This window comes from Paenarthrobacter sp. 10N417 (assembly GCF_056394745.1).
In genome coordinates this window covers 1-56196 of record NZ_JBFTIL010000006.1, presented here as the reverse complement: position 1 = coordinate 56196, position 56196 = coordinate 1, and the positions used below count along the sequence as shown (strand labels likewise).

At 61.6% G+C, this 56196-nt stretch carries 51 protein-coding genes, 1 tRNA gene and 2 rRNA genes (1 of these 54 only partly in view); 24 read left to right on the top strand and 30 right to left on the bottom strand.

Annotated features, from left to right (window positions below):
* A protein-coding gene (locus tag AC1DCM_RS09190) for a cyclodeaminase/cyclohydrolase family protein (protein ID WP_477518052.1) crosses the window boundary here: on the bottom strand, positions 1–532 show its 5' portion. Its footprint begins 119 nt before the window's first position; 532 of the gene's 651 nt are visible here — the first part of the coding sequence; the start codon lies at positions 530–532; its stop codon lies beyond the left edge, outside the window.
* A 75-nt stretch (positions 533–607) separates the two neighbouring features.
* Here AC1DCM_RS09190 and AC1DCM_RS09185 point away from each other — a divergent pair, with 75 nt between their 5' ends.
* A complete protein-coding gene (locus AC1DCM_RS09185; RefSeq protein ID WP_477518051.1) occupies positions 608–1852 on the top strand; it encodes an amidohydrolase in 1245 nt (414 codons plus the stop codon).
* A 68-nt stretch (positions 1853–1920) separates the two neighbouring features.
* Here AC1DCM_RS09185 and AC1DCM_RS09180 read toward each other — a convergent pair whose 3' ends face one another.
* Both AC1DCM_RS09180 and AC1DCM_RS09175 read right to left on the bottom strand, forming a co-directional pair.
* A complete protein-coding gene (locus AC1DCM_RS09180) occupies positions 1921–2142 on the bottom strand; it encodes a hypothetical protein (protein WP_477516632.1) in 222 nt (73 codons plus the stop codon).
* 74 nt (positions 2143–2216) lie between these two features.
* Positions 2217–3206, bottom strand: coding sequence for an NAD(P)/FAD-dependent oxidoreductase (locus tag AC1DCM_RS09175; protein ID WP_477518050.1), 990 nt, complete (start codon positions 3204–3206; stop codon positions 2217–2219).
* 152 nt (positions 3207–3358) lie between these two features.
* Here AC1DCM_RS09175 and AC1DCM_RS09170 point away from each other — a divergent pair, with 152 nt between their 5' ends.
* The 4 genes from AC1DCM_RS09170 to AC1DCM_RS09155 all read left to right on the top strand — a co-directional run bounded on the left by AC1DCM_RS09170 (position 3359) and on the right by AC1DCM_RS09155 (position 7675).
* A complete protein-coding gene (locus tag AC1DCM_RS09170) occupies positions 3359–3940 on the top strand; it encodes a helix-turn-helix domain-containing protein (protein ID WP_477518049.1) in 582 nt (193 codons plus the stop codon).
* A 124-nt stretch (positions 3941–4064) separates the two neighbouring features.
* Positions 4065–5093: a nitrilase-related carbon-nitrogen hydrolase gene (locus tag AC1DCM_RS09165; RefSeq protein WP_477518048.1), complete on the top strand. Its 1029-nt coding sequence runs from the start codon at positions 4065–4067 to the stop codon at positions 5091–5093.
* The gene (locus tag AC1DCM_RS09160; protein ID WP_477518047.1) at positions 5090–6115 is read left to right on the top strand and encodes an agmatine deiminase family protein; all 1026 of its coding nucleotides are present in this window, start codon (positions 5090–5092) and stop codon (positions 6113–6115) included. Before AC1DCM_RS09165 ends, AC1DCM_RS09160 begins: the two co-directional genes overlap by 4 nt.
* Before the next feature lie 12 nt (positions 6116–6127).
* Positions 6128–7675, top strand: coding sequence for an APC family permease (locus AC1DCM_RS09155; protein WP_477518046.1), 1548 nt, complete (start codon positions 6128–6130; stop codon positions 7673–7675).
* Between the two features lie 86 nt (positions 7676–7761).
* Here AC1DCM_RS09155 and AC1DCM_RS09150 read toward each other — a convergent pair whose 3' ends face one another.
* The 5 genes from AC1DCM_RS09150 to AC1DCM_RS09130 all read right to left on the bottom strand — a co-directional run bounded on the left by AC1DCM_RS09150 (position 7762) and on the right by AC1DCM_RS09130 (position 14358).
* Complete coding sequence (locus tag AC1DCM_RS09150) at positions 7762–8307, bottom strand: AMIN-like domain-containing (lipo)protein (protein WP_477518045.1); 546 nt, start codon at positions 8305–8307, stop codon at positions 7762–7764.
* Between the two features lie 296 nt (positions 8308–8603).
* On the bottom strand, positions 8604–8906 hold the full coding sequence (locus AC1DCM_RS09145) for a DUF4193 domain-containing protein (RefSeq protein WP_216926976.1): 303 nt from the start codon (positions 8904–8906) through the stop codon (positions 8604–8606).
* A gap of 430 nt (positions 8907–9336) precedes the next feature.
* On the bottom strand, positions 9337–10554 hold the full coding sequence (lhgO, locus tag AC1DCM_RS09140; protein WP_477518044.1) for an L-2-hydroxyglutarate oxidase: 1218 nt from the start codon (positions 10552–10554) through the stop codon (positions 9337–9339).
* A gap of 97 nt (positions 10555–10651) precedes the next feature.
* Positions 10652–11146, bottom strand: a complete 495-nt coding sequence (locus tag AC1DCM_RS09135; RefSeq protein ID WP_477518043.1) for a DUF805 domain-containing protein — start codon at positions 11144–11146, stop codon at positions 10652–10654.
* 311 nt (positions 11147–11457) lie between these two features.
* Entirely contained in the window at positions 11458–14358 is a 2901-nt protein-coding gene (locus tag AC1DCM_RS09130) for a helix-turn-helix transcriptional regulator (protein WP_477518042.1), read from the bottom strand.
* Positions 14359–14501: 143 nt separating this feature from the next.
* On the opposite strand from AC1DCM_RS09130, the gene AC1DCM_RS09125 reads away from it, so the two are divergent.
* Positions 14502–14726 (top strand): hypothetical protein, encoded by a 225-nt coding sequence (locus tag AC1DCM_RS09125; protein WP_477518041.1) that lies wholly within the window; start codon positions 14502–14504, stop codon positions 14724–14726.
* Between the two features lie 173 nt (positions 14727–14899).
* Here the strand turns inward: AC1DCM_RS09125 and AC1DCM_RS09120 are convergent, their stop codons facing one another.
* Genes AC1DCM_RS09120 through AC1DCM_RS09095 form a run of 6 tightly spaced genes read right to left on the bottom strand, consistent with a single transcriptional unit; the run spans position 14900 to position 21389 of the window.
* The gene (locus AC1DCM_RS09120) at positions 14900–16450 is read right to left on the bottom strand and encodes an acyl-CoA synthetase (RefSeq protein ID WP_477518040.1); all 1551 of its coding nucleotides are present in this window, start codon (positions 16448–16450) and stop codon (positions 14900–14902) included.
* Positions 16451–16462: 12 nt separating this feature from the next.
* On the bottom strand, positions 16463–17788 hold the full coding sequence (locus tag AC1DCM_RS09115) for an MFS transporter (protein ID WP_442006881.1): 1326 nt from the start codon (positions 17786–17788) through the stop codon (positions 16463–16465).
* A 43-nt stretch (positions 17789–17831) separates the two neighbouring features.
* Positions 17832–18287, bottom strand: coding sequence for a MaoC family dehydratase (locus AC1DCM_RS09110; RefSeq protein ID WP_477518039.1), 456 nt, complete (start codon positions 18285–18287; stop codon positions 17832–17834).
* Positions 18288–18312: 25 nt separating this feature from the next.
* Entirely contained in the window at positions 18313–19542 is a 1230-nt protein-coding gene (locus tag AC1DCM_RS09105) for an acyl-CoA dehydrogenase family protein (RefSeq protein WP_477518038.1), read from the bottom strand.
* Position 19543: 1 nt separating this feature from the next.
* Complete coding sequence (locus AC1DCM_RS09100) at positions 19544–20434, bottom strand: amidohydrolase family protein (protein WP_477518037.1); 891 nt, start codon at positions 20432–20434, stop codon at positions 19544–19546.
* Positions 20435–20447: 13 nt separating this feature from the next.
* Complete coding sequence (locus tag AC1DCM_RS09095; protein ID WP_477518036.1) at positions 20448–21389, bottom strand: SDR family NAD(P)-dependent oxidoreductase; 942 nt, start codon at positions 21387–21389, stop codon at positions 20448–20450.
* Positions 21390–21528: 139 nt separating this feature from the next.
* On the opposite strand from AC1DCM_RS09095, the gene AC1DCM_RS09090 reads away from it, so the two are divergent.
* The 4 genes from AC1DCM_RS09090 (at position 21529) to AC1DCM_RS09075 (ending at position 24200) form a co-directional block, all read left to right on the top strand.
* Complete coding sequence (locus AC1DCM_RS09090; protein WP_442006876.1) at positions 21529–21987, top strand: MarR family winged helix-turn-helix transcriptional regulator; 459 nt, start codon at positions 21529–21531, stop codon at positions 21985–21987.
* Between the two features lie 215 nt (positions 21988–22202).
* Positions 22203–22445 (top strand): hypothetical protein, encoded by a 243-nt coding sequence (locus tag AC1DCM_RS09085; RefSeq protein WP_442019277.1) that lies wholly within the window; start codon positions 22203–22205, stop codon positions 22443–22445.
* A 108-nt stretch (positions 22446–22553) separates the two neighbouring features.
* Positions 22554–23426 carry a glycosyltransferase family 2 protein gene (locus AC1DCM_RS09080; protein ID WP_477518035.1) on the top strand — a complete coding sequence of 291 codons (873 nt, stop codon included), beginning with the start codon at positions 22554–22556 and terminating at the stop codon, positions 23424–23426.
* A 42-nt stretch (positions 23427–23468) separates the two neighbouring features.
* On the top strand, positions 23469–24200 hold the full coding sequence (locus AC1DCM_RS09075) for a DUF72 domain-containing protein (protein WP_477518034.1): 732 nt from the start codon (positions 23469–23471) through the stop codon (positions 24198–24200).
* Positions 24201–24228: 28 nt separating this feature from the next.
* Here the strand turns inward: AC1DCM_RS09075 and AC1DCM_RS09070 are convergent, their stop codons facing one another.
* The gene (locus AC1DCM_RS09070) at positions 24229–24690 is read right to left on the bottom strand and encodes a GatB/YqeY domain-containing protein (protein WP_442006872.1); all 462 of its coding nucleotides are present in this window, start codon (positions 24688–24690) and stop codon (positions 24229–24231) included.
* A 202-nt stretch (positions 24691–24892) separates the two neighbouring features.
* Here AC1DCM_RS09070 and AC1DCM_RS09065 point away from each other — a divergent pair, with 202 nt between their 5' ends.
* Positions 24893–25171, top strand: coding sequence for a DUF3040 domain-containing protein (locus tag AC1DCM_RS09065; RefSeq protein ID WP_442006871.1), 279 nt, complete (start codon positions 24893–24895; stop codon positions 25169–25171).
* A gap of 2 nt (positions 25172–25173) precedes the next feature.
* Here AC1DCM_RS09065 and AC1DCM_RS09060 read toward each other — a convergent pair whose 3' ends face one another.
* Positions 25174–26487, bottom strand: coding sequence for an NAD(P)/FAD-dependent oxidoreductase (locus AC1DCM_RS09060; RefSeq protein ID WP_477518033.1), 1314 nt, complete (start codon positions 26485–26487; stop codon positions 25174–25176).
* A gap of 182 nt (positions 26488–26669) precedes the next feature.
* Between AC1DCM_RS09060 and AC1DCM_RS09055 the strand changes: the two genes are divergently transcribed.
* Both AC1DCM_RS09055 and AC1DCM_RS09050 read left to right on the top strand, forming a co-directional pair.
* Entirely contained in the window at positions 26670–27455 is a 786-nt protein-coding gene (locus tag AC1DCM_RS09055) for a histidine phosphatase family protein (protein ID WP_477518032.1), read from the top strand.
* Positions 27433–28356: an NAD(P)H-hydrate dehydratase gene (locus AC1DCM_RS09050; protein ID WP_477518139.1), complete on the top strand. Its 924-nt coding sequence runs from the start codon at positions 27433–27435 to the stop codon at positions 28354–28356. Before AC1DCM_RS09055 ends, AC1DCM_RS09050 begins: the two co-directional genes overlap by 23 nt.
* A 20-nt stretch (positions 28357–28376) precedes the next feature.
* On the opposite strand, the gene AC1DCM_RS09045 is transcribed toward AC1DCM_RS09050, so the two are convergent.
* Entirely contained in the window at positions 28377–30059 is a 1683-nt protein-coding gene (locus tag AC1DCM_RS09045; protein WP_477518031.1) for a RecQ family ATP-dependent DNA helicase, read from the bottom strand.
* Between the two features lie 235 nt (positions 30060–30294).
* Between AC1DCM_RS09045 and AC1DCM_RS09040 the strand changes: the two genes are divergently transcribed.
* The 3 genes from AC1DCM_RS09040 (at position 30295) to AC1DCM_RS09030 (ending at position 33189) form a co-directional block, all read left to right on the top strand.
* Complete coding sequence (locus AC1DCM_RS09040; RefSeq protein ID WP_442006866.1) at positions 30295–31500, top strand: cation:proton antiporter; 1206 nt, start codon at positions 30295–30297, stop codon at positions 31498–31500.
* A 217-nt stretch (positions 31501–31717) separates the two neighbouring features.
* Positions 31718–32317: a type IV toxin-antitoxin system AbiEi family antitoxin domain-containing protein gene (locus AC1DCM_RS09035; protein WP_477518030.1), complete on the top strand. Its 600-nt coding sequence runs from the start codon at positions 31718–31720 to the stop codon at positions 32315–32317.
* Complete coding sequence (locus tag AC1DCM_RS09030; protein ID WP_477518029.1) at positions 32317–33189, top strand: nucleotidyl transferase AbiEii/AbiGii toxin family protein; 873 nt, start codon at positions 32317–32319, stop codon at positions 33187–33189. Before AC1DCM_RS09035 ends, AC1DCM_RS09030 begins: the two co-directional genes overlap by 1 nt.
* A 95-nt stretch (positions 33190–33284) precedes the next feature.
* On the opposite strand, the gene AC1DCM_RS09025 is transcribed toward AC1DCM_RS09030, so the two are convergent.
* Both AC1DCM_RS09025 and AC1DCM_RS09020 read right to left on the bottom strand, forming a co-directional pair.
* Positions 33285–33358 (bottom strand) — tRNA-Thr (locus AC1DCM_RS09025).
* Positions 33359–33493: 135 nt separating this feature from the next.
* Complete coding sequence (locus AC1DCM_RS09020) at positions 33494–34372, bottom strand: DsbA family protein (RefSeq protein ID WP_442006721.1); 879 nt, start codon at positions 34370–34372, stop codon at positions 33494–33496.
* Between the two features lie 208 nt (positions 34373–34580).
* Here AC1DCM_RS09020 and AC1DCM_RS09015 point away from each other — a divergent pair, with 208 nt between their 5' ends.
* From AC1DCM_RS09015 to AC1DCM_RS08995, 5 genes are all read left to right on the top strand, one after another.
* On the top strand, positions 34581–36053 hold the full coding sequence (locus tag AC1DCM_RS09015) for an alpha,alpha-trehalose-phosphate synthase (UDP-forming) (RefSeq protein ID WP_477518138.1): 1473 nt from the start codon (positions 34581–34583) through the stop codon (positions 36051–36053).
* Positions 36043–36840, top strand: coding sequence for a trehalose-phosphatase (gene otsB, locus AC1DCM_RS09010; RefSeq protein ID WP_442006720.1), 798 nt, complete (start codon positions 36043–36045; stop codon positions 36838–36840). Before AC1DCM_RS09015 ends, otsB begins: the two co-directional genes overlap by 11 nt.
* A 206-nt stretch (positions 36841–37046) precedes the next feature.
* Complete coding sequence (locus AC1DCM_RS09005) at positions 37047–38129, top strand: ABC transporter ATP-binding protein (RefSeq protein WP_431118474.1); 1083 nt, start codon at positions 37047–37049, stop codon at positions 38127–38129.
* 88 nt (positions 38130–38217) lie between these two features.
* Positions 38218–39834 (top strand): beta-N-acetylhexosaminidase, encoded by a 1617-nt coding sequence (locus tag AC1DCM_RS09000; protein WP_477518028.1) that lies wholly within the window; start codon positions 38218–38220, stop codon positions 39832–39834.
* On the top strand, positions 39831–41246 hold the full coding sequence (locus AC1DCM_RS08995) for a DUF4032 domain-containing protein (protein ID WP_477518027.1): 1416 nt from the start codon (positions 39831–39833) through the stop codon (positions 41244–41246). Before AC1DCM_RS09000 ends, AC1DCM_RS08995 begins: the two co-directional genes overlap by 4 nt.
* 1 nt (position 41247) lies before the next feature.
* Here the strand turns inward: AC1DCM_RS08995 and AC1DCM_RS08990 are convergent, their stop codons facing one another.
* The 7 genes from AC1DCM_RS08990 to AC1DCM_RS08960 all read right to left on the bottom strand — a co-directional run bounded on the left by AC1DCM_RS08990 (position 41248) and on the right by AC1DCM_RS08960 (position 50279).
* Positions 41248–41949 (bottom strand): GntR family transcriptional regulator, encoded by a 702-nt coding sequence (locus tag AC1DCM_RS08990; protein WP_442006717.1) that lies wholly within the window; start codon positions 41947–41949, stop codon positions 41248–41250.
* Positions 41950–42138: 189 nt separating this feature from the next.
* Entirely contained in the window at positions 42139–42651 is a 513-nt protein-coding gene (locus AC1DCM_RS08985; RefSeq protein WP_442019266.1) for a pyridoxamine 5'-phosphate oxidase family protein, read from the bottom strand.
* 87 nt (positions 42652–42738) lie between these two features.
* On the bottom strand, positions 42739–44187 hold the full coding sequence (locus tag AC1DCM_RS08980) for an FAD-binding oxidoreductase (RefSeq protein WP_477518026.1): 1449 nt from the start codon (positions 44185–44187) through the stop codon (positions 42739–42741).
* A 92-nt stretch (positions 44188–44279) separates the two neighbouring features.
* A complete protein-coding gene (locus AC1DCM_RS08975; protein WP_477518025.1) occupies positions 44280–46235 on the bottom strand; it encodes a glycoside hydrolase family 13 protein in 1956 nt (651 codons plus the stop codon).
* A gap of 2 nt (positions 46236–46237) precedes the next feature.
* Positions 46238–47176, bottom strand: a complete 939-nt coding sequence (locus AC1DCM_RS08970; protein ID WP_477518024.1) for a sugar ABC transporter permease — start codon at positions 47174–47176, stop codon at positions 46238–46240.
* Complete coding sequence (locus tag AC1DCM_RS08965; protein WP_477518023.1) at positions 47176–48864, bottom strand: ABC transporter permease subunit; 1689 nt, start codon at positions 48862–48864, stop codon at positions 47176–47178. The genes AC1DCM_RS08970 and AC1DCM_RS08965 overlap by 1 nt, the downstream gene beginning before the upstream one ends.
* A gap of 116 nt (positions 48865–48980) precedes the next feature.
* The gene (locus tag AC1DCM_RS08960; RefSeq protein ID WP_477518022.1) at positions 48981–50279 is read right to left on the bottom strand and encodes a sugar ABC transporter substrate-binding protein; all 1299 of its coding nucleotides are present in this window, start codon (positions 50277–50279) and stop codon (positions 48981–48983) included.
* A gap of 207 nt (positions 50280–50486) precedes the next feature.
* On the opposite strand from AC1DCM_RS08960, the gene AC1DCM_RS08955 reads away from it, so the two are divergent.
* Together AC1DCM_RS08955 and AC1DCM_RS08950 are read left to right on the top strand one after the other, a co-directional pair.
* On the top strand, positions 50487–52259 hold the full coding sequence (locus AC1DCM_RS08955; RefSeq protein ID WP_477518021.1) for a glycoside hydrolase family 13 protein: 1773 nt from the start codon (positions 50487–50489) through the stop codon (positions 52257–52259).
* Between the two features lie 20 nt (positions 52260–52279).
* Positions 52280–53302, top strand: coding sequence for a LacI family DNA-binding transcriptional regulator (locus AC1DCM_RS08950; protein WP_477518020.1), 1023 nt, complete (start codon positions 52280–52282; stop codon positions 53300–53302).
* A gap of 27 nt (positions 53303–53329) precedes the next feature.
* On the opposite strand, the gene AC1DCM_RS08945 is transcribed toward AC1DCM_RS08950, so the two are convergent.
* Entirely contained in the window at positions 53330–53791 is a 462-nt protein-coding gene (locus tag AC1DCM_RS08945; protein WP_477518019.1) for a GNAT family N-acetyltransferase, read from the bottom strand.
* A 55-nt stretch (positions 53792–53846) separates the two neighbouring features.
* The gene (locus AC1DCM_RS08940) at positions 53847–54374 is read right to left on the bottom strand and encodes an SRPBCC domain-containing protein (RefSeq protein ID WP_477518018.1); all 528 of its coding nucleotides are present in this window, start codon (positions 54372–54374) and stop codon (positions 53847–53849) included.
* Positions 54375–54594: 220 nt separating this feature from the next.
* Here AC1DCM_RS08940 and AC1DCM_RS08935 point away from each other — a divergent pair, with 220 nt between their 5' ends.
* Positions 54595–55656: a patatin-like phospholipase family protein gene (locus AC1DCM_RS08935; RefSeq protein ID WP_477518017.1), complete on the top strand. Its 1062-nt coding sequence runs from the start codon at positions 54595–54597 to the stop codon at positions 55654–55656.
* A 125-nt stretch (positions 55657–55781) separates the two neighbouring features.
* Here AC1DCM_RS08935 and rrf read toward each other — a convergent pair.
* Both rrf and AC1DCM_RS08925 read right to left on the bottom strand, forming a co-directional pair.
* Positions 55782–55898: ribosomal RNA gene (gene rrf / locus AC1DCM_RS08930) — 5S ribosomal RNA — on the bottom strand.
* Positions 55899–56053: 155 nt separating this feature from the next.
* Positions 56054–56196, bottom strand: a 23S ribosomal RNA gene (locus AC1DCM_RS08925); the annotation flags it as partial.

The window sequence follows — 56196 nt, the reverse complement described above, 5'->3', positions numbered from 1 at the left end:
TCTCGTCCAGTGATGCGCCTGCGGATCTGAGCGATCCGAGATCAAAGCTCACGTTGGTGCGGGCTCCTGCGATGGCCGCCCTGAGGGCTCCGAAGCCAACCACCACGTCAGCAATGAGCGCCGGATTCCCGTTGGCAGCCAGCCATCCCAGGTCCTCAATCGCGTCGATGGCATGGTCTCCAAGGACCGCGGACGCCTTGGCTGCATCGACGGATGCACGGTGGATTGCATCCTCGCGCTCCGCGCCCGGATCAAGCCGGAAGGCCGCGCCGAAAGCCTTCGACGCCGCCGCATCGTCGTCGGCCAACTTAAGGGCGGTCTCGCGGAGGGATCGGGCACGGGCGTGCAGCTCGGCCAGCCGATCATCGGGGGCCTCCGTATAGCCGGCAACCATTGACGTCAGGGATGCTGCAATAGCGAGCATCACGCCGGTCCCTGCGCCTCCACCAGGTGATCCAGTGGACTCCGCCAGAGCCTTGGTCCAATCCTCGACCGTCGAGCGTTGGGTTGTGAACTCTTGTGAAGATTCCATGCATCAAGTTTGCCCTCTGGTGACCTCGGTACACTGGCCAGACCCTGCGGCGTCTACCTGTTAAGGAAAATTCCCATGAGCATGGACCTTGAAGCCCTCTACCGTGACCTCCACGCCAACCCGGAGCTTTCCTTCCAAGAGGTCAGAACCGCCGGGATCATCAGCGGACACCTTGAGGACTTGGGATTGTTGGTTCACCGAAGCGTGGGGAAAACCGGGGTTGCAGGAGTCCTGGACAATGGCCCCGGACCTGTGGTCATGCTTCGTGCCGATATGGACGCGTTGCCCGTCAAAGAAGCCACCGGATTGGACTACGCAAGTACGGCAGTCGGCGTCGATCATGAAGGCCGTGAGGTGCCGGTCATGCATGCGTGCGGGCACGACGTACATGTCACCTGCCTGCTCGGAGCAGTGGAAGAGTTGGCCGCAAAGCGGCAGGAGTGGCAGGGCACCCTGATCGCCGTCTTCCAGCCAGCCGAAGAATGGGGTGGCGGTGCCCAGGCAATGGTCGCGGATGGGCTCTTTGACCTGGTCCCCAAGCCGGACGTGGTCCTCGGCCAGCACGTGGCGCCCTTTCCTGCCGGATGGTTCGGCATCCGTCCCGGTGTGGCCATGGCGTCAGCGGATTCCCTCAACGTGACTTTGCATGGGCGCGGCGGCCACGGCTCCCGGCCCGAAACCACCATTGATCCAGTGCTCATGGCCGCGGCAACCATCATGCGCCTGCAGGGAGTGGTGTCCCGCGAACTCGCCGCCAGCGATTCCGCAGTAGTTACGGTTGGGCAAATCCATTCGGGAACCAAGAACAACATCATTCCCGAGACCGCAACCCTTGGCCTCAGCATCCGATCCTTCAGCGAGCCCACCCGGGAGAAAGTCCTGAACTCGATCGAGCGCATCGTTCGAAGTGAGGCTGCCGCCTCAGGCTCCCTCAAGGAACCCGACTTCCACTATGAGGAGCGCTTCCCGTTAACCGTCAATGATGAATCGGCCGCGGGAAGGGTGTCTTCAGCATTCTCCGATAGGTTTGGGGCGGCAAGGATCATAGACCCGGGCCCCGTCTCAGGCAGTGAAGACGTAGGGCAACTCGCGACGGCGGCCGGCGCGCCCTTGGTTTTTTGGTTCTTGGGCGGGATCGGGGCCACCCACTTTCAAGATTGGGCGACGACGGGTCGCCTGCCGGAGGACGTTCCATCGAACCATTCGCCCTTCTTTGCCCCGATCATCCAGCCAACACTGACCCTTGGCACGGAAGCACTGGTTACCGCCGCCCTCGAATTCCTGGACGTCCCGAAGCAGGCAGCAGGAAACCCCGCTTAACGGACAATTCACCGCCGCGAGCGGTGGTGAATTGTCCGTTGTATGGGGTTCTTAGCCCAGACCGATGCCTAGACCTTTTCGCGGATGCGGTCGATCTTCGGTTCTGAAACCTCAAATTCCCTGCGACGACGGGCCAGGAAAGTCCACAACGTTCCTTCTGTCTGCGGGCTCTTCTCAGCAGGGGCCTCAGGTGCCTGATCCTTGCTCGTCTCAGGCTTGTGCATCTCGGGCGTGCGCACGGAGTCCTTCTTCGAGCGCCTCTCATAGCCCTCATAGTACGAGTAGCACATACCCAACCTCCTTAGTGGCTGTTCTTTAATCGTCCTCGCACATGGACCGTAAGTCGACTGCTAATTATTGCAACTCACGGTGAAACAAGGCCTTCAGTGCGGGTGGCCGCCGTCGCTACCGCCAGCCGGGTTTCAGCCATCATGAGATCCGCGTTGATGACTGCACCGGACATGTTTCCTGCTGCCGCAGCAGCCACTACCTGCCCAGTGAGGTCCGTAACGTTGCCGGCGACCCAAACGCCCGGCACTGACGTGGCTCCTCCAGGCGCAGCCGCTTCAAAATGAAGTCCGACTCCCTGGGGGTGTTCCACCGGCTCAATGCCGAGTGATTCGAGCACCCTGGAACGCGCTTCCATCCGCGGACCAGCCACCACCGCCTCAACTGGTATCACCGAGCCGGATTCCAGGACGACGCCGCTCAGGGCATCGTCAGTGACGTCCAATGACTGAACCTTGCCTTCGACCACCCTGATGGATCGGGCCGCCAATTGTTCCCACTGCTCTTCAGTCGGTTCAACGATGTCGTTCAGGAACAGCGTGATATTGGGGCTCCACTGCCGGAACAACAGAGTCTGGTGCAGGGCCATCGGTGTGGAACCAAGGATGCCGATTGCTGTGTTCCGCACTTCCCAACCATGGCAGTACGGGCAGTGCAGGACGTCCCTGCCCCAGCGCTCCCGGAGGCCCTGCACGTCGGGAAGGATGTCGGTCAGGCCCGTGGCCACCAGTATCCGACGCGCCCCGACAGTCCGACCATCAGCCAGGTCCACCTCAAAGGCGGGCTCGGAAACGTTGGCGGGATCCGGCGTCGAACGCGCCGCCACAGCCACGCCCGAAACGATGTGGCCGCCGTAGTGCAAAACTTGAGCCCGACCGAGTGCCAGGAGTTCCTTGGGGCTGAGCCCGTCCCGGGAAAGGAAGCCGTGCACGCCAGCGGCAGGGGCGTTCCGTGGCTCCCCTGCGTCGATGACCAGCACGGACCGCAACGCCCTACCCAGCGTGACGGCGGCACTTAACCCAGCTGCGCCACCTCCCACAATGACGACGTCGTACTGTTGTTCCATTTTTGCCTCCTGTTCGCTGTGTTGCGAGCCCTGCTCTGCGTGTTATTCCCGGGTTTTCGGGCGCAAAGCGGGCCTCACAATGGCCTGATTCAATGCTCAACCGGAGACACCGAAAGCAGCAACAAATTTTGCCACTATGGCAAACTGGAGCCATGACGCCGGATTTCAGCAAAATGCTCGACGCCGTCGGCCCTCGCCTGCGAGCGCTACGGACCCAACGCAATGTGACCCTGGCGGAGGCCTCGGCAGCCACGGGCATTTCAGTCAGCACGCTCTCCAGGTTGGAGTCGGGGCAACGGAAGCCCACGCTCGAACTACTCCTGCCCATTGCACGGCTTCACCAAATCCCCCTCGAAGAACTCATCGACGCCCCGGAAACCGGTGATCCGCGGATTCACCTCAAGCCGCACGTGCACGAGTGGGGCACAGCCGTGCCGCTGACGCGACGGGCCGGGGGCATTCAGGCGTTCAAGATGGTCCTGCCGGGCGGCACTGCGAAGGAAGTTCCCGATCCTCAATCGCATGAGGGCTACGACTGGATGTACATCCTCAACGGCAAACTTCGGCTTGTCCTGGGTGAGAACGACTTCATTCTCAAAGCAGGTGAGGCGGCGGAGTTTGATACGCGGACGCCGCACTGGTTCGCCAGTGCCACTAAGGAACCCGTGGAGCTCCTTACCCTTTTTGGGCAGCAGGGCGAGCGCATGCATGTCAGGGCGCGGCCGAAGCGATAGGTGCCTCCTAAGGGCAGGAAATGAAGGGAATTCATTTTTCCCCTTGCATCCAGCCGTGACTACCGCCATACTAAATGAACGCTATTCATTTAGTGACTGTCGTCTCACCGGAGTACATGCCCCCATGATTGAAATTACCCGCCTCGAAGCCCCGACTTCCTTGGCCCGCACCGAGCCGTCCACCCGCACCCCGCTGCGGGTCGGCGTCGTTCAGCACCGCTGGCACGCTGATGAAGCAGTCCTGCATGCCGAACTGAACGAGGGAATCGAACGCGCAGCCAAGCTGGGAGCCAGTGTTGTTTTCCTGCCTGAACTGACGCTCTCCCGCTACCCCGCAGATACCCGGCCGGAGAACAACCCGGCCGCAGGTATCCGCCCTTCAGACATCACCGAAGACCTGCTGACGGGCCCCACTTTCACGTTCGCCGCAGCGGCTGCCAGGACGTACGGCGTCTCGGTGCACGCATCGCTCTACCAGCGTGCTGAAAACCCAGACGGCTCGGATGACGGCTTGGGACTGAACACCGCGATCCTCGTCTCCCCCGCTGGCGAGCTCGTGGCCCGTACCCACAAGCTGCACATCCCCGTCACAGCCGGCTACTACGAGGACAAGTTCTTCCGTAAGGGCCCGCCCGCCGAAGATGCGTACGCCGTCCACGCTCCTGCCGAACTCGGCGGCGCACGCCTGGGCATGCCCACCTGCTGGGATGAATGGTTCCCGGAGCTGGCCCGTATGTACTCCCTGGGTGGGGCCGAAATCCTGGTCTACCCCACTGCCATTGGTTCCGAACCGGACCACCCCGACTTCGACACCCAACCGCTCTGGCAGCAGGTCATCGTGGGCAACGCCATCGCCAACGGCCTCTTCATGATTGCCCCCAACCGCTACGGCAGTGAGGGCACCCTGAACTTCTATGGTTCATCCTTCATCTCCGATCCCTACGGCCGCATCCTGGTCCAGGCACCCCGCGACGAATCCGCCGTCCTTGTGGCCGACCTCGACCTGGACCAGCGCAAGGACTGGCTCACTCTCTTCCCATTCCTGGCCACCCGCCGCCCGGACACGTACGGCCGCCTCACGGAACCCGTGAACCCCAACGCCCCGCTCGGCTCCACGGCCGAAGCCACGCCGTACCAGGCTGTATCCGCATGAGCGCCTGGCGGATGCCGTCCGAGACCGCACCCCAGGATCGTGTCTGGATGGCCTTCCCCACTGGTGGCTACACCTTGGGCGACACGGAGGAAGAGGCCCACGCTGCGCGGTCCACGTGGGCTGCCGTTGCCAACGCCATCCTTGAGTTCGAGCCGGTCACCATGGTGGTACACCCCGACGACGTCGACACCGCCGCGCGTTACCTGGACCCTCGCGTCGAGGTACTAACCGCTGAACTCAACGATGCCTGGATGCGGGACATCGGGCCGTCCTTCGTGCTTGATGCCAACAAGCAGCTGGGTGCCGTGGACTGGATCTTCAACGGATGGGGCGGCCAGGATTGGGCTGCATGGGACAAGGATTCCCTCATCGCAGCGGAGATCAGCGCTCGCGCCGATGCCCACCACATCCCCTCAGGCATCGTCAACGAGGGTGGCGGCATCCAGGTTGACGGCGAAGGCACCGTCCTGGTCACGGAGACCGTCCAGCTTGACCAAGGCCGCAACCCGGGCCTGACCAAGGCGGACATCGAAGGGGAACTGGCCCGCACCATCGGCGCTACCCATGTGATCTGGCTGCCCCGAGGCCTCACCCGCGACTCCGAGAAATTCGGCACCCGCGGCCACGTGGACATCGTGGCAGCGATCCCGAGCCCCGGAACCCTGCTGGTCCACTCCCAGCAGAACCCCGAACACCCGGACTACAACGTCTCCCGGGAAATCATCGACTTCCTGCGCACCACCCATGACGCAGCAGGCCGGGACTGGAACATCATCGAAGTTCCCGCCCCGGAAACCCTTACCGACGACGAAGGATATGTGGACTACAGCTACATCAACCACCTCGTGGTCAACGGAGGGGTTATCGCATGCAGTTTCAATGACCCCATGGACGAGAAAGCACTCCGCATCCTCGCCGACGCCTACCCCGGACGCCGCGTAGTCAGTGTTGACGCGCGGGAACTCTTTGCCCGGGGCGGCGGTATCCACTGCATTACGCAGCAGCAGCCTACGGCCATCTAGAAAGGGCCTTTCATGAGCCAGACAATCCGTAGCACGGCCTCAGGCAGCAGCCCGGCCGGCACGTCGCACGAGATCAGCGGCAAGGGACTGAAGACGGGGCAGTTGGGGCTCCTCGCCGTCGTCGTTCTTGGCATTTCAACCATCGCCCCGGCGTATACGCTTACCAGCGCGCTCGGTCCGACTGTCAACGAAGCAGGGCTGCAACTGCCCGTGATCTTCCTTATCGGGTTCATTCCGATGATCCTGGTGTCACTGGCATACCGGGAACTCAACGCAGATTCCCCGGACAGCGGCACCACCTTCACGTGGGTGACCAAAGCCTTCGGCCCCTGGGTGGGTTGGATGGGTGGCTGGGGCCTGCTTGCGGCGAACATCATCGTCCTGTCCAACCTGGCAGGCGTCGCAGTGGACTTCTTCTACCTCTTCCTGGCACAGGTTACGGGCTCCCCCGAACTCGCGGACCTTGCCTCGAACAAGGTGCTGAACGTTGCCACCTGCTTCGTCTTCGTTGCGTTGGCCGTGTGGGTGAGCTACCGCGGCCTGCACACCACCAAGATCGTCCAGTACGGGCTGGTGGGCTTCCAGTTGCTGGTCCTGGGCCTCTTCGTGGCCATGGCGTTCGCCAACTGGTCCACCTCCGAGACTGCCGTTCCCTTCAGCTGGGACTGGTTCGACGTCACCAAGATCGAGACCTTCGGCCAGATCGCGGCCGGCATCTCCCTGTCGATCTTCGTTTACTGGGGCTGGGATGTCTGCCTCACAGTGAACGAGGAAACCGCCAACGGGAAGAAGACCGCCGGCCTCGCAGGCACGCTGACCGCCGTCATCGTGCTGGGCATCTACCTCCTTGTCACCATCGCCACCATGATGTTCGCAGGCGTTGGGGACACGGGAGTCGGCCTGAACAACGAGGAAAACAGCGCCAACGTGTTCACAGCCCTCGCTTCACCGGTTATGGGTCCGTTCGCGATCCTCATGTCCCTCGCAGTCCTCTCGAGCTCGGCCGCATCACTTCAGTCCACGTTCACTTCACCATCGCGCAGCCTGCTGGCCATGGCACACTATGGCGCCCTGCCCGAGCGCTTCGCCCACATGAGCAAGAAGTTCTCGACGCCGGGCTTCGCCACCGTCGCGGCCGGCGTCCTGTCCGCGGGCTTCTACGCCGTGATGCACGTGATCAGTGAAAACGTCCTGAACGACACCATCCTGGCACTGGGCTTGATGATCTGCTTCTACTACGGGCTCACGGCCATCGCGTGTGTCTGGTACTTCCGGAACAGCGTGTTCTCCAGTGCCCGCAACTTCTTCCTGCGTCTCCTCTGCCCGCTGCTGGGCGGCGTCGGCCTGTTCGTTGTCTTCCTGCAGACCGCGGTGGACAGCTGGGCCCCGGAGTTTGGAAGTGGCTCGGAGATCTTCGGAGTGGGACTCGTGTTCGTGCTCGGCATCGGAATCCTTGCCCTGGGTGCGGTGTTCATGCTGATCATGTCCCGCGTCCGTCCCGGCTTCTTCCGCGGAGAAACCATCCGTAAGGACACCCCTGCCTTGGTTGTGCCCGAGTAGCTCTTGCCGGGAAATCGCTGGAAAGCTGCCAGTTCGCCGGAATGATCCGGGCGAACTGGCAGCTTTCGTAGGTTTTGGCGGATTTCCTACCAACGATGGGCGACGTCCACCACAAGGCGCGAACCGCCGTCGGGCCCGTCCAAAGTGAAAACGCGGAACGGAAGCCGGGCACGGACACCCAAACCGATGCTCGTGTAGCCTTCGAAGCTGCCCGCGTAAACCACCTGGCGGAACGTCTCATACCCGGAAACGTTGGACAACTCAGCCTTGGCAGCTGGATCGTACGTCAGTTGGCCGTTCTGGTTGTATGAAGGCGCTGTCACAACAACCTGCAGGTCAGCATCACCGAGCACGGGGATTGGATAGCCCGTGGCATCCTGAACCACAACCGGGACATACTGCACTGAATAGCCGGCCACCTTGCCGGTCATGTCAATCACCAAGCGGTCGTAGCAGGGCTGCTGGCCCGTGCGGACGTTGGTGACGTTGGCGGCGCTCATATCGGGGTCGGCCTTGGCCAGCGACCCCCACATGATCCCGCAATATGGTGATGCCGAGGCTGGCCCCGGTGCCACCAGACCGAGTCCGGCAGCCGCAAGGACTGCTGCCAAACCCGCTCCAAATTTCCTCATTTTTTGTGCCCCCTTCAGGCGAAGTTGATACTTCAACAGTAGGAGCGCCTTGGATGGTTTGGATGGGTTGTGGCCGCTTCGGCGCACAACCGTTAAAACGACTCAGGGGTGGTCACAGGAGAGTCATGGAAGGGGACAATTAGGCCGATTCAGGGACCCCATTGAGGGTCTTCATGCCTAGGTTCGTAACCGAAGATAACGATACCCGGGCGTTACAAAGAGTCGCGGACACGCAAAAGCCCCATCCGACCATTCATTGGCCTGACGGGGCTTGAACGTTTTGCGATGCCTGGGGGTTAGCCTTCGCAGTCCTTGCAGTACTTAAGGCCGTTCTTTTCCAAGGCAACCTGGGACCTGTGGCGGACCAGGAAGCAGGAAGAACACGTGAATTCGTCAGACTGTTCTGGTACCACCACAACGGTCAGTTCTTCACCGGAAAGATCGGCGCCCGGGAGGTCGATGCCTTCCGCGGTGTCGTTTTCGTCGATGTCGATGACTGCAGTCTGGGCACCGGTGCCGCGGGACGCCTGAAGAGCCTCAAGCGAGTCCGCGGGAGTCTCTTCTTCTGTCTTGCGGGGCGCGTCGTAATCAGTAGCCATTGGGTTCGCTTTCGTTGCTGCATAGTGCCATTTCAGGCACCTCAGTGAAGCAGTTTAGGGCATAGCATCCGCGTTAGACGAAAAGTGTGCCCAAAACAACATTCAGCAGCTTTCAAGCCAACCTTTAGGGGTTACGGCGGCTCATTCCCGAATGGGATTGAATTGCCTGCGCACTGGCGACCGTAACCCCGCTAAGCGCCGGAAGCCACGTCCAATCGGCGGGCCGCCCGTGACCCCCTTGGCCACCGTGATCGTTTGCCGGTTCCACACAATCCAGGACGTATGCGGCCCCAATCCATTGGCCGATCTTGGAGCCGATCTTCGCGCTTTGTTGAACCAACCAGGATGCTTTCATGTGGCAAAGGTATCCAGCCGTCATGTGGGGCTGGTTTCTGCGGCGTCACGGGCTTGTTAACTTCCCCGTTGGGGCTTAGTCCTGCAAAGCCTGCTGCACGATGTACTCCGCAATCGCCATCGACGACGTAGCCCCCGGCGACGGTGCATTCCGCACCAAAACCGTGTCCCTGCGTCGTGAAATCACAAAATCATCCACCAGTGAACCGTCAGCGTTCATGGCTTGGGCACGGACACCGCGCGTCCCGGGAAAAATAGTGGCACCCTCCAATGAGGGAACAAAGCGTACGGCCTCCTTGATGAACTTCTTCTTACTGACGACGGTCTGGAATTCGCGGACCGCCGACGGTACATTCTGGCGGGCAAAATTCCAGAAGCCCGGAAACAGGGTGTAATTCAGGACGTCGCGCACATCGAAGTCCTTCCAGGAATAGGCCTCGCGTCCGAAGGAGATGAATGCGTTGGGGCCCAGCATCATTTCGCCGTCGATCCTTTTGGTCAGGTGCACGCCAAGGAAGGGATGCTTGGGGTCCGGCACAGGATAAATCAAGCCCCTCACTTGTGCGCGGGTTTCCTTCCCGAGGAGGAAGTATTGCCCAAAGAACGGAACGATTCGCGGCGTTGCGGACTCCCCGGTCGCTTTCGCCAACCGGTCCGATTGAAGCCCGGCGCAGGCCACCACGAGATCGTAGTGTTCGCCTCCAGCCTTCGTGTGGACCACGGCGCCGCTCCCCTGCTGTTCCAGCGAGGTGACTTCCTGCCCAAGCCGGATCTGCCCGCCTGCGTCACGAACGTCGTCGGCGAGCGCATTGGTGATGGCCCTGTAGTCCACGATCGCTGTTTCCGGCGAGTGCAAGGCAGAAAGCCCGACGGCGTTCGGCTCCACCTCCCGTATTTGATCACCGCGCAGCATGCGTGCGCCCGGCACTCCATTGGCCGTTGCCCGCGCGAAGATGTTCTCCAGTCGTTTCGATTCTTCGGCGGTCTGCGCGATCACCACCTTCCCGCAGGCCTCGTACGGCAGATCCTTGGCGGCGCAGAATTCCTGAAGCAGGGCAACTCCCCGGCGGCAGAGCGTTGCCTTCAGCCCGCCAGGCTCGTAGTACAGGCCCGCATGGACTACACCAGAGTTGTGGCCGGTCTGGTGCTTGCCGAGCTGGTCTTCCTTCTCGTAAACCGTGACCTGGACGCCGTCGAGTTTCTTGGCCAGTTCCCGGGCCACAGCCACGCCGATAATCCCGCCGCCTATGACGGCGCAACGTCTGATGTTTTTCGGAGTTGTGTTCGTGGACATGGGAACTCCTCGTTGGGGGCCTCTGCGTTGGGGAATGAAAAGGGGCGGCACTTGGCGTGCCGCCCCTTTTAGATGGTGCTTATGGGTGCATGAACTGCTAGAAACCGCTGGGCTGGTCGAAGCGCTGGCCGGCCGGGTTGGACGGGAGGAGCATCAGTACCAGCAGGCCCAGTCCACCCACGAAGGGAACCAGACCGATGAGGGCGAGCCAGCCGCTGAAGTTGCCATCGTGCAGGCGGCGGACGATCAGCGCAATGGACGGAATGATCGTTGCCAGGCCGAAAATGACGAGCAAAATTATGCCCACGACAAAGCCACCTCCAGGCACTAATGTTCCGTCAGCTGAAACGGTTGCGCCAGCAGTGCCCAGGCCAAGGAAAATGAACTCAAGCACGAGGCCGATGACACCCAAAGCGAGGGCCACCCACCAGTATTCGCTGCGGCTCGCGCGGCCAGTGAAGGCGGTGTACTTCTTGAAGAAACGCTTTACAGCGGCGCCAATGGGTGCGCCATAGTAGGGAGCCCACAGCGGCGGTTCGCCGGCCTGTGCGCCATACGGCTGGGTGTGCTGTGGCTGTTGCTGGTAACTCACGGTGTTCCCCCGGGGTTAGGTGTGAATGATGCAATGAGACCAAACTCAGTGATGAGTCGTTGCTCATCGTAGTGCTCTCCGCGGTATTTATGCAGGTCAACGGACAAAATTAACCGGGATTTAGTTCGGGGGCGGATTATGTCGCCCCAAGCCCTCTCTCACATACCAACCCTTTTAACCCAACGTTCTCTCACATAACTGCCGATTTTGAGGCATGCTCTCTCACATATCGGCCCTTTCCGGCCTATGTTCTCTCATGGAACTCCCATTGAGGTTCGACGGCGGCACTAGCCACGCGCCGTCGTCGTACGTCATCCGTCAGATTTCTTACGCTCCCGCCGTGCCAGATCAAACTTATTGGAGGCGCCGGTTTTCCGCAGGAGACTGGAAATGTGCGAACTCACCGTTTTCTCGCTGATAAACAACGATTCAGCAATCTCCCTGTAGGTTCTGCCTGCGACGACATAGTCGAGGATGGTTGCCTCCCGTGCCGTCAACCCATGGCGGTTGCTGACTTCAGGGTTGGGCCGTGTGATGGGCGTTAGCGAGATCTTGGCTTGGTCAGCGAGTTGCTCCAAAACTCTCTGCACGGGAACGGCTTGAAGATCGCGCGCCAGTTGAAGTCCCCTGCGGAGGATCTGCGAGGCTTGGGCCTTGGCGCTGTGGCCCTGCAGGAGGAGCGATTCGGCGGCGCGTTGGCATGCATAGGCATGTTCCCAAGCCAGGGAAGCGTCCCTGCAGGCATCTGCAGTGTGAATCCAAGCATCGGCATTGGCGTGATCTCCCCGTGCACGGCCAAGTTCCGCGGCATAGAGGCTTTCGAAGGCAAATACTTGGCGTTGATACAGCTCCGATTGTTCTCCCGATTCGTTGAAAACATGAGGAAACCGCTCCTCCAATTGGACCATTTCGGAAAGCAACCCAGCTGTTGGTTTTCCTTCGTCTTTTGCCTTTTGCATGAGATCGGCAAGTGCCCTGGCTGCCAGGGGCAGCAACCATTCGCACATGGTAGGCGGCGGCCCTGGGCGCAGGGCGCCAGTCATCGCGGCCTCAAGCGAAGCAGCCGGCTGGCCGTCAAGAGCATTGACCTCTGAACGGATTGCGGCGAAGTTGAGGTTGAGATAGGCCTCAGTGTTGCCATTCACTTCTTCAGCGCGGGCTAAATGGACAAAAGCATCCTGCGTCCGCCCTTGCAAGGCATCCAGCCGTGCCGCCGTCAATCGGGCGCTCACATCCCCCATAGGGCCAGGGTCCAGCCTGATGGCGATCCGCAAGGCTGCCTGGGCCTGGCGCCAAGAACCGATGCCGAGGAAGCTGGCCGCTTCGTCCGCTGCGATCTTGGAGATGTAGGAGTGGGGAGCCTCGTGCCTGGCCAATTCCTCCCGGGCAATGTGAAGAACGTCCGCGTACTCTTGGCTGATCCAGCTCTCCTGCGAGTTGGCAAGCCAAGCAACGGCATGGAGGTACCCCCAGTAATCCCTGGCCAGGAGCGCCTCGTCCGCTGCAGTTTTGGCCAGGTTGAAGGCCTCCTCCGGGTGCTTGGCGAAGAGCTCCACCATTGAGGCGGCTGTCAGCGCGTAGGACATGGCTATGGGGTTTTTCGTCAGGCGGGCAAGTGTAAGCGCCTGTGCCGCGCTTTCGGCTCCGCCAGCGCGATCAAGCCAGAGTGCGGCGTGCGTACGCTCTGCTAAAGCCAACGCATACTGCCAGCTTTGAGGATCAGCTGCCGAAAGCTGAACGGCCCGTTCCATCTCCGCCACGTCAAAGAAGGACCTTCCTGTTGACATGGACAGATGCATCCGCCTCACCAGCCAAGCAGCCGTTTCCAAGGGTTCGGCCGTGGGTTCGGTGAGCGAGATCAACGACTCCAAAGCCTCAAGTTCAGCTGTCTGGTCACCGGAACGGAATGCGGCGTTCCGCACCTGGCCCCAAAGTTCACGGAGAATCTCCGGCACCATGCCCGCTTTGTCCGTGAGCTCCACTGCCCTACGGAACATTCGCAGGGCATCACCCCAGTTTCCGAGGTGGACATGTTCCGTGGCTGCACGAAGAGTCCATTGATAGGCGGACGCCCATCGTTCAGCGTGGTAGTGGTGTTCGGCCAAGGAGGCGATCGTCCCGGAAGTACGCTGTAGTCCCAATGACAAGGAGTTCTCATAAGCATCGGCAAAAGCTGAATGCCAAGAGCGCCTCTCCTCGCCGTCCATGCCCTGCTCGAGCATCTCCGCGATGAGTGGATGGTGAAACCAGTAAGTGCCGTCTGGCAGCAGGTCCACGATCCCCGCGGTCGCAGCTGTCTGCAGCATAGGCAAAACTGTTTCCTGGGCGATAGTTCCCCTGGCAACCGTGCGTAGTTCAGCAGCGTCTACCGATCGTCCGGCAATAGCCAGAATCCGGGTCAGTTGTTGCGCAGCTTTAGGTAGGCCCTTCCAGGATCTGAGGACGGCACCCCTTAGATCCGGCGGAAAGCCGTCCTCGAACCGCCTGCCGTTGGCTCTCATGCCCTCGATCAGGAGGCGGGTGAAGTAAGGGTTTCCGGCGGAGTGTGCGTACACATCCGTAACCAGGGACTGGGGCGGAGGCACACCCAGCAGCCGGGAGATTTGGGTAGCAGTTGCCGGCCTGTCCAGAGGCCGAAGTGTCACGAGTTCCACGCTCGGCAGCCGGCGGATGTCCGTCATCCATCGCTCAAGAGGCTGGTTTTCCGTCGGGATGTCCGAACGGACAGTGGCCACAATGCCCAACGAACGGTCTGCGGGCCCCGCGATGAGGAACATCAGGATATCCAGTGTTTGTGGGTCGGACCACTGAAGATCATCGATCACCAGGAGCACGGGTCTGGAACTGCTGAGCGTGGTCAGCCACTCGTCAACGAAAAGCGGACTGTCCACCCGTGCTTCGACCATTGCGTTACTGCTGAAGGGCACTGGCGTCCCCAGCTGGGCAGCACCGTGGAAGGCCGAACGAAGGGCTTGAAATGGCACTTTAAGTGTCGTCAGCGGCAATGCTGCCCCACTGAGAACAAGTACATCCAGGGAAGCCGTGGCACAGATCTGTCCTACCAATGCTGTCTTACCTACACCCGCGTCGCCGGACACGATAAACGTCCTGGACGCTCCAGCGCGCACGGCGTCGACCATGCCCTCGAGTTCAGCCAGTTCATCCTCCCGGCCCACCAGAGCAGGTCCGTTGGATTTGGCCCTAGTAGCCACCGTTCAAGCTTCGCACCTTGCTGACCCATGGGGTAGATCCGAGGGTATTTGCGGTGAGTTTAAGGGTGAAGTCCGGATGCCCCGGTGTGAGGGCACGACGCAGAGTGGAGTTACCCACAAGCACCACTCAAAGGACTCTTGCCATGCGTGAACCTGCTAGCCCAGCCCGGCGTCTTTGCCTCGCCCTACTCTTTGTCCCGTTCGTTTTTCTGTCCCAAGGGCAGGCAACCGCGGACGTCCCCGAGGACAAAACCCCCACAATCTACGTCAACTGCCTCCTCGAACGGATCGGCACGCAACTTGTTCGCTGCGATAACCTCACCGGCGCCGGCGTAGACGCGCCGTATTGGATCCCGGAGCAAAAATAGTCCCATCCATGGATCAGCGGCGGGACGTGAGAGAACGTTCGGCAAAACACCGCGGGACGCGAGAGAACGTTCGGCAAAACACCGCAGGACGTGAGAGAAGAACCGCCAAAATACCGCGGGACGTGAGAGAAGAACCGGCAAAACACCGCAGGACGTGAGAGAAGAACCGGGGGTCAGGACGCGAACTGCTTCTTGAGCTCCACCTTGCGAATCTTCCCGCTGGCAGTCCGGGGCATTTCCTCAACGAAAACCACGGACTTGGGGATCTTGTAGCGGGCAAGCCGTCCTTCAAGATGCGAGCGCAGCTGCTCCTCGGTCAGGGAAGCACCTTCCAGCAGTGTCACGATGGCGCGGGGAACCTCGCCCCATTTGGGGTCGGCAACCCCAATGACCGCAACACTTCCCACCTCCGGGAGTTCCGCGATCACGGCTTCCACTTCGGCCGGATAGATGTTCTCGCCCCCGGAAATGATCATGTCCTTGATGCGGTCCGAGACGAACAAGAAGCCTTCGTCGTCCTTGAAGCCCATGTCCCCTGAACGGAACCACAGTGAATCAGAGTAACTATCAGCCGTGGCTTCAGGCCTGTTCCAATACTCTTTGATGACATTTGGCCCGGAAATCTGGATCTCCCCCACTGCACCGGGAAGAGCGAGCCCACCTATCGGGTCGGCAATCCGGACGTCGGTGAAGAAGTGCGGCAGGCCTGCGGAACCGGCTTTCTCCTTGGACCTCGAGGCTGGGAGCATCGTGGCGCCTGGGGCAGTCTCGGTCATGCCGTAGCAACTCGTGAAACCAATGCCCCGCTCCTCATACGCGTCCAACACGCGCTGTGGAACAGCAGACCCTCCACAGGTGAGCTTGTCCAGGGAGGTGAGGTCCGCCGTCGACCATTCGGGATGGTCGCAGAGCATCTGGAACGTGGTGGGCACGCCATTGAGCGTGGTGACTTTGTGCTGCCCGATCAGTTTGAGGACGCGGCCGGCATCGAACTTGGTTTCGAGCACCACTGTGGCACCTTTGAGCAGCATCGGCAGCAGGCCCATATCCAGGGAGGCAACGTGAAACAGGGGTGAAATCATCAGCGCGACGTCGTTCTTGCTCAGGTCCATGTCCACCACGGTGTTGAAACAGTTCCATGTGATGTTTCCGTGCGTGAGGAGTGCGCCTTTGGGCTTGCCCGTGGTTCCGGAGGTGTAGAGGATCATCGCCGGGTCGTCCAGGCTCACGGCTACATCAAGCAGAGTCCCGGCTGCCGCTGAAAGTACCTCGTCATAACTTTCGACGCCGGATGGCGGCTTGACCGCGGCAGCTTGGGTTCCGGCGTCGGGCAGCACTACAAGCCGGTGTGTCACCGCAGTGTCCTCCACCGAGGCAGCGGCCACCGCTTCAAGCGCCCCGGCGCTGATCAGGACCCGTGCTCCTGAATCCTGAAGTTGGAACTGCAGCTCAGGGGCGGCGAGGCGGGTGTTCAGCGGGACGAAAATCGCACCGAGCAGCCCGCAAGCGAAGAAGGTCTCAACAAACGACGAATGGTTCTCACCGAGGTAGGCCACTCTGTCGCCCATGACCACACCTCTTTCGTTCAGGGCGTTGGCGAGGCAATCGGTGCGGTCGGCGAGCTCCGTGTAACTCAGGATGCGATCCCCGGAAACGAGGGCCGTTTTGGGACCCGACTTGGCACGGCGACGGTGCAGCCAGGATCCAACTCCGTTGTTGTCCATGGTGCGGTGCTCCTAACTGACCGAGGTGAGGTCGTTGTTCTTAGATTCCCGCGTTAGCAGGATGAACACAATCGAGACGAGCGACATGACGGAGAGGAAGACCACCACGGGGAGAATGCTCTGTGCAGAATCCTTGTAAAGGCCAGCCACGATGCCCGGGGTGAAACCCGCACCGATCAAGGTCGCCAACTGGTAGCCGACGGCGGCACCCGTGTATCTGTTGGTGGTTCCGAACTGCTCGGAGACGAATGCTGCAAGTGGCCCGTACAGGGACGAGTGCAGAATGAGTGCCACCGTAAAAGCCAGGAAGATCAAGGCGATGTTGCCGGAGCTGAGCATGCCGAACATCGGGAACAGGTAGAGGATAAAGAGTGTCAACCCTGTGACCATGATTGGCCTGCGCCCGAAGCGGTCCGACATTCTGCCGCCCAGGAGCACAAACACGATGGAGATGGCGGAGGCTCCTGCGAAGGCATAAAGAACGCCTTGCTGCGGTGCGCCCTTGGAGACTGCATATGTGATCGAGAAGGTAGGCAGCACAACTTGGAGGCCGAAGCCGGCGGCACCTGCGAACATGATCATGATGAGGGCCTTCGGGCGACGCAGCACTTCCAGCAACGGGATCTTGCGTTTGGTGCTTTGGGCCCCCTCCTTGGCCACGGCTTCAGCAAAGATGGGGCTCTCGGAGACCCGCAGCCGCACGAACATGCCAACGATCAGCAGCACGAAGGACAACAGGAATGGCACGCGCCACCCCCATGCCAGGAACGCATCCTGCGGAAGCGCCGAGAAGATACCCATGACCATAGTGCCCAGTACCGCCCCTGTTGGCGCGCCCGCGTTGACGAACGATGCTGCGAAGCCGCGCCGCTTGGGGTCGGAGTGTTCCAACGCCATCAGCGCAGCCCCACCCCATTCACCGCCGACGGCGATACCTTGGCACACGCGCAGGACCACCAGGATCACAGCTCCCCACGGACCTATGATGCTCGCGCCAGGGATCAGGCCGATCAGGGTAGAGGCGATGCCCATCATCGCCATGGAGACGATGAGCATTCCCTTCCGGCCGATCCGGTCTCCGAAGTGTCCGAAGATGATGCCACCCAGGGGCCGCGCAACATAGCCGGCGGCGAAAGTAGCGTAGGCGGCTACGACGCCAACCCACTCATCAGTGCCCGCGAAGAAGACTTTGGGGAAAGCGACCGCAGCGGCAGTTGCGTACAGCAGGAAGTCGTAGAACTCGATGGTGCTGCCCAGATAGCTGGACAAAATGACCGTACGCGCTTCTTTGCGCTTCGCGGCCGTGCTCGGAGTGGCGAGTGCAGTGTGTCCTGACATGGCTGTTCCTTGGGAGAGGAGGGGTGGGTCTATTGAAAGGGGTTTACTTGTAGAAGCGGGCCAGGAATTCGGCTACGACGGCGGGGCGTTCCTGGCCTTCGATCTCGATGGTGGCGTTGACTTTGATCTGGGCGCCGCCCTTGACTTCGGTGACCTCGCCGATGCTGCCGTTCATGCGGACCTTCGAGCCGACCTTCACCGGTGAAGTGAAGCGGACCTTGTCCAGGCCGTAGTTCACTTTGGTGGTGACGCCGTCGACGTCGAAAAGCTCACTCCAGAACGGGATGATCAGGGACAAAGTGAGGAATCCATGGGCGATCGGGGCGCCGAAGGGGCCATCCTTGGCGCGCTCAGGATCGACGTGGATCCACTGCTGATCGTCGGTGGCGTCGGCGAACAGGCTGATCTGCTGCTGGGTGATCTCGCGGTAATCGGTAGTGCCGAGATCCTTTCCCGACATAGTAAGCAGGGTCTCGAAATCGACGACGAGATTGGGCATTGTTGCCTCCTTGGTGAGGTGTGTGTTAGTGCGTAAAGGCGCTGACGCCGGTAAGGGCGCGGCCGACGATGAGGGCGTTGATATCGTGGGTGCCCTCGTAGGAATAGACGGCTTCCGCATCGGCGTGGAAACGCGCGACGTCGGCGGCGAGCGTGATGCCGTTACCGCCCACCACTTCGCGGGCCAACGCGACGGTTTCGCGCATCATCAGGCTGGTCTGCATCTTTGCCAAGGCCGAGTCCTGGTCCCTGTACATACCGAGGGCTTGCTGTTCGGTCAACCGGATTACGAGCGAGATGGACGCCGTGATATTGCCCAGCATCCTGGCAAGCTTTTCCTGGATCAGCTGGAACGAGCCTAGGGAACGGCCGAACTGTTGACGTTCGTTGACGTAGGCCAACGCTGCTTCGAACGCTCCGGCTTGGATGCCGGTGGCGATCCATGCAACATCCGAACGCATAGCCCGGAGCATGGCGGCGACGTCCTTAAACGAGTTCACGTTCTGCAGGCGCGTGGCCTCAGGAACCCGCACGCGTTCGAGGGTAATGTGTGCGTTCTGCATCATTCTCAGCGCCGTCTTGCCATGGATCTTCTCCACGGTGACGCCTGGCGCGGCCCGGTCCACGAGGAACGACTTGATCTGTCCATCCCTGACATCGCGCGCGAACACGCACAGCACGTCAGCTGTGGAGGCTCCCCCGATCCAACGTTTGGCCCCGTCCAGAACCCAATAGCCGCCGTCGTCAGCTCCGCCATCGGGGCCAGCGCCGCCGTCGGCGACTGCTTCGAAACGGGCTGTAGTGGAGAGTCCGCCGGCGATGTCCGAGCCGTGGTCCGGTTCGGTCAGGGAGAACACGCCTTTGAGCGAGAATTCGATGACCTTGGGTAGCCATTCGCGCTGCTGCTCCTCAGAGGCACCCACTTGGATCGCGGTTCGGAAGAGCCCAGCCTGGGCCGTGTACCACGTGGCCAACGAAGCGTCCGAACGTGCGAGCTCGAAGATCCGGAAGCCGTGGTAGATCCCACGCGCAGGCGACGCAAAAGGTTCCATGAGGTTCAGATCGATCAGGGGCTGCGCCAACTGCTCCGGGAACTCGCCCCGTTCCCAATACTCAGCCAGCAGGGGCTTGGCCTCGATGTCCAGGAAGTCCCGCAACCGGGATAGCACCTGACGCTCGTCAGCAGACAACAGTGACTCGGCGTCATACCAGTCCGCTGCGGAGTAGAGCCGCTGTTCCACAGCACTCGCCCTCATCTCAGCCACCCAGCCCGAGCAGCCGGACGGCGTTGCCCTTGAGGATCTTCGGCCGGACTTCGTCCTTCAGTGGCAGGTCGGCGAACGCTCCGAGCCATTTTTGCGGGGTGATCAGCGGGAAGTCCGTTCCGAACAGCACCTTGTCCTGCAGCACAGAATTGGACAGCCGGACCAGCGACTCCGGGAAGTATTTGGGCGACCACCCGGAAAGGTCGATGAACACGTTGGACTTGTGCGTCGCAATCGAGTTCGCCTCCTCCTGCCACGGCACCGAGGGGTGGGCCATGATGATCGGCAGGCCAGGGAAGTCCGCGGCCACAGAGTCGAGCAGCAGCGGATTCGAGAATGCCAACTTGATGCCATACCCGCCGGGGAGCCCCGCGCCCATGCCGTTCTGCCCGGTATGGAAAATACAGGGCAGCCCAAGTTCCTGGAGCGTTTCCCAGAGAGGGTAGAACTGTTCACTGGACGGATCGAAGCCCTGCAACGAGGGGTGGAACTTGAAACCGCGGGCGCCAAGCTCAATGGCCTGATGCTTCGCACCGGTGATCGCATCCTCCCCCGTACGGGGGTCCACGCTGCCGAACGGAATCAGCACATCATTGTTCCGGGCAGCACCGGCAATCAGTTCCGGGATGCTGTTGGGCTCATGCTTGAGCTGGGTCCGTGCGTCGACCGTAAAGACGACGGCGGCCATGTTCAGTTCGCGGTACACCTCCGCGATCCGGTCCAGGGACGGTGTTCGATCCTCCGCTTTGAAGTACTTCGCCGACGCCTCAGTCAGCGCGTCCGGCAGGGATCCGTGCCCGCAACTGTCCACCTCCACATGGACGTGCATGTCGATCGCATCCACCGTGGATGCGTCGATGCCAAGTTCGTAACGGTCGGCCATGATCAGCGGGGCCCTAAGCAGTTACAACCGCAGGCTCGGGCCGGAGTTCTTCAGGCAGCGGCAGGAATTCCTCACCGTAGCTCTGCAGGACGTCCGCTCGAAAGAGGGACCCGGCGTTTTCGCGGAGGGCTTCATAGCTCCAACCGCCGTCGCGGTATTTGGTGCTGGCCGCCGTCGGGTGCGTCCAGACCTGCAGCCGGTCACCGCCGGCGCCGATCGCCTGCCCGGTAATCCCGGAAGCTTCGTCCGAGGCGAGGAAGGCAATAAGCCCAGCGACGTCGTCGGCGGTGCCGAATCCGAGGTCGTGACGGAAGAAGGACGGCATGGCCTCGCCGCGTTCCTCGGCCTCCACGGCCTTCTGGAAGTAGGGAACCGTCTTGGTCATCGCAGTCGCCGCCACGGGGATCACGCTGTTCACTGTGACTCCCGCCTTTTTCATTTCAAGGGCCCACGTCCGGACCATCCCCACGATCCCGGCCTTGGCCGCGGCGTAGTTGGTCTGGCCGAAGTTCCCACGCTGGCCCGTGGGTGAACCTATGGTGACGATGCGGCCCGAAACGTTGTTTTCCTTGAAGTACGCGAACGCCTCACGCACGCACGTGAACGTGCCCTTCAAGTGGACGTTGATGACCAGGTCGAAGTCCTCGTCGGTCATCTTCAACAGGCTCTTGTCCCGCAGGATGCCAGCGTTGGTGACCAGGATGTCCAGCCGTCCAAAGGCCTCAACAGCTCCAGCGACCAGCGCCTTCGCAGCATCCGTGGTGCCCACCGGAACCACGACGGCGGTGGCCCGGCCGCCGTCGGCCTCAATCAGCGCCACTGCTTCTGCGGCGGTCTCAGCGTTCACGTCATTGACCACGACGGCGGCACCCTGGCGGGCGAGTTCCCGTGCGTAAGCGAGTCCAAGACCCTGTCCGCTCCCCGTGACGATTGCAACCTTGCCGTTCAAGCTCATGGCGTGCTCCTTCGCATGCAGTGACCGGCAGGAGCCGGTGGGGCCGATCCCACTACCCCGTGAGATCCTTGTCATGATCAATGAGATTACGGATCATTGAAAAAGTCAACGATTGTTTTTATTTATTATTGGAGTTGTCATGGGCCCGCAAAGCACCAACGTCGAAACACCGCGCCTCGCGGCCGCGAAAATTGGGAACGACGTCGGCCTGCTGCTCGCCAAGCTCCACGCCACAGGGTCAGTCCTGAATAACCGTGCGCTCAGCGACTTTGGACTGCGGGAAAGGTCCTTTTCAGTACTGACGCTCGCCTGCAGCGGACTCGAACCGACCCAGCGCGAACTCGCCGATTTCCTCAGCCTCGACCCCAGTCAGGTTGTGAGCCTCGTGGACGATCTGGAGCACCGGGGCCTGGTTGAGCGCGCGCAGGGAAAACAAGACAGGCGCGCCAAGATCATCGTCTCCACAGCCGAGGGCCGTCGCATTCACACGAAGGCCCGCGCCGCCCTGGAAGTATGCGAGCAAACCCAGCTCGCCCCGTTAAGCGAAGAGGAAAACGCTCAACTCAGGGCGCTATTGAAGAAGGCGCTGTGGGGCTAAGTTCCAGTCCGGGCTTCGTCAAAGTGAGCGAATAATGCTCATGGCATTATCGGCCTCAGTGGTTGTAATAGCGACCATTAGTCGGGCCATAGGCTGAATGACGCCAGCATGGACATGTGCACAGTCTTCCGAAGCGCAGATAGGCAACCGTCCATTTCGCGGCGCTCGGGCATGTGTCAGGATCAAGGTTCACATCCTGTCACCCGGAATGGACCATGAACCTCCCACTCTTCCACGACCCCCTCCAGGGCCGCGTCACCGTCGACGCACCCGTTCGTGATCCAAGGATTGGACGCGATGGCGTGTTCCGTCCTGAAGCCCGTACACGCATTTCTCCCCGCGCCACGCGACCCTCCCCCCACGCAGCCAAGTCGACGCGGAACACCAGACAACGCGAAGTAGCCAAGGTTGCCGAAGACCTCCAGGCTTTGATTGCCAGGGCCGCCATCCAATCGTAAATAGGTGGTAACTGGCGCCGCCGGCCAGGAATAGATCCCACCCGGATGGGTACAGATACGGGCATACCCTTCGTAATCCATGCCGATCCTGACGGCAGGAGGTGTGCTGTGAGCAGGAGATCATCCGAGCATTGGGCGTGGCCTCTGGACACCCCCGACACGGTGGCTGTGGACGTGCTCATCCCTACCTGCAACCGCCCGGCCGAAGTGGCAGTTGCACTTGCCGGGTTGGCTGCACAATCCGAACCCTCCTTTAGCGTGGTGGTCAGCGACCAATCCGCCGACACTCCGGACTGGGAACATCCTGCCGTTGCTGGAATGGTTCGTGTGCTGCAGGCGCAGGGGCGGCCGGTCAGACTGCTCCGCCATATCCCACGGCGCGGGCTGGCTGAGCATCGGCAGTTTCTGCTGGAGCAGTCCACAGCGGATCGGTGCCTGTTTCTTGACGACGACGTGTGGCTCGAACCGGGAGTGCTTGAGCGGTTGAACCACGCATTGGATGAGCTCGGCTGCGGTTTCGTGGGCATGGCACCGCAGGGGCTCTCGTATCTGGATGACAGGAGACCCGAGGAGACCGCCGCATTTGAGCGATGGGAGGGTCCTGTAACGGCGGAGCTGGTTCGACCGAACACTCCAGGCTTTGGCCGCTGGCCCCTTCATAATGCCGCCAATCTGAGCCATCTCAGCGCTGATCTTTCCCTGACTCCAGGCGAATGGGTGCCCTACAGGGTGGCTTGGCTTGGGGGATGCGTCCTTTACAACAAGCAGGCTCTGCTGGATTCGGGAGGCTTCACATTCTGGCCCAAACTTCCCGCCGACCACGCTGGCGAGGATGTGGTGGCGCAGTGGCAAGTGATGGAGAGGTACGGGGGTGCAGGAATTCTTCCCTCGGGCGCCGTCCATTTGGAGTCGCCCACCACAGTGAAGGACCGCCGCGTAGAGGCTTACGACGTAGTGCTTGGCGCCCGACCCGACGCATGACATGACCCGGCCAGCGCGTTCACGAGGACTACCATCCAGAGCATGAGTATCCGCATCGGCACCTCGGGCTGGAGCTACGACCACTGGGAAAATGTGCTCTACCCACCGGGCCTGCCCACGGCCAAACGCCTGGCGCATTACGTGGCGCGCTTTGACACGGTTGAGCTCAACGCAAGTTTTTACCGCTGGCCACGGGACACCGCGTTCAAAAGCTGGCACGATCGCCTGCCTGCTGGATTTGCGATGTCGGTCAAGGCACCTCGCGGTCTCACGCATGGGAAAAAGCTGTACAGTCCTGAAGTGTGGGTGGAACGCATTACCCGCTGCTGGCACGAGCTGGGTGACAAACGAGCCGTGCTGCTTGTCCAGCTTCCTCCTGATTTTGCCCGTGATGATGCCCGCCTCGACTACTTCCTGGCAGCCCTACCCCGCTGGATTCGCGTGGCGGTGGAGTTCCGGCACGAAAGCTGGGACCACCCTGACGTATACGGATTACTTGAACGCCACGAGGCCGCCTACTGCATCATGAGCGGTGCCCATCTGCCGTGCATCCTCCGCGCCACCGCGCCATTCGTTTACGTCCGGCTTCACGGACCAGATCGTGAGCACCTCTATGGCGGCTCGTATTCGGAGGAGGATCTTCGCTGGTGGGCGGATCGGATCCGCGAGTGGAACGGCTCAGGCAAGGACGTGTACGCCTATTTCAACAACGACGGCGGTGGTAACGCCGTGCGCAATGCCGACACTTTGCGATGGCTGCTTGGGAACGGCTGACTCGCTAAGGGTGAGCCAGCCGCCCGTCCTAGCTCAGGCGACCTCGCACAATCTCGCTGACGGTTTTGCCGTCGAAGCGTCCTGCAACCTTGGCAGTGACCGGCTTCATGACGGCGCCTATAGAACGCATTGAGAGTTCCTGCCCTTCGGCCTTCAAGGCCGCGATGGCTTCGTCGACGATGCCTTCCACTTCTTCCCGGCTTAGCGGCTTGGGGAGGTACGCCTCGATGATTTCAGCCTCAGCAACTTCCGCGGCTGCCCTGCCTGCTTCCCCGGCTTCGGTGTAGATGCGTGCGGTATCCCGACGCTTGGCAGCTTCCTTTTGAAGCAGTGACGTAACCTGCGCGTCGTCCAACTCGATGGGTGTTTTACCCGACTTCTCCCGGGTGGTGATCTCACCCAGGACGTTCCGCACAGTGGTGAGCGCTGTCTTGTTGCCCGCCTTCATGTGCCCTACGACGTCTGCTTTGAGGCGGTCTTTCAGTGACATTGTGCTCCTTGAGTGGGGTTCCTACTTGCCATCGTAGTCAGTCCTCAAAGTCGACGCTGGCCGGAATGACCGTTCGGAAAATTTTCCTTGCGGAGCATTTAGTAAGCATGCTTAGCTTGTTGTGCCGCTGGATTTCCTGGAAGGAACCGGCTGGCTCACCGATCGCACCGAGGAGCCTTAGCGCTACATGGGAGGGACAACCATGCATCTAAACGAAAGGGAGCGCAGGGTGCTGCAGCAACTCGAACGGGAACTTTTCATCCAGGACCCGGACTTGGCCCGTCAACTGGAAACAGGAATCCCCGCGCGCCGCCCTTATGAACCCCAGGCCCGCCACGTCTTTGGAGTAGCACTTGGCGTGCTGCTGATGCTGTTGGCCATACCGATTAGTCCGTCCCCCTTGGGATACTGCGGCTTCCTTCTGATGGCGTGGGGCTTAGTGGCCCATCACATTCACAAGTCCCGTTACATCCCCGGCTGAGCCTATTCCTTTTCCAGACTTGGCCGGGTTGTGGCCGGAGGTACCTCGGGACGACTTACGCCAGCGAGCTCCTTCTCGGTTGGACCGCTGACCACAACCTGCGCGGGGCTGTGCAGGAGGTACCCGTTGAGCCAGGAAAACAGGGCACGGACCTTCTGCTGTACCCCGGACAACAGGGCCAAGTGAACCAGGAGCCAGGACAAGAAAGCGAAAAGGCCCTGCAACTGGATTCGCTTGCGGCCAAGTTCCGCCACAGCAGCACCACGTCCAACCATGGCCATATAGCCTTTGTCGACGTAGTGGAAGGGAGTACGGCTACCCCCAGTAAGGTCGGCGAGGATGTTGCTGGCTGCCCATTTTCCGGCCTGTTGGGCCACGGAGCCGAGCTGGGGCAACTTTGCGCCCGTGGAATCGGTGATGTTCGCTGCATCCCCAATCACGTACACGCCATCCACGTCCGGGGCAGTCAGGTCTGGGCGAACATCGACACGTCCACCTTTCCCCTGCGTCAGCCCGGAATTGGCGATGAGGTCCCCGGCTTTCAACCCGCCTGCCCATGCAACGATCTGCGCGGGGACGAAGCTTCCATCTGCCAAAGCCACACCACCGCTTCGCACCTCGGTAACGCCCACCCCCATGTGCAACTGGACGCCCACCTTCTGAAGACGTTCGGTGGCGTAGCGCTGGGACTTCGTGGAAAACATGTTCAACACACTCGGAACCATGTCCACCAGGTGCACGCGGCAGCGCGCAGCGAGCTCAGGAGAGAAGTATTTGCGGACCATATATTTCACGTTTTCCGCCATGGCCCCGGCAGTTTCCACGCCAGTCGGACCTCCTCCGACCACTACGACATCCACAAGACTCTCAGTGCTTCGGTCGGCCTGATCAAGTAGCCGTGTAATGGCCGTACCCAGCCTGGTGGCGTCCGTAACGGAGTACAGCGGGAAAGCATGTTGCTCGGCGCCGGGCGTGTTGAAGAAATTGGGAACGGCACCTACCGCAATAACCAGGATCTCCGCCCGCAAAGTCACGCCATCGGCTGTGGTGACTGACCGTTGCGCAGCATCAATAGAGGCAATGCTCGCAGTCAGGACTTTGACGGTCTTGTAGCGGCGGAAAACGGAGCGCAGTGGGCGCGTAATGGCTGAAACCCCAATCTGGGATGTAGCCAATTGATAAAGGAGCGGTTGGAACTGATGGTAGTTATTCGAGTCAATCAGCAGGACGCGTACGCCCTTCCGGCCTAGTTTTTTGGCTGCCGCAACACCTGCAAATCCGGCACCCACAACGATGACTTGGTATGTGTCCTCCATGCCAGCAACTTACTTCACCGTGGGTCCGGACAACAGTGCTAAACGCTCTTCGCCTGACTACAACATTTCGACGCCGGGTGGCCGCCAGCGCGGGAGCGGAGGGTCGCCGTCGTGCGTTTATTCTCTGGTCCCGTGGGTACGCAGTGGGTAGTGTTCTGCATTCAGCAAGGCGCGCGAAGGAGTTGGTTTTCTTGAACGACGACGGCCTGACAGAGGCGGTACAGGAGGCCGGAGCTGTTGAATTGCTGCTGGTCCGGCATGGAGAAAGCGAAGGCAACGTGGCCGCGACGGAAGCTCGCCTGGCACGGGCTGAGGTCATTGACGTCCCCGCCCGGGACCCGGACGTCAACCTCTCGGGTACAGGCCAGGATCAGGCCAAGGCACTGGGAACGGCGCTGGCCAGGATTCCGGAGGAGATCCGCCCGGACACGGTAGTCTCCTCCCCCTATGCGCGCGCCCTTCAGACAGCGGAAATTGCCGTCCAAACAGCTGGCTGGCCCCTGAAAGTCCATACGGATGAACGCCTGCGGGACCGGGAATTGGGCATTTTGGACAGACTTACCCGCATAGGTGTGGAAACGCGTTATCCCGACGAGGCAGAACGTCGCCTTTGGCTGGGCAAGCTGTACTATCGGCCCCCGGGAGGTGAATCCTGGGCTGACGTCGCGCTTCGTCTGCGGTCCGTCCTGGACGAGCTGAACAGTCTGGGACGGGGACACCGCGTGATGCTCGTTTGCCATGATGCGGTGATCCTGCTGGTCCGATACGTCCTGGAGGGGATGTCCGAACGGGAGATCCTGGACCTCGCGGCCAGTGCAACTGTGCTCAACGCCTCGATTACCCGGTACGTGCGCCCGTCTGGTGCTGGACCGTGGACGCTCGAGAGCTTCAATGTGGCCGACCATCTCACCGAACAGGGCGTCACGGTTACGGAGCATGCCGGAGATGCCAGTGTCCACCCACAGTGATTCCAACGGCACCAACGGCCCCACGCAAGTGACGCCATCCCTTCTGCGTGATTGGCCTCTGCCAGCTCCTGGCGAAGATAAATACTCCCGCGGCGCTGTGCTGATCATCGGCGGGGCGCGAACCACTCCAGGCGCCACCATCCTGGCCGGCATCGCCGCCCTGCGCGCCGGGGCGGGAAAGATTACCTTGGCTGTGGCCGAGTCCGTGGCCGTGCAGGTGGGAGTAGCTTTCCCGGAGTGTGGAGCGGTGGGCTTGCCGGAGACCGCCGATGGTTCCGTTACCGGTGAGGGTTTGGACCTGATCTCAAGGTATTTGGAAAGGGCAGATGCCGTGTTGGTCGGGCCCGGCCTGGATGATTCAGATCTGGCCGGGGAATTGCTCACCAGGTTGTTGGAGCGGGAGGAGCTTGGAGGCGAAGGGCCGGCCATTGTCCTCGACGCCTACGCCCTCGGCGGGCTGGTGAAGATAAAGGAGAGGCTGGAACCTTGGCGGGGCCGACTGATTCTCACCCCTAATCCGACAGAGGCCGGGATCCTGCTGGGACGGGACGTAAACCACCTGGAAAATGACGTTGCCGCCGTCGCCGAACAGTATGGCGCGGTGGTGAGCTGCCAGGGCGTAATTGCACGTCCGTCAGGGGAAGCGCCTGGGGAGCCGGAACTTTGGAAGATCACCACCGGGTACGGCGGCTTGGGTACCTCAGGCAGTGGAGATGTACTGGCCGGCGCCATCACCGGTCTCCGGGCGCGTGGAACCAGCGACGCACAGGCTGCCTGCTGGGGAACCCACCTCCACGCCACTGCGGCCGACCGCTTGGCCAGCAAGCTTGGCCCGCTCGGATTCCTTGCACGCGAACTCGCCGACGAATTGCCCGCCCTGATGCTGGAGCTCAACACCTGAAACGTTGAGCCTCACAGGATCTAAGCAGGCTTCAGAAGTTCATGTTCCACAACTGCCCTGCGGGAGAGCGTCTTGTAGCCCTCTTGCTCGAACAACACGGTGATGACGTCGTCCTCATGCCTCATCACCAGTCCCGGACCCCATTCCTTGTGAACCACAGCGGATTGCAGCGGGAATGGATCGCTTTCGCCAGCATGCTGTTCGTCTCCGCGCTCTTCCTCTGTACTGCTGAAATCATTGCCGGCGTTGGAAGCAGCGGCGCACGCATCACAATTGCCGCACGGCTCCGAAAGTTCCTCACCGAAATAACCCAGCAGGAACTGCCGGCGGCAACTGTCCGTCTCCGCGTACGCACGCATCATGGTGAGCCGGGACTGGTCGACGCGCTGTCGGGCCTCGGCCAGTTCGACGGCGCGGGCTACGAGCGCCGAAAGTTTGGCTTTGGATGCCAGCCGAATGCCGCGCTTGCCTGTGGTGACAGCGCCGGCTTCCTCCAACTGGTTGACGAGCCCGGTGAGGCGTCGGACAGGGAATCCGGTCAACTCCGCGAGCGCGCCCTTGGGGGCGGGAGGGCCTGCGGCTTTCAGGATCTTCAGTACTGCCAGGAGCGAATCCGGGTCCGGTGAATGCGTACCGAAGAACTTCCGCAGGCCAAGATCCTCTTCGCGGTAATGCAGTGTGGCTGTGGCCGGTTTCCCGTCGCGTCCGGAACGGCCGATTTCCTGGTAATAGGCATCCAGTGATTCCGGAATGTCAGCATGGACGACGAACCGCACATTGGGTTTGTTGATACCCATGCCGAAAGCGGTTGTGGCAACCACGACGTCCAGCTGATCGTCCAGGAACTGCTCATGGATGCGCTCCCGGTCGGCGTCCGACCGGCCCGCGTGGTATGCCTCGGCGCGGAGTCCTTCCTTTGCCAGTTTGGCGGCGTACTTTTCGGTGTCCTTGCGGGTGGCGGCGTACAGGAGCCCCCGCTCGCCTCCCTTGGCCAGAGTGACAACTTGCTCCAGGACTGCTTTTCGCTTGCCTTTGTCTTCTTGGTGGCGGACCACGTCAAGGCTGATGTTGGGCCGGTCAAAGCCACGGACCAGGACCAGCGGATCTTTCATCCCCAGCCGTTCAAGAATCTCATCGCGCACGGGCGGTGAGGCTGTAGCGGTAAGGGCTGCCGCCGGAGGGTTTCCCAATCGTTCGCGGACATTTCCCAGGTCGAGGTAGTCGGGGCGGAAATCATGACCCCAGGAAGAGACGCAGTGGGCCTCGTCCACCACGAACATCGTGATGTCCAGTTTGGCGATGCGGCCCACAGTCTCCTGTTTGGCCAACTGCTCCGGGGCAAGAAACAGGAAAGTCGCTTTGCCCGACTCCGCTGCCTCCCAGGCGTCCTCCACCTCCGAGTCACTACGGGAGGAGTTGATGGCTACAGCAACGCCGTCACCCAACTGCCCGTTCAGCCCATCCAGCTGGTCCTCCTGCAAAGCAATCAAAGGAGAAACCACGACGGCGGGGCGTCCCGTTTGGTTATAGAGGTACATGGCTGCTACTTGGTAGGTGGCAGATTTACCGTACCCAGTGGGCATGACGGCCAGGACGTCGCGGCCGGATGCGAGGGCATTCATGGCCGCGAGTTGACCGTCTCGCAGCCTAGGCAGGGAAAAGGAAGACGCCGCAAGGGCGCCCAGGTCTGGGTCATCGGACATTGGAAAACGACTCCGCACAGTGGGTGTTGCGGCCGCTTGCTTCAGCCGAGGTAACCAGACTAACGCGGGCCGGGACCCGCCGTCGTGCGCTTCTTCCTGCATGTGGATAACTCTGGCCAGCTACAGAAAGACCCGTGTCATGGCGTCATCGAAGGTGTGGCGGTAGCTTTGGATTACTTTTCCTTCGAAGCGGCCGAGTCCTTCAAAAGCGGCCGAGGTACCGGAGGTACCGCTGATGCAGGGCTTGTCTACATCCTTGGTTCTGATCGCTCTCCTGGCTGTGACGGCACCCCTTGCGGTGCGCTTCCTTGACCGGGCGGTCAAGGTGCCGCTGGTGGTGTTCGAGATCGTCCTCGGAATCCTGCTGGGTCCCAGCGTGTTGGGGTGGATCGAATCTACCCAGTTCACGGATACGCTGGCTGATTTCGGGCTGGCGATGCTCTTCTTTGTGGCCGGCAATGAGATTGACTTCGCCGATATCCGGGGCCGTCCCGCCATCCGTGCCTCCGCTGGCTGGGTGATCTCGTTGGCCGCGGGCGTTGGCGCAGGCTTTCTCCTGGCCCCCACACCGGAGGCAGCGGTCATCATCGGGGTGGCGCTGTGCTCCACGGCGTTGGGAGCATTGCTGCCCATTCTTCGCGATTCCGGTGAATCAAAATCCCCGATGGGGATCGCCGTCACGGCATTGGGCGCAGCTGGCGAGTTTGGTCCCCTGATAGCAATCTCGCTGTTCTTCAGCGGCAGGGAGCTGGGACCGGCTACGGCAGTGCTGCTCGGATTTGTGCTCCTTGCCGGCATTGCGATTTTCCTGGCCTCCAGGGCACAGCACACGCTGTTCCACTCGCAGGTCACCAGGACCCTCCACACGAGCGGCCAGTTCGCTGTCCGCTCCATCATGTTCATCCTCACCGTGCTCGTCGTGCTGAGCATGGTCCTGGGACTGGATATGTTGCTGGGGGCATTCGCGGCGGGCGTCCTCTGGAAGGTGGCCATTGCGCGCGCACCCGAACGGGACCGGAAGGTGATCGAGACCAAACTCGACGCCGTCGCGTTCGGATTCCTGGTGCCCATCTTCTTCATCGATACGGGCATAGATTTCGATCTCGGCGCACTCACGTCCAGCGCCATGGCATTGGCGCTGCTCCCTCTGTTCCTGCTCCTCCTGCTGATCATCCGCGGCCTGCCGTCGATGCTTGCTGCCCCGCCCAGGTCCACTTTCGCGGAGAAACGGGCGATCATGCTTTTCGGGGCAACCGGCCTGCCGATTATCGTTGCCGTCACAGCCATTGGCCGGGATCAGGGGTTCATTTCAAGCGGAATCTCATCAGCACTGGTTGGGGCCGGCATGCTCTCTGTGCTCCTGTTCCCGCTGCTGGCGCTTCGCCAGGGTCAGCGTGAACGTCAACGCAGGACCCCTGTGCCGCAGGGGGAAGTGCCATAGCCCAGGACTCTGACGACGCGCAAATACTTCGGAGCCACGGCAAAGGCCTGGGGACGCTCGGATTTGGGTGTCCCCAGCCCTTTACTGCGGCTCCCGCAAGTGAAGTTGAGAAGGCGTCCTTCATCGCGCGTTGAGCCGCGAGCGCCCTCATCATTGCCGCATAGAATTGGCGGTCATTTTCCACGACAGTTAGCTTTATCTGTCGTAGAATATGAACATGAAGCGTCAAAGTTACCTGCTGGACCGCCTTCCGCGCGGCCTTTTCAGCATCTCGGACGCGGCAGAGCACGGAGTCTCTCACACGAGCCTGTACCGAATGCGTGATGCCGGCCTGATTGAGAGGATCGGCTCCGGGCTGTACATCGCCGGAACGGGCATGCAGGCGGACATCGATCTGTTGGAAGCCTCCCGAAAAGCTCCCTTGGCCACGATCTGCCTCACCAGCGCTCTCGCCCGACACGAGCTCATCGATGAGATCCCTTCCAGCATCGACCTGGCCTTGCCTCGCGGAAGGACCCCTCCGCAGCTTTCGGCTCCGGTCACCTGGCATGTCTTCGACAAAGCGACGTTCGACGTCGGACGGTCGACGATCCCGATCGAAGGGGCCGACGGGGTGTTGATCGGCATCTACTCCCCCGAGCGCTCGATCGTCGACGCCTTTCGCCTGCGTGGAAGCGCCGGATATGAAACGGGAATCGAAGCCCTACGTAACTGGCTCAAGCGCCCAGGATCCCAGCCGGCCCGGCTCATGGAGATCGCTTTGTTGGTCCCGCGGTCCAAGGGGCCGCTGAGCCAGGCATTGGAGGTCCTCCTGTGATGACAGGAGGAACCGTCTACCTGCAGCTTCAGAGGCTTGCGCGGGACCGGAAGCGCCCCGTTGACGAGATCTTCACGCTTTACGGTCTTGAGCGCTTCCTGGCGCGCTTGGCAGACACCCCTTTCGCGAAGGACTTCTGTCTCAAAGGTGGCGTCCTGCTGTCCGCCCACGCGCTGCGCCGGCCGACCCGTGACGTTGACATGCAGGCACTCGATTTCCGGCTCGACGTCGATCACGTCACCGAAGTGGTGAAAGGGGTATGCGACATCGTCGTCGATGACGGCCTGGTCTTCGACCATTCGTCCATGCAGATCGAACAGATCCGCGACGAAGACGAGTACAGCGGCCTGCGGGTCTCACTGCCCGCGGTCCTGGGCCGGGCGAGAATTGCCATCAAGCTCGACATCAGTACCGGTGACCCGATCTGGCCGGAGCCGGAGCAGATCGAACTGCCGTCGCTGCTCGGCGGAACGGTAAGGATGAAAGGTCATCCCTTGGTGACGGTGATCGCTGAGAAGACCGTAACTATGCTCCAGCGCGGCACCACCAGCACCAGGTGGCGGGACCTGCTGGACGTGGCAGTCCTGTCCGACCGATTCGAGTTCGACGCCGCAGACGTCAGAGAAGCAGCGATGCAGGTTGCCGGGCACCGGACCGTCGAACTGGGGCCGCTCCGGATCCTTATGGACGGCTATGGTGCGACAGGGCAAGCGAAATGGGCTGCATGGCGCAGGAAGCTAAAAGTCGAAGACCTCTGCGAGCAGAACCTCGACGCGCAGGTTGAACGTGTGCTCACGTTCATTGAGCCAGTGTTCGACGGCTCAGCCGAAAACCACCACCGATGGAGCCCCGACGCGCGCATCTGGTCATAGGCCACACTGGCAGCCGGCGCCGAAAGCATCACTAACGAGAAGGCGGGAGAATCGGGCCACACGGTACTAAAACCGCAGTTCAAAGCCACAATCGGAGCCCCCTGTCGGATTCGAACCGACGACCCCCGCTTTACAAGAGCGGTGCTCTGGCCAACTGAGCTAAGGAGGCATGCGCCGAAAACGACGCTAGATAAGGTTAGCCCAGAGACTCCCCCTCGCGGAAATCACGACGGCGGCCGCCCACCCGGGTTGAACGCAAGGCACAAACCCGAGGTGACCAACCGCCGTCGTAAATTCCTGAAACCTAGCCCTTGGCGTCAACCGCGGTCTGGATCTCAGCATTCAGGTCGGTGGATCCGTCCCACTGCTTGCCGTCGATGAACACGGTGGGGGTGCCCGTGATGCCGATGGCCGCGGCTTCCTGCGTGGCGACCTTTACATAGGGGCGGTACTGCTTGCTGTCGATGCAGGAGTCGATGTTCGCCGCGCCAACTTCCTTGGCCATGGACTTGAGATCGTTGTCCGAGATACCGGCACTGCCTTCGGCCGGCTGGCGTTCGTAGAGGAGGTTGAAGAAGTCGGCGTACTTCTCAGGTGAAGAGTTCACTACGCATGCAGCAGCATTTGCTGCACGCGAGGAGTAGTTGGTGGTGGACTGCTGGTCCAGGAAGCCGAGGGGGCGGTACTCGAGGGAAATCTTGCCGTCGTTGCGCAGCTTGGTGAGCGACTCCCCGTAGGTTGTCTCGAACCGCTTGCAGACGGGGCAGATGAAGTCGACGTAAGCGATCACCTTGACGGGCTTGCCGGCCTCGGGCTCACCACCAGGAACAGTCACGGTTGCGGGCTTGGTTGCCGGAGCCGAAGGCACATCCGCCACATTCACGGACGAGGCATCGGACTTTACGACGTCGGTGTTGGCCAGCAATGTTACGCCGCCGTGCACGTTGCCATTCGCGGGAGTAGGTCCCTGATCGGCGATCGGGGCGCTTTGCTGAATGCTGGTGGTCACCACCAGCGCGATGACGGCCAGGATCGCCACGACCGCAACGACGATGCCCCAACCGATCAGGAGCTTGTTGCGCTTTTCCTTTTTCAGCTGCGCTTCGCGGATTTCGCGCGCTTTCTCCCGTGCCTGGGCGGTGCGTTCAGCCTTGGAGAGGCGGGGTTCGTTTGCGGGGCTCATCAGTTCCTCGGATTACTCGACGTCGGTAGTGCATAGCTTGGGGCAACGGGGTCAGTTTACGGGAGCCAACTAGGAGCTCTGCCGCTGACATGCCTGCCCGGTCGTTGAACGATCAACTGCGGTCTATGATTCCGCCGGTAGGCTGGGAGGTGAGTCACAGCAACCCCAGGGAGCAGTAATGCAGGATTTGGCAAGCGAAAAACTCAAGATGGAAGACGGCGTTAGGGCCTCTCCCACCAGGAAGCCAACGGCGAGCAAGTTCGACTTCATGGTGGTGTCCAACCGCCTGCCTGTCGACCGGTACAACAGCGATGGTGACGGCGATGGTGGCGGTGGGTGGCGACGCTCGCCAGGCGGCCTGGTTACTGCGCTTGCACCGATGATGACAAAGTCCGACGGCGCGTGGGTGGGTTGGCACGGCGCTCCGGATGAAACTGTCCGTCCTTTCAGCCACGAAGCGATGGATCTTGTCCCGGTCCAGTTAAGCAGCCACGAGGTCGAGCTGTATTACGAGGGCTTCTCCAATGCGACCATCTGGCCGCTGTACCACGATGTCATCGCCCCGCCGGAATTCCACCGTACGTGGTGGGATGCATACCGCCAGGTGAATAAGAAGTTCGCCGATGCCGTGGTCCGCCATGCCGCGGACGGCGCAACGGTGTGGGTCCAGGACTACCAGCTCCAGTTGGTTCCCCGCATGCTCCGCGAGGCACGGCCGGACCTGAAGATCGGCTTCTTCAACCACATTCCCTTCCCGCCTCCGGAGATCTTCGCGCAGCTGCCGTGGCGCCGCGAGATCATTGATGGCCTTCTGGGTGCGGACCTGTTGGGCTTCCAGCGTCCCAGCGACGCTGGCAACTTCATGCGCTCTGCCCGCCGCTTCCTGGGCGCCAGCGTCAAGCAGCAGCAAGTGCATGTAAAGGGCCCTGACGGCGAGGTCACCCACATTGCCCGGGCGCAGGCCTTCCCTATTTCCATCGATGTTGACCAGATCCGGGAGTTGGCCGGGAGGCCGGACATCATCGAGAGGGCCAAGCAGATCCGCAAGGACCTTGGCAATCCGAAGACCATCCTTCTTGGCGTGGACCGCCTGGACTACACCAAGGGCATCGGCCACCGCCTGAAGGCCTTCGAGGAACTCCTGCGCGAGGGCAGCATCAAGGTGGAGGACGCCACCCTCATACAGGTAGCGAGCCCCAGCCGTGAACGCGTGGAGCAGTACCGGCTTCTGCGTGAAGAAATCGAGGGCACGGTCGGCCATATCAATGGCACTTACGACACCATCCAGAACACTGCCGTCCGCTACCTGCACCACAGCTACCCGGTTGAGGAGATGGTGGCGCTCTACCTCGCCGCGGACGTCATGTTGGTCACGGCGCTGCGCGACGGAATGAACCTGGTGGCCAAGGAATATGTGACGGCGCGTTCCGAGGACGACGGCGCACTGGTCCTGAGCGAATTCGCAGGCGCTGCCGACCAATTGAAGCAGGCGCTCCTGATCAACCCGCATGACATCGATGGCCTCAAGTCCGCCATTCTCCGGGCGGTCAACCTATCCCCCAAGGAAGCCCGCCGCCGCATGAAGCTGATGCGAAAGCAGATCCTGGACCACGACGTCGATCATTGGTCAGCGGAGTTCCTGGCCGCCCTCGAGGAGAAGGTAGTGCGTGATGACAGCTGAGAACCTGTCTCTGTCCCCGGAACTGTTGGACGCCATCCGGCGCATTTCCGGCACCGAACATCTCCTGGTGGCCTTGGACTTCGACGGCACGCTCTCCCCGATCGTGGACCGCGCAGAGGATGCACGGCCCCTGCCCAGGGCTGCCGCGGCTTTGGAAGCCCTCGCCGAACTGCCGCGCACGACGACGGCACTCATCTCAGGCCGCGCCTTGGACAGTTTGCGGCTGGTCGCCTCACCTCCTGTGGACACGCTGCTGATCGGCAGCCACGGAGCTGAAGTTTGGCTGGGCGAAGGTTCCCTCGGCCTGGAACTGGATGAGGATCAGCGCAGCAAGTTGGCGGCCGTACGCGAAGTCCTGGCCGAAATCGTGAACATTGCTCCTGGAACGCTGCTCGAAGACAAGCCCGCCGGCGTCGTCCTTCACACAAGGATGGCCGATGACGACGTCGCGGAAGACGCCGTCGAAGCCGCGACGCGGGTGCTGCGCGAGCATCCTGGCGTGTACGTGAAGACCGGCAAACGCGTGCTGGAGGTATCCGTGGTCAAGGCCTCCAAGGGCGAGGCAGTGGAGTTCCTCCGTCAGGCGACCGGTGCCACGGCCATGTTGTTCGCTGGGGACGACGTGACCGATGAGGATGCCTTCGGCAGGCTCATGGGCGACGACGTCGGCATCAAAGTGGGACTGGATTTCACCCAGGCGCAGTACCGTGTGGAAGCTCCAGTGCAGGTTGCGGAATTGCTGGAAGCGCTGCTGCGAGAGCGCCGCCGTGTCACCGCCGAAGCATGAAGCGGGATCAACGTCACATGTGACGTTCGTAACATTTGGGCAGTAAATCCAAAAGTCTGACATACTCTTGGACGTGATGTGACGCACAGTACCGTGCGACGTCACACGATCCTCCCCGGCCATTGGCCGGGGAGTTCAACTGAAGAAAATGAACCATTCACAACGGATCGTCCGGCACGTACCTGCCGGTGAAGGGATTGATAACTGTGGCTACAGTTACTTTTGATAACGCTACGCGTCTGTACCCGGGCACAGATAAGCCCGCCGTCGATAAACTCAACATCGACATCGCCGATGGCGAATTCCTGGTCCTCGTTGGACCCTCCGGTTGCGGTAAGTCCACCTCCCTGCGCATGCTCGCAGGACTTGAGGATGTGAACGCCGGCCGCATTCTGATCGGTGACCGCGACGTCACGGATGTCCCCCCGAAGGACCGCGACATCGCAATGGTCTTCCAGAACTACGCTCTTTACCCGCACATGACTGTTGCGGACAACATGGGCTTCGCACTGAAGATTGCCGGCGTCTCCAAGGAAGAGCGCGCCGAGCGTGTTCGCGAAGCCGCCAAGCTTCTTGACCTTGAGGCATACCTGGACCGCAAGCCGAAGGCACTCTCCGGTGGTCAGCGCCAGCGTGTTGCCATGGGCCGTGCAATCGTCCGTAACCCCCAGGTCTTCCTCATGGACGAGCCGCTGTCCAACCTTGACGCCAAGCTCCGTGTCCAGACCCGTACGCAGATCGCATCCCTGACCCGCCGCCTCGGCGTCACCACGGTTTACGTGACGCACGACCAGGTTGAGGCCATGACCATGGGTGACCGCGTTGCAGTCCTCAAGGACGGCCTGCTCCAGCAGGTTGACACCCCGCGCAACCTCTACGACCGCCCGCAGAACGTCTTCGTTGCAGGCTTCATCGGCTCCCCCGCCATGAACCTGCTGGAACTTCCGGTCGTCGACGGCGGCGTTCAGTTCGGTGGCACGGTTTACCCGGTCAAGCGCGACGTCCTCGAAGAAGCACACGGACAGACGGTTACCGTTGGTTCACGTCCGGAAGACCTCGAGACGGTCGGCAACGGCGAAGGCCTGCAGGTTGAGGTTGACGTCGTCGAAGAACTCGGCGCCGATGCCTACGTCTACGGCCACACCATCCTGGATGGCAAGAGCCACGACATCGTCGCCCGCGTTGACGGTCGCCGCCCCCCGATGAAGGGCGAGTCCATTTTCGTTCGTCCGCAGTCCGGCCACGTGCACCTGTTCGACACCAAGACCGGACTCCGCCTGGGCGACTAATCCACCGGCAAAAATCCGCAGTGTGACAGCGGCCCGACCCTTCCCGGTCGGGCCGCTCTCGCGTTAACCTTTCCGCAGAAAGAACTGCATGAACACCACGGATAACCTGATCCCCCGCCCCGCGCACATCGCACCCTCGGACGGTCAGGCTTTCACGCTTGCACCCACTGCCCGGATCGCGGCGAGCCCAGCTGCCGTCCCGGTCGCAGAGCAACTGGCGATGCTGCTTCGCCGCGGCACAGGTTTCGCTCTCCCCATCGTCGAGACGGCCAATGCGGGCGACATCTCCATGGACTTCATGGAAACGCTCGACGGCGGTCCGGAAGCGTACCAGCTATCGGTCACCGTCGACCGTGCACGCCTCACGGCAACAACCCCTGCCGGCCTCTTCAACGCAGTCCAAACGCTCCGTCAGCTGTTCCCGCCCGCCATTGAACACTCCATCACCGGCGCGGACGATTCGAACAACAGCGACAACAGGACCGTCGGCACCTGGGTGATTCCCGCCGTCGAGATTAAGGACGCACCCAGGTTCGCGTATCGCGGCCTCATGCTCGACGTCGCCCGGAACTTCTTCACGGTCCAAGAGGTGAAGGAGCAGATAGATGTCATGACCCAGTTCAAGCTCAACGCATTGCATCTGCACCTGACGGATGACCAGGCCTGGCGTATCGAAATCCGGACACCCAAGGCGAATCCCTCGGGCCTGGACTATGGCAAGCTCACGGAAATCGGCGGAGCAGGCGCCGTGGAGTTCCCCACTGCGGTACCAGTCCGTGGTCGGGATGGGTTCTACACCCAACAGGACTACAGGGAAATCCAGGAATACGCCGCTGCGAGGAACGTCCTGGTGGTCCCGGAAATCGATCTCCCTGGCCACGTCAATGCGGCCCTTGCAGCCATACCGCAGCTCAACCCGGATGGCCGTGCCGCAAGCATGAGCACTTCGGCAGCAGTGGGCTGGTCCACGTTGGATGTGGCCCTTCCTGTGACGTATGAGTTTGTCAGGGAAGTCCTTGAACAATTGGCAGCGATGACTATCGGCCCCTACCTGCACATCGGGGGCGACGAAGCTTTGGTAACGGATCACGAGCATTACGTCAGCATGACGCAGGAGTTCGTGCGGATTGCGGATGAAACCGGCAAGAAAGTAGTTGGCTGGAACGAGTACGCCTCCGTGGACCTCCGTGAGGGCGACGTCGTGCAGTACTGGTTCGGCGACCTCCCCCCTTTGGTTCAGAAGGCAGAGCACATGGGGTCCTTGATGATCATGTCCCCAGCGGCAAACACCTACTTGGACCAGAAGTATGAAGCAACCAGTCCCATCGGCCTTGAGTGGGTGGACGGCGGGCCGTTCACATGGGCCGAGTACTACGACTGGAATCCCGCCCAGGGCGGCCTGCAGGACAACAGGATCCTTGGTGTCGAAGGTCCGCTGTGGACAGAGACAGTCCGCAACAACCAGCAGGCCTACTGGCTCCTGTATCCCAGGGCCGTTTCCTTGGCGGAAGTGGCGTGGTCGGCCCAGGACGCGCGGGACCTTGGTGACTTCCGACGTCGGCTGGGCGCCTTGGGTGAGCGCCTCACGAGGCAGGGCGTCACGTTCCAGGCAGCACCCGACGTCGAGTGGTCCGCGATATCTGAGTTTCCCTTTCCCGCAGCAATGAACGCCAACACCGGCGAGTACGGAACAATTGAAGCATGAGCGAGCAAAACGAAGCCCAGTGGCACGACGAACCGACCGACTACGGGCAGATCGGCAAGCTCCCCAGGACTGAAGCGGCCAGCGCGCAGGATACCGCTCCGCCCGCCAGCGTCATCGGGTCCCTTAATATCACTGCTGCGGCAGCGGATCCTGAGCTGTTGGACCTACCGTGGCACATTGCGCTTGAAGACTGGCCAGCCGAGAATCTCGCGGCCCTCCCCCGCGGTATCTCCCGGCACATCGTGCGTTTCGCCCATTTGGGTGGATCCGTCATCGCCATCAAGGAAACGTCCGAGCATGTTGCCCGCCACGAGTACCACATGCTCCGGAAGCTGGCACGGCTGGATGTTCCTTGTGTTGAGCCCGTGGCCGTCATCACCGGCCGCACCACTGCCGATGGCAAACCCCTGAACCCGGTATTGGTCACCCGGCACTTGAAATTTTCCATGCCCTACCGGGCACTTTTCTCGCAGATGCTGCGCAAGGACACGTTGACGCGCCTCATCGATGCCCAGGCGTTGCTGCTTGTCCGCTTGCACCTCATTGGCTTCTACTGGGGTGACGTCTCGCTTTCCAACACGCTGTTCCGTCGCGATGCCGGTGCCTTTGCCGCCTACCTCGTGGATGCCGAAACCGGCGAGCTCTACCCGGACCTGTCCATGGGTCAGCGCGAGTACGATCTGGAGATCGCCCGCGTCAACATCGCCGGTGAGCTGATGGACCTCCTGGACGGCGGGCTCATCGAGGAAAAGGTTGATCCTGTGGCTACCAGTGAGCTCATCATGGACAGCTACCGCAGGCTCTGGGCTGAGCTGACGGAGAAGGAATCCTTCGAACTCGGCGAGCGCTGGCGCGTGGGAGCCCGCATCCGCCGTCTCAACGAGCTCGGCTTCGACGTCGAGGAATATGCCATCAAGACAACGGCGGATGGTTCAACCATCCAGCTGCAGCCAAAAGTCGTCGACGCCGGCCATCACCAAAGGCGCTTGCTGCGCCTCACTGGGTTGGACGCCCAGGAGAACCAGGCCCGCCGGCTGCTGAACGATATGGACCAGTTCAGGGCGGACAACAACCCTGACCTGGACGAGGAAATCAGCGCCCACGCCTGGGTCAGCCAGATCTTCGAGCCGATCGTGCGGTCTATTCCCCGGCACCTTGCCGGCAAGTTGGAACCGGCCGAAGTTGTGCACGAGGTCCTGGAGCACCGCTGGTACATGAGCCAGAAGCAGGATCGCTACATCCCGCTGGCAGAGACCGTGCAGTCTTACCTGGACACCGTGTTGCAGCACCGCAGGGACGAAGCTGCCATCATGTTGTACCCTGACACCGAGATGCTCAAGATCCTTGAGGTTGAGGTGGAGGAGTCAGGCCGGTACGACGAAGTGGACGAGTACCCGGACTCGGACGACTAACTCAGGGTTCCAGGGTCTCCGCGAGGCCTGCCAGGACGGGTTCCCGGCCGAGCTCAATGTGCGTGTACGCCAGTGAGTAGGCCAGGTCCGGCCGGCCTTTCAGGATGGCGTTGCACAGCTCTTTGTGTTCGTCCCGTTGGAGTTCGTTGCTGCGGTTGTGTGCCAATCCGAAAATCCAGCGCATGCGGCCGAAGAGTGGCTTCACGGACTCAATCAGCAGCCTGTTGCCGGAGAGACGCACGATCTCGGCGTGCAGCTCGGCACTGATCAGCGCTACATCGTCTGCGCGGTCCTCATCGATGGCGGCATTGGAGGCTTCCATCAGTTCCTCGAGCCGACCTGCGGAATGGCCTTCGGCAACGCGGGTGGCAGCCATCCTCGCGGCGAACGTTTCCAGGCAAAGGCGAACGTCGAAGAGCTCGTTGACGTCGGTGAGTGTGAGTTGCCGGACCACGGCGCCGCGGCGCGGGAAGGTGGCCACGAAGCCGTCCTGCTCCAGGCGTTGAATGGCTTCACGGACCGGGATCCGTGAGACGCCGTACATGTCGGACAGTTCCCGTTCGCGCAGGCGCCCACCCTGCGCGAAGGTGCCCGTGACGATCCCCTCCAACACCAGTTGGTAGACCTGTTCCGCGCGGGCCTCGTCATCGCGGCCATTCCCGGTTTCCGGCGTCGCCTCAGCCACTGTCAAACTTCCCTTCATGCCAGCGTCCGCTCCATTCGCCGGCCGGCGCCGGTCAGCGTTCCAACCGAGCATACACGGGTGGAAACAGCTCGTCGGAGGGCGGTTCAAGGCATCATTGGACCCGCGGTTGTTCGTCGCCTGACTTGTTCTTCGCCTGACTGTACGACGGCCTGAGTAACCGGCAAGAGTGGCTTTCGGCGTTGAGCGTTACTCGCCCCTGGCGGTTGGTGCATCATCCAGCGGGGTCCACCAGGTCGCGGGCGGCGTCACCTTGAAGCGGCGCCCGGATACGTCTGATGGAACAATGCGGATGAACTGGTCCTTTTGCCCCGCTTCCCAAGGAAACAGGAGGAGGCCAATGGTATCCAGCACGTCCTGCGTCAGCTTCACGGCGGAAGCTTGCCCTTTGACCACCACGCTCCAGGCCACTCCGGTTTCCGCATCCACACCGTCAGCCTCGATCGCAACAGGAGCGTCACCAAGGGCGGCATGAAGCTTGGTGCCCTCCCCCGTGCGGAAAACCATGGTCCCGTGGTCCACCTTGTAATTCACCGGAAAGATATCCGGGTGATTGTCCACCCACACGGCAAGCCGGCCCACGGAAACTCCACGGAGGAGTTCCCAGCATTCGTTGGTCTCCAGGACTTCAGTGGCGGGGGTATTGGGGGTGTTGTCGCCAGACGTTGAGTTGGTCATATCGCAGAGGATACGCCGGAGCATAGCCCGCCAACAGTGGCCGAACCCCGTCTAACGGACTATTCACCCCCGCATGCGAGGGTGAATAGTCCGTAGGGGGATGAATCGCGGCTAGATAGCCTTCCCCGGATTCAGAATCCCTGCAGGATCGAACAGCTCCTTGATCCGCCGCTGCAATTCCCGCACGGGCTCAGGTTGCTCCAGTCCAAGCCAACGGAGCTTGTACTGGCCCACGCCGTGTTCACCAGTAATCGTGCCGCCCATTTCGAGGCCGATCCTGATCGATTCATCCAATGCAGCGTTGAGGCGTACCAGGGCGTCGGCATCCGTGGCGGGGTCTACCCGGTCCATCCAGAAGGTGGGGTGGAGGTTTCCGTCTCCGGCGTGGGCCACCACTTTGAGGCGGACTTGGAAGCGGTCGGCCATGGCTTCGAGTTCGGCGACGAAGTCCACCAGCCGGGAGCGCGGAACAGCGATGTCCTCGCCTACTCTGAATTCGTCGTCCATTTCCACGCCGCGGCTGTTGCGGCGTAGTTCAACGAGCATCTCGGCTTCTTCGCTGGCTTCGGTGGTGACTGTGGCGCCGCCTTCGGCGAGTACTTGACGGACGACGTCGGCCTCGGCGGCAGCTCCAAAACCGTCCGTCTGGATCAACAGCAAGGACTTGCCACGGGTTTGCAGGTCTGAGCCGTTCATCTCATCGAGCTGTATGAGTGTTCCGTTGTCCAGGAGCTCCATGATGGCTGGCTGGACCCGGGCTTTGCCTACTGCCAGGACGCCTGCGGCGGCGCTGCGGAAGTCTTGGTAGAACGCGGCGATGGTGTGGACCTCGCGGGGCAGGTATTTCAGGCGGACCGTCACGCCCACCACAATTCCGAGTGTTCCTTCGGAGCCCACCAGCAGCGCCGTGAGGTCGTATCCGGCAACGCCTTTGAAGGTCTGGTGCCCAGTGTGGAGCAGTGATCCGTCGGACAACACAACGTCCAAGGCCAGCACGGAATCCCGTGTCACACCGTACTTCGCACAGCGCAGCCCCCCGGCGTTTGTGGCTACGTTGCCACCGATGGTGGACATCTTGTAGCTCGCCGGATCCGGCGCATACATGAGCCCGTGTTCGGTGGCTGCGGCATTCAGGTCAGCGTTGATGACTCCAGGTTCGACGACGGCGGTCTCGTCGTCGGGGTTGAGGTCCAGGATGCGGTTCATCCGTTCCAGGCTGAGTACGATGCAGCCTTGGGTGGCGTGCGCGCCTCCCGAGACACCCGTCCCGGCACCTCGCGCGACGATTGGCACCTTGTGGGCAGCGCAACTGCGAACGATGTTTTGAACGTCTGCCACGGATTCGGCCCACACGACGGCGAGTGGCAAGTGCCGTTCCAGCAATGGCCCTTGATCTACGGAATAGACGGTAAGGGTGGCTTCATCTTCCGCGATCTGGCCTGGGTGCAGTCCGGCGGCCAGGCTCTGCAAGAAGGCGCTGTGGCTGGCGTCCGTTTGCTGGTCAGCTTCCTGGCGGCCGACTGTGCGGCCTTTGATGCTTTCCTCTGTTGTTCCGGCCATAGCCGTTTCGTCCGACAAGGTGGTCCCTTCACACATGAGCTCCGCGGACACGCCAAATCGGCAGTCTTCGCAGAGTTTTCAGTGCTCCCAGTCTAGTCAGCGCCGCCCGCCACCGTGGGAACATCGGTTCCTGGCAGGGTCCAGATGCCAGCTGAAATTCCGTCGGCGCACAGAAGCACATCGCCCCCTATCCCCCGGCTCGTCGAGATGTTCCCAAAGCAGTGCACCGGTGCGGCGGACAGCGATTCGAGTTGAGCCGTGGAAAGGACGGCGTTGTCCACGGGGACCTGGGCAGAGTCGCGGGCGGCCATGACCATGACTGCGGAACCGGCCGTCTCTCGCACGAAGACCAGCGCGTCACCTTCAGCGTGGATCCAGCGCACCCCGCCTTCGGTCAACGCCGGCAGCTCACGCCTGATCTGCCCCAGCGCTGAGTAGAAGGAAAGCAGGTCCTTGACAGGCTGGCGGCCGGATTTTTCTTCCTGCCAACCCCACGGCATGGGCGTCCTGGAGTCCTCGCCATTGAAACCTTCAAGGCCGAACTCGTCTCCCGCGAACAAGACAGGGATGCCCGGCAGGGTGAAGGTGAGCATGGCGCCAACTTCCTGGCCGCCGTCGATCATTACTGTCGCTGCGCGTGCGGTGTCATGCGTATTGAGCGCATTCATGGTGTTATTTCGCACACCCCAGCTAAATCCTGCTGCGAGCTCCTGATGCGTGGCCAGGAAGTCTTCGGCCTCGATCTTGTTGGGCCTAGCCTGGGGCGAGCCGAAGAAGTTTACGTGCGGCGCATCCCCCGCAAGCCAGGACCACAAAGGCCGGGTGAGGTTGGAGTACGTCATCGCACCGTGCCAGTGCTCACCCGTGAAGTCCGTCGCGGCGTCGGAGGTGGACTCGGCCAACAAGGCCGCATCGGGGTTGATCTCGCGAACCCGCTCCGCGATAAGCCGTGCAACCTCGTGATTCAGGTCCACGGAGCCAAGGCGCCCGGTCATATTGCCGACGTCTATCCTCCAGCCATCCAGGTTGAAGGGCGGCTTGAGCCAGCGGCCAACCACTGAATCGTCGTCCGTCACGAAACGCCGCCGGAGGGCATCCGAAGACCAGTTGAGTTTGGGCAGCGACGGCACACCCCACCACGACTCGTACGTCGAATGGTCCTCGTTGAAGTAGTAATAGCCCGCTTCCTCTGAGCCGGGATCGGCGAGCGCCTTCACGAACCAGTCGTGTGCATCGCCAGTGTGATTGGCGGTGAGGTCGCCCATCACACGAATACCCCGGGAATGCGCCGCCTCTACCAGCTCCACCAGCGCTTGGTTCCCGCCAAGGAGGGGGTCCACGGAGTCGAAGGTAGAGGCGTCGTAGCGGTGGTTGGAACGGGCAGGGAAGAACGGTGTCAGATAAAGAACATCGACGCCCAGTTCCTGGAGATGGTCCAGCTTCCCCGTAATTCCGTGCAGGTCGCCGCCGTAAAACTGAATGGGCGTTTCCCGCCCCGTAGCCACCACTGGCTCGTCCCACGAGCTGCCCACAGCCCAGTCCGGTAGCGGGTGCGCATCGGACTGGGCAGAGCGGGCGAAGCGGTCCGGAAACACCTGGTACATCGTGGCCCGATGCAGCCAATGCGGTGCCGGGGCAAACGTGGTCAGGCGAAAGTCCGCTGAATCAGAAACGTCCCTGTTGAAAAGTCCTTGGGCGTTGAGGTTCCAGTAGTGCCGCCCACTTGCGCTGCTGGTGGGAGCACCGGACGTGGTTCCGACACGGCTGTTTGCTTCGATTTCCAGGAGGAAGCGGTATTTAGCCACAGGATTGGCCACCAACATGGCTGCTTCCCACCAGTCCCAGCCATCAATGGTGCCGAGCCGGATCGCGGCGTCGTAGCGTGGTTCGCCGTCCTGCAAGGAACGGACCCAAACGCGGGACGCGGAACCCCACTCCTGCGGAACCCGCAGCCGGAGCCGAACAATATTGCCCAGGGAAATCCGTCCGGGAGCAGGACCCGAAACATGAAGAGCGGATCCGTCGTGATGTGGAATGACAAGCGTCATTGTCATCCTTTCACTGAGCCGGCCGTAAGTCCGCTGACGATGTACTTCTGCAGGAAGAGGAACAGCGCCATGACCGGGATAGCGGCGATAACAGCGCCGGCGGCGAAGACGCCCCAATTCTCGGAACGCTGCTGTGCCACGTAGGAATAGAGCCCGACGGCGAGTGTCTGGCTGTCAGGATCGGTCAGGACAACGCTGGCGATCACGAACTCGCTGGAGATACCGATGAATGCCAGCAGCCCAACAACCGCCAGGATGGGAGTGACCAGGCGCAGAATAATGCCGAAGAAGATCTGGATGTGGCTGGCGCCATCGATCTTTGCAGCTTCGTCCACGGACTGCGGGACCGTGTTGAAGAACCCGTACATAAGGTATGTGTTCACGCCCAGCGCCCCGCCCAGGTACACCATGATGAGCCCCAGCTGGCTGCCAAGGCCCAGGGCCGGGATCACCTCCGAGATACCGCTGAGGAGGAGGAAGATCGCGACGACGGCCAGCAGTTGCGGGAACATCTGCAGCAGGAGCAGGGTCAACAGTCCTACCCGGCGGCCCTTGAAGCGCATGCGGGAGAACGCGTAGGCGGCCATCGCCCCCAGAAAGACTGTGGCGGCGGACGTCACCAGGCCCACCACCAGGGTATTGAGGAACCAGCGCCCGAAGGGACGGCTCGGATCGTTGAAGAGCGCCATGAAGTTGCCGGTATCAAACCTGGAGAACAGACCGTTGGAGCCTACCAAGGTGCCGTTGGAGTCCAGTGCTGCCGACAAAACATAGAGCAGCGGGAACACGGCAAAGATGGTGGTTACGATGCCGACGGCGTGCCGCCAGCCTTTGTCTTTGAACCAAACCCCAAAGGGACGCCGCTTTGGCACCAACGGTGCGGGACCGCCGTCGTGAGCCTGTTCAATGGTGGGGAGGGTGCGTACCTGTGCCTCGCTCATTAGTTCACGTCCTCGAGTGCTTTGGTCTGCTTGAAGCTGATGGCCGAAATCGTGGCCACGATGATGAAGATGATGATGGCGAGCGCGCTGGCCAGTCCGTAGTCGCGACCGGTGCCTTGGCCGAACGCCACCTTGTAGACCAACGTGATCAGGATGTCCGTGGCTCCGATATCGCGATCGGTGTCTGCAAAGCGCGGCCCGCCGCCGGTCAACATGTAGATGACATTGAAGTTGTTGAAGTTGAACGCAAAGGAGGAGATCAGCAGCGGCGCAACCGAGACCAGCAGCAGCGGCAGCTTGATGGAGCGGAAGACGCGCCAAGGGGACGCTCCATCCATGCGGGCAGCCTCATCAATTTCTGTTGGCAAGGATTGGAGTGCCCCGGTGCAAACGAGGAACATGTACGGGAATCCGAGCCACACATTGACCACCAGCACACTGACCTTGGCCAGGACTGGGTCCGTGAGCCAGCCAATGTTCGCCCCGCCCAGCAGAGTCTGGTTGAGCCAGCCGAACTCGGGGTTGAGGATGCCCGACCACACCAAACCGGACAGGAACGCCGGGAAAGCGTAGGGCAAAATCATCAGGATCCGGTAAACCCTTTTGCCGCGGAGATCCTCACGGTTGAAGGTGATGGCCAGGAAAAGCCCCACGGCGAAGGTCAAGGCAACGGACGCTACGGAGAAGGTGAACGTCCAAAGGATCACGCCCAGGAGTGGACCGCGGAGGCTCGGATCGGTGAAGGCCCGGGCGAAGTTATTCATGCCGACGTCGATCTTCCAGCCGGTGGCCAACGTCTCTCCGTTGGCGTCCGCGAAGGCGCCCTTGCCACTGTCGCGGTAGGCCTTGCCGGTCTCGCTGTCAGTGAAGGTATCGGTGGCGGCGTCGTAGCTCAGTGCTGGCTTGAACTGGTAGGCCGTGCTGCCATCCGCGGTGCGCAGGGTCCCATTAGAGGGATCCTCTGAAACGGGAACGGTAATCTTCAGGATTTCCTGCTGGTTGGCCACGATCTCCTGGAACTTCAGTGTTTCGTAGCCAGGCAAGGAGTTGGCCTTGCCGGTGGAATCCTTTCCCGCCCCGGAGACCTCAGAGAGTGGCTCCTGGGTGCTGCCTATCTGAGCTTTGCCGGACGGGTCAGTAAACAACAGGTAGAACGTGCCGCCCTTGGTCAGCACTGCTGCCTTGTATGCGGGCGAATCCGGGACGCGCTTCTGAGCCGTCAACTGGATGGCCGCGATGGCGTCTTCCTTGGTGCTGTTGTGCCCGTCGCCGTAATTGGTGAAGGCGATGTAACCGCTGAAGAACACCACCAGGACCTGGAACACCAGCAGGAACAGCACACCCGGAGCCAGATACTTCGCCGGCAGCCCGCCCTTGCGCAAATAGATCCAGTTAATAGCCAGGACCACCAGTGAGGACACAACCAGCGCTGCCCACGATTGGCTCAGGAACAGCATCATCAGCACGTACACAGCAAAGGCATCCACCAGGCCCAACAGCACGATCTTAAGGATGGTGCCCTTGAGGGAGTCGGGGCCCCGGCGGCCGCTTCGTACATTGAGGCGGGCAGCGTTCTGGTGAACAGCGTTCTGGTGGGCAGCGTTCTGGTGGGCAGCAGCGCGAGGCGGCTGCACCCGCGTCGTACTCGTTGTGCTGGCTGGCAGTTCGTGGAGATCTGGCTTTGGCATTTTGGATCCTTGGAGTAAAGCAGTTTGCGGCGGGCACGGGCCGGACGGTGGGGCCGGGGCTGGACGGCGGGCACCGTCCGGCCCCGGGCAGACCGGGGGAATCACCGGTTGCGGCGTCAGCCGCCGATCTTGGACTTGATGCTCGCGGCCATCTTGGTCCACGCTTCAGCGGGATCGCCCTGGCCCTTGATGATGGCCAGTTCCGTGGCGCCCCAGTCAGCCCAGACGGCGCTCATTTCGGGGATGGCCGGCATGGGCACGCCCGTGGCGCCGATCTTGCCGAAGGCCTCCACGACGGGATCGCTGGCTGCCTTCTCAAAGGATGCCTTGAGTGCCGGCGGGCGACCGCCTGCCGTGTACATGGAGTCCTGAGCGGACTCGGAGGTGAGGTAGTTGGTGACGAATTCATTGGTGGCCAGGGCATTGGCACTCTTGGCGCTGATGAAGAACCCGTTGACGCCAATGAATGGCTGGGCAGCTTCGCCACCGACCGTGGGCAGCTCATCAACTGCGAACTTGATGCCCTTCTTCTGAACGTCCGGCACGTTCCATGGGCCCGTCAGGAAGTACGGGGATTCTCCGGCAAGGAACTTCTCCTTGGCGATGTCGCCGGTGATGTTGGAGTTGATGATTTTCTCACCGGCGTCGCCCCAGGCCGCCAGCTTCTTGGCGAATTCGACGCCGGCAGCGTCACCGATGAGAAGCTGCTTGGCATCGTAACCGCCGTCGGCGTTCTTACCGAAAACCTGCGAACCCATGGAGGACTGCAACGGGTACAGGTGGTACGGATCGCCCTGCTTGGGATCCATGCCCACCAGGAACGGGAACGTGGCTTTGCCCTCTGCAACGGCCTTCTTGCCGTTGGCCACTACCTCATCCAGGGTGTTCGCCTTGCTGTCCACGATGCTGGTGTTGCGGAGGAGGGCAATGTTCTCGATGGCGTACGGGACGCCATAGACGGCGCCGTTGTAGGTCATGGCCTTGATAGAAGAATCCTGGAACTGGCTGGCTTTGTCGCCCAGTTCCACCGGTGCGATCACACCGTTTTGAACGAACTTTCCAATCCAGTCGTGCGGTCCAACGATCAGATCGGGGCCTTGGCCGGTAGGAACCTGAGTGATGAAGTCATCGCGGACCGCAGCGAAGTCCTTCACTACGAGCTTGACTTCGATGCCGGTGTCGGACTTGAACTTTTCGGTGATGTCCTTCAACGCCGGCGATCGTTCGGCGTCCACCCACATGGTGATGGTGCCGGCGCCGGCTGCCTTGAGGTCCTGCTTTGCGGCTTCCGAGCTGGGAGCGGTGGAGGCAGTGCCGCCACAGGCGCTCAGGGCCAGGGCTGCGACCACGGAGATCGCGCCGGTAGCGAAGACGCGGCGGGTGGTCTGAGTCGCGAGGGTGTTATGCACCTTCATTGGTGTCCCTTTCCTTATGTGCTTCGACGGCGGGGGCTCCAGGCCCAGCGGCAGCGTCGGTGATGCGGCTCACAACTGCAAGCGCTTCCACAGCGTACATGTCTAAATGCGAGTTGGTAAACCACGACACTCCGTAACGTTGTCCTGGGAGGGTCACTTTCACTGTAAGCGTTTCCAATTGGGTGCGTGGTCTTCTACCATGTGTTCATGTCTGTTGATTCATTGCTCCCAGTTGAGGCGTCCGCGCCCTCTGCAGCTTTCGCTACATTGACGCCCGTCCACTCGGCCTCCGCGGCTCACGGATGGTGGCGCTCCGCGGTCATCTACCAGATTTATCCGCGGTCCTTCCGGGACCTCAATGGCGACGGAATCGGCGACCTCGCGGGTATCACGCACGAACTCGCCCAGCTCACCGAACTGGGCGTTGATGCCGTCTGGCTCTCGCCGTTCTACCGCTCACCGCAGCGGGACGCGGGTTATGACGTCAGCGACTATTGCGATGTCGATCCGCTGTTTGGAAGCCTCGCGGACTTCGACGCCCTGATCTACGAAGCCAACCGGCTGCACCTGCGGGTCATTGCAGATCTCGTTCCCAACCACTGCTCGGACCAACACGCCGCCTTCCAGGCCGCACTCGCGGCTCCGGCGAACAGCCGCGAGCGTGACATGTTTATCTTCCGGGACGGCCAAGGACCTGACGGAAGCGAGCCTCCCAACAACTGGCAGTCCCATTTCGGTGGCCCCGCCTGGACCCAGATTGTGGAACCGGATGGCCGGCCCGGGCAGTGGTACCTGCACCTCTTTGATTCCTCGCAACCGGATTTCAACTGGGACAACGATGCTGTGCACGCCGAGTTTGAGCGGGTCCTCCGATTCTGGCTGGACCGGGGAATTTCCGGTTTCCGGGTGGATGTTGCCCACGCACTGGTCAAGGCAGCCGGCCTGCCCAACTGGGGTGGACGCGCGGATGGCAACAGCTCGCACGGCTTCCCCGGCCACGAGGCGCCCATGTTCGGACAGCCCGCGCTGCACGATATCTACCGGCGCTGGCGCTCCATCCTGGAGGAATATGGCTCCGACCGAATCCTCTGCGCCGAAGCCAATGTCGATCCCCTGCCCCGGCTGGCTCAGTGGGTCCGGCCTGACGAGATGCACCAGGCCTTCAATTTCCCGTACCTGCACGCTGGCCTGGACGTGAACCGCCTCCGCCATATCATCACCGATTCTCTGGTCTCGCTGGACGCGGTTGGCGCACCGAGCACGTGGGTGCTGTCCAACCACGACGTCGTCCGGCACGCCACCCGATTCGGTTACGACGGGCCGGGTCCCCGCGATGGCGACGGAATCGGCGCCGACGACTTACAGCCCAATGAAGAACTCGGACGACGGCGGGCTGCCGCGGCCACCATGTTCATGCTTGGCCTCCCCGGTGGCGCCTACCTGTACCAAGGGGAAGAGCTTGGGCTGCCTGACTCCACAAGCATTCCCGGGAGCATGCGCCAGGACCCCACCTTCGCCCGGACCGGCGGAGAAAGGATAGGCCGCGACGGCTGCCGTGTGCCGTTGCCGTGGCGTTCCTCGGAGTTGCACGCCGGTTTCGGCCATGGCCAGGATCCCTGGCTGCCGCAACCAGAGTCATGGGCGGCATTGGCGAGGGACAAGCAGCAGGAGGATCCGGCGTCGCACCTTAACCTTTACCGGGAAATGCTTGCCCAACGCGCCGAACGTCGATTGGGCCAGGGTTCCCTGGCCTGGGTGGAGGATTACTGCACCGAGTCCTCGCTCGCATACCTCAACGGCGACACCCTGGTGATCATGAACGTGGGTAACGAGCCCATGCCGCTTCCCGAGGGCAAGGTAATCCTTCGGAGTTCAACGGCAGATGGCGCCCTTGCCTTGGGCTCCGATCTGCAGGGCACGGATCTACTTGGCGCGGGTCTACTAAGCTCGGGGGAGAGCATCTGGCTCACAACCAACTAACTTTCCCACCGAGGAGCAGCATGACCGGCATTAAGGACGTAGCCGAGCGATCGGGGCTCTCCGTTGCCACGGTTTCACGCGCGCTCAGTGGCAAAGGCAACGTCTCCCCCGCCAGTCGGGAACGCGCACGTGCAGCAGCAGCCGAGCTTGGCTTCGTGCTCTCCTATCACGCCTCCAGCCTTGCCTCCGGCCGTACCCACAATGTTGGCCTGGTGGTTCCCTCTGTCCACCGCTGGTTCTATTCGGCGGTGATCGAGGGTGCCTCCGCTGCGCTTCTGAGCGCGGGATACGACCTCACGCTCTACAACATCGGCGAAGACCCCCAACACCGGCACAGCGTGTTCAACGACTTCCTGCTGCGCAAGCGCGTAGACGCGGTCATTGCGGTCTCCTTGGAGCTTAGCGAAGACGAGATGCAGCAACTCCTTGCCGTTCACCGGCCGATCGTGGGCATCGGCGGCCCCCTTCGGGGAGCGTCGACCATTCGGATCGATGATTCCGCGATCGCACAGCAAGCCACAAACCACTTGATCCGCCTGGGTCACAGCAAGATCGCCCACATGACCGGCGAAGAAGCGTACGAGCAGGACTTCCAGCTTCCCGGGACGCGGCGCGGTGGGTTCGAGAAAGCAATGAACGACGCCGGCTGCGCGGTTCTGCCCGAATGGATCGTTTCCGCTGACTTCACCATCGAAGGCGCTTACGCCGCAGCCCGGCAACTGCTGGGGGGCGCACCAGAGCGACCGACCGCGGTGTTTGCTGCATCAGACGAGATGGCCATCGGCACCATACTGGCTGCGCGTGACTTCGGCCTGCGGATTCCCGAGGACCTCTCGGTTATCGGCATCGACGGACACGACCTCGGGAAGGTCATGGGCCTCACCACCATCGACCAGGACGCGAAGGGACAAGGAGCCCTGGCTGTGCGCACCTTGCTGGGCGCCATCAACAATGGCCTGGTCCTTGAACCTGCTGATACTGAACATCCCACCAAGCTCGTGATTCGTTCGAGCACGGCTGTGCCCAGGAACGACGCCGCCTAGGCCAGGGCTGCTCCCCGGGAAAAAGGGCTACCCCTCCAGCACCTTTTCCATGGCCAGTTCCCGCTTGGACGTGTCCTGGGGATAAGGCCGGCTGTCCCCTGTGGGGTTGAAACCGTGCCTCCGGTAGAAAGCCAACGCCCTCGTATTGTCCTCGTGAACGCCCAACTCCAGGAGCTTGGCGCCCAAGTCGATCCGGGCAGCCTCGCACGCCTGGTCAAGGAGTTCATCCGCCAATCCCAAACCTCGATGTTCGGGGGCAACGTAGACACTTATCAGCATGGCTTGGAGTGGCTTCTGCTGGTCTTGGGGATTCTTCAGGACAACCCTCATGAGCCCACAGAACCGGCTTTCGTCCACGCCACCGTCAGCCACCAACGTCACACTCGAATCGCCGGCCATAGCGGCAGCCCGTTCCTGCCATTGCGCATCCGTTTGCCGCCGCGCCGCCTCCAGGCTTTCGACATAAGCCATGGGCGTGTCCGCCAGCATTTCCAGCCGGACTTTCCTCAGCAGACACCAATCTTCAGCACGAAGTCGCCTGACCCTAGGCAACGGTCCCGCCCATGAACCGTACATAGCGTTCCAGGACACGAGGCCAACCTTCCGCATACGATGCCCGGCTGGCAGCAGGATCCTCGGCGCCTTCCCAACCGTCGTGAACCAAGCGCACCTCCGTGCCACCCTCCACCGCCCGGAACGAGACCCTCAATTCTGTGGACCAGAGAGGCGTGCTCGCCGGATACCAGCTCGCGTGGAAGGACATCGGGGGCTGCCAGTCATCGATGGTTCCCCAGACAGAAGTGCGCCCGTCCTCGGCCGTCTCGAGGATCAGGTTCTCCTCGAACTCCACGTGTGATCCCACGCCGAACACACTCTCCTCTTCGAGGGGCCACCACAGATGAGGATGGTCCGTAAAACCCAAAAAGGCATGTGAAACGCTGGTTGGCACCACCACTGTCACCACCAAGGGCTCAAGTTCGTTGGTGTCCTGTGACGAGGGCCCGGGCTCCGGCTCGGGATGACTGAAAATACTGTCCATGACCACCAACTGTACCGGTGCGGAAACGCTCATTTCCCCCGGCAACCGTGTACACCCAGGGGTGCTGGGGGATGGCTTGGTTGCGCAGCCCGTTAGCGCGGTGTTAGAGTCCCGTTGATCGTGATCTATCAACAGGAGGTGAGACCCATGAACGCAGTATCCGCAATGGGTGCTCCCCCGCAGTACACGATCTCGCGACTGATCTAGTCGCCAGCGGGAGCGCCACAGAGGCAATTCGCGAAAGGCGACTCCCATGAACACAACACCTCTTTCTACTCTGCCCGTCTCATCGACGACCACCACTGAGCAGCCACAGTCCCCTCAGGATCAGCCGGGGGAAAAACCCACCACGACTCCTGGGCATAGAAGCGGCCGGGCCTTGGTCCTTGGCGGCGGCGGATCCACAGGCAATGCGTGGCTGATCGGCGTCATCGCCGGATTGTCCGATGGCGGCATGGATGTGACCGGAGCTGACTTGACGATCGGCACGTCAGCAGGCTCCACGGCAGCGGCACAGCTGGCTGGCGCGAGCCCTTCAGAGCTGTATGCCGCTACCCTTGCCGCCCAACCCCAGCCGCAAAGACTGCGGCCACCGCAGGCCACTCCTCCGGCCAATCCCACCCAGCCCAATCCGGCGCAGCTCAATCCAGCGCAGTCCAATCCAGGGCAGTCCAATCCAGGGCGGCAAGTGGTGGACCAGTTGGAAAGAACGCGAAAAATCATCGAGGCCTCTACGGATCCTGCGGATATGCGCCGCAAGATGGGCGCTGCAGCGCTCGAGTTGCCTGCTTCGGCGGACGAATCACGGCAAACGCAGTGGCGTGCAACCGTCGCCTCCCGTCTGCCAAGTCTGGCGTGGCCGAAACGGAGAGTACTCATCACGGCGGTTGATGCCAAGACCGGTCAGCCGGTCGTCTTCGATCATCACAGCGGAGTCGAACTGGTGGATGCTGTAGCCGCCAGTTGCGCCAGCGGGTTTGCCTTTAGCATTGGCGACGGCCGATACATTGATGGGGGTTACCGGTCCAACGCGGAGAATGCCGACCTGGCAGCAGGATACGCACGGGTCCTGGTGCTGTCACCATTTGGGGGCAGAACGCGGACTCCACTGGAGTGGGGCCTGCATCTTGCGGCACAGGTGGACGCATTACGCGCCGGCGGCAGCAGGGTCGAAACGATCTTCCCGGACAGCGACTCCGAGCACATGTTCGGAGCCAATGCGATGGACGTGTCAATGCGCCCGGCGGCTGCGCAGGCCGGTTACCACCAAGGTCGGTCCCTCGCGGAGCAACTCAGCGGGTTCTGGAACGGCTAAACAGGGGTTAAATGGGGAAGCCCCGGCCGTGGTGGTCGGGGCTTGCCCTGCTAAATGTGCTCATGCTGGTTAATGTGGGAGACCCCCCGACCCGTGGTGGGTTGGGGGGTCTCGACCTAATGTGTGTCCGGCGGTGTCCTACTCTCCCACACCCTCCCGGGTGCAGTACCATCGGCGCTGTGGGTCTTAGCTTCCGGGTTCGGAATGGGACCGGGCGTTTCCCCCACGCTATGACCGCCGTAACCTTGTTACCCGTCCCCCCGCACCGGTTGTGGTGGGGGTGGGAAGCTTTGTGGTTACAACATTGTGGTGTTGTTATTTTGTTGTGGTTTTTGTTCCTGCGAGCAACGGGTTTTGTTGTTCGGGAACCACATAGTGGACGCGTGCAGTGTTGTGTGTGGTGTAAGTTGTTGGCCTATTAGTACCGGTCAGCTTCACGAGTCTTTAGTCCTCGCTTCCACATCCGGCCTATCAACCCAGTGGTCTGGCTGGGGGCCTCTCACACAAATTGTGTATGGAAATCTCATCTTGAAGCGAGCT

Bases quoted from the DNA above. Each gene is read 5' to 3' on its own strand.
- AC1DCM_RS09000 (WP_477518028.1), top strand. From the start codon at position 38,218: ATGAACACCACGGATAACCTGATCCCCCGCCCCGCGCACATCGCACCC.
- AC1DCM_RS09020 (WP_442006721.1), bottom strand. From the start codon at position 34,372: ATGAGCCCCGCAAACGAACCCCGCCTCTCCAAGGCTGAACGCACCGCC.
- AC1DCM_RS09060 (WP_477518033.1), bottom strand. From the start codon at position 26,487: ATGGAGGACACATACCAAGTCATCGTTGTGGGTGCCGGATTTGCAGGT.
- AC1DCM_RS08940 (WP_477518018.1), bottom strand. From the start codon at position 54,374: ATGAGCGTTTCCGCACCGGTACAGTTGGTGGTCATGGACAGTATTTTC.
- AC1DCM_RS09180 (WP_477516632.1), bottom strand. From the start codon at position 2,142: ATGTGCTACTCGTACTATGAGGGCTATGAGAGGCGCTCGAAGAAGGAC.
- AC1DCM_RS08965 (WP_477518023.1), bottom strand. From the start codon at position 48,864: ATGCCAAAGCCAGATCTCCACGAACTGCCAGCCAGCACAACGAGTACG.
- lhgO (WP_477518044.1), bottom strand. From the start codon at position 10,554: ATGTCCACGAACACAACTCCGAAAAACATCAGACGTTGCGCCGTCATA.
- AC1DCM_RS09170 (WP_477518049.1), top strand. From the start codon at position 3,359: ATGACGCCGGATTTCAGCAAAATGCTCGACGCCGTCGGCCCTCGCCTG.
- AC1DCM_RS09035 (WP_477518030.1), top strand. From the start codon at position 31,718: ATGAAGCGTCAAAGTTACCTGCTGGACCGCCTTCCGCGCGGCCTTTTC.
- AC1DCM_RS09050 (WP_477518139.1), top strand. From the start codon at position 27,433: ATGCCAGTGTCCACCCACAGTGATTCCAACGGCACCAACGGCCCCACG.
- AC1DCM_RS09145 (WP_216926976.1), bottom strand. From the start codon at position 8,906: ATGGCTACTGATTACGACGCGCCCCGCAAGACAGAAGAAGAGACTCCC.
- AC1DCM_RS09040 (WP_442006866.1), top strand. From the start codon at position 30,295: ATGCAGGGCTTGTCTACATCCTTGGTTCTGATCGCTCTCCTGGCTGTG.
- AC1DCM_RS09045 (WP_477518031.1), bottom strand. From the start codon at position 30,059: ATGTCCGATGACCCAGACCTGGGCGCCCTTGCGGCGTCTTCCTTTTCC.
- AC1DCM_RS09065 (WP_442006871.1), top strand. From the start codon at position 24,893: ATGCATCTAAACGAAAGGGAGCGCAGGGTGCTGCAGCAACTCGAACGG.
- otsB (WP_442006720.1), top strand. From the start codon at position 36,043: ATGACAGCTGAGAACCTGTCTCTGTCCCCGGAACTGTTGGACGCCATC.
- AC1DCM_RS08955 (WP_477518021.1), top strand. From the start codon at position 50,487: ATGTCTGTTGATTCATTGCTCCCAGTTGAGGCGTCCGCGCCCTCTGCA.
- AC1DCM_RS09175 (WP_477518050.1), bottom strand. From the start codon at position 3,206: ATGGAACAACAGTACGACGTCGTCATTGTGGGAGGTGGCGCAGCTGGG.
- AC1DCM_RS09185 (WP_477518051.1), top strand. From the start codon at position 608: ATGAGCATGGACCTTGAAGCCCTCTACCGTGACCTCCACGCCAACCCG.
- AC1DCM_RS09015 (WP_477518138.1), top strand. From the start codon at position 34,581: ATGGAAGACGGCGTTAGGGCCTCTCCCACCAGGAAGCCAACGGCGAGC.
- AC1DCM_RS09105 (WP_477518038.1), bottom strand. From the start codon at position 19,542: ATGAGGGCGAGTGCTGTGGAACAGCGGCTCTACTCCGCAGCGGACTGG.
- AC1DCM_RS08995 (WP_477518027.1), top strand. From the start codon at position 39,831: ATGAGCGAGCAAAACGAAGCCCAGTGGCACGACGAACCGACCGACTAC.
- AC1DCM_RS09085 (WP_442019277.1), top strand. From the start codon at position 22,203: ATGAACCTCCCACTCTTCCACGACCCCCTCCAGGGCCGCGTCACCGTC.
- AC1DCM_RS08970 (WP_477518024.1), bottom strand. From the start codon at position 47,176: ATGAGCGAGGCACAGGTACGCACCCTCCCCACCATTGAACAGGCTCAC.
- AC1DCM_RS09100 (WP_477518037.1), bottom strand. From the start codon at position 20,434: ATGGCCGACCGTTACGAACTTGGCATCGACGCATCCACGGTGGATGCG.
- AC1DCM_RS09030 (WP_477518029.1), top strand. From the start codon at position 32,317: ATGACAGGAGGAACCGTCTACCTGCAGCTTCAGAGGCTTGCGCGGGAC.
- AC1DCM_RS08950 (WP_477518020.1), top strand. From the start codon at position 52,280: ATGACCGGCATTAAGGACGTAGCCGAGCGATCGGGGCTCTCCGTTGCC.
- AC1DCM_RS09070 (WP_442006872.1), bottom strand. From the start codon at position 24,690: ATGTCACTGAAAGACCGCCTCAAAGCAGACGTCGTAGGGCACATGAAG.
- AC1DCM_RS09095 (WP_477518036.1), bottom strand. From the start codon at position 21,389: ATGAGCTTGAACGGCAAGGTTGCAATCGTCACGGGGAGCGGACAGGGT.
- AC1DCM_RS09110 (WP_477518039.1), bottom strand. From the start codon at position 18,287: ATGCCCAATCTCGTCGTCGATTTCGAGACCCTGCTTACTATGTCGGGA.
- AC1DCM_RS08960 (WP_477518022.1), bottom strand. From the start codon at position 50,279: ATGAAGGTGCATAACACCCTCGCGACTCAGACCACCCGCCGCGTCTTC.
- AC1DCM_RS09160 (WP_477518047.1), top strand. From the start codon at position 5,090: ATGAGCGCCTGGCGGATGCCGTCCGAGACCGCACCCCAGGATCGTGTC.
- AC1DCM_RS08935 (WP_477518017.1), top strand. From the start codon at position 54,595: ATGAACACAACACCTCTTTCTACTCTGCCCGTCTCATCGACGACCACC.
- AC1DCM_RS09115 (WP_442006881.1), bottom strand. From the start codon at position 17,788: ATGTCAGGACACACTGCACTCGCCACTCCGAGCACGGCCGCGAAGCGC.
- AC1DCM_RS09150 (WP_477518045.1), bottom strand. From the start codon at position 8,307: ATGAGGAAATTTGGAGCGGGTTTGGCAGCAGTCCTTGCGGCTGCCGGA.
- AC1DCM_RS08980 (WP_477518026.1), bottom strand. From the start codon at position 44,187: ATGGCCGGAACAACAGAGGAAAGCATCAAAGGCCGCACAGTCGGCCGC.
- AC1DCM_RS09075 (WP_477518034.1), top strand. From the start codon at position 23,469: ATGAGTATCCGCATCGGCACCTCGGGCTGGAGCTACGACCACTGGGAA.
- AC1DCM_RS09120 (WP_477518040.1), bottom strand. From the start codon at position 16,450: ATGGACAACAACGGAGTTGGATCCTGGCTGCACCGTCGCCGTGCCAAG.
- AC1DCM_RS09155 (WP_477518046.1), top strand. From the start codon at position 6,128: ATGAGCCAGACAATCCGTAGCACGGCCTCAGGCAGCAGCCCGGCCGGC.
- AC1DCM_RS08985 (WP_442019266.1), bottom strand. From the start codon at position 42,651: ATGCTCCGGCGTATCCTCTGCGATATGACCAACTCAACGTCTGGCGAC.
- AC1DCM_RS09165 (WP_477518048.1), top strand. From the start codon at position 4,065: ATGATTGAAATTACCCGCCTCGAAGCCCCGACTTCCTTGGCCCGCACC.
- AC1DCM_RS08990 (WP_442006717.1), bottom strand. From the start codon at position 41,949: ATGAAGGGAAGTTTGACAGTGGCTGAGGCGACGCCGGAAACCGGGAAT.
- AC1DCM_RS08945 (WP_477518019.1), bottom strand. From the start codon at position 53,791: ATGCTGGCGGACACGCCCATGGCTTATGTCGAAAGCCTGGAGGCGGCG.
- AC1DCM_RS09125 (WP_477518041.1), top strand. From the start codon at position 14,502: ATGCGTGAACCTGCTAGCCCAGCCCGGCGTCTTTGCCTCGCCCTACTC.
- AC1DCM_RS08975 (WP_477518025.1), bottom strand. From the start codon at position 46,235: ATGACGCTTGTCATTCCACATCACGACGGATCCGCTCTTCATGTTTCG.
- AC1DCM_RS09090 (WP_442006876.1), top strand. From the start codon at position 21,529: ATGGGCCCGCAAAGCACCAACGTCGAAACACCGCGCCTCGCGGCCGCG.